The 56,650-nt window shown below is 64.6% G+C and carries 51 protein-coding genes (2 of these 51 only partly in view); 33 read left to right on the top strand and 18 right to left on the bottom strand.

Features of this window, described 5'->3' with window-relative positions; translation table 11 throughout:
* Positions 1–58, bottom strand: the 5' end (the start) of a protein-coding gene (locus tag AC07WS_RS02370; protein ID WP_494727538.1) for an acetyl-CoA C-acetyltransferase. Its footprint begins 1,121 nt before the window's first position; 58 of the gene's 1,179 nt are visible here — the first part of the coding sequence; its start codon is at positions 56–58; the stop codon falls past the left edge of the window.
* 262 nt (positions 59–320) lie between these two features.
* Positions 321–1,229 (bottom strand): LysR family transcriptional regulator, encoded by a 909-nt coding sequence (locus AC07WS_RS02365; RefSeq protein WP_494727537.1) that lies wholly within the window; start codon positions 1,227–1,229, stop codon positions 321–323.
* 106 nt (positions 1,230–1,335) lie between these two features.
* Between AC07WS_RS02365 and metE the strand changes: the two genes are divergently transcribed.
* The 4 genes from metE (at position 1,336) to minE (ending at position 5,721) form a co-directional block, all read left to right on the top strand.
* The gene (gene metE, locus AC07WS_RS02360) at positions 1,336–3,693 is read left to right on the top strand and encodes a 5-methyltetrahydropteroyltriglutamate--homocysteine S-methyltransferase (protein ID WP_494727536.1); all 2,358 of its coding nucleotides are present in this window, start codon (positions 1,336–1,338) and stop codon (positions 3,691–3,693) included.
* A gap of 150 nt (positions 3,694–3,843) precedes the next feature.
* Positions 3,844–4,623, top strand: coding sequence for a septum site-determining protein MinC (minC, locus tag AC07WS_RS02355; RefSeq protein WP_494727535.1), 780 nt, complete (start codon positions 3,844–3,846; stop codon positions 4,621–4,623).
* Positions 4,624–4,651: 28 nt separating this feature from the next.
* Positions 4,652–5,467, top strand: coding sequence for a septum site-determining protein MinD (gene minD / locus AC07WS_RS02350; protein ID WP_117012471.1), 816 nt, complete (start codon positions 4,652–4,654; stop codon positions 5,465–5,467).
* A gap of 2 nt (positions 5,468–5,469) precedes the next feature.
* Positions 5,470–5,721, top strand: coding sequence for a cell division topological specificity factor MinE (gene minE / locus AC07WS_RS02345; protein WP_008443622.1), 252 nt, complete (start codon positions 5,470–5,472; stop codon positions 5,719–5,721).
* Between the two features lie 10 nt (positions 5,722–5,731).
* Here the strand turns inward: minE and AC07WS_RS02340 are convergent, their stop codons facing one another.
* Positions 5,732–6,244: a hypothetical protein gene (locus AC07WS_RS02340; RefSeq protein WP_494727534.1), complete on the bottom strand. Its 513-nt coding sequence runs from the start codon at positions 6,242–6,244 to the stop codon at positions 5,732–5,734.
* Positions 6,245–6,480: 236 nt separating this feature from the next.
* Between AC07WS_RS02340 and AC07WS_RS02335 the strand changes: the two genes are divergently transcribed.
* From AC07WS_RS02335 to AC07WS_RS02305, 7 genes are all read left to right on the top strand, one after another.
* On the top strand, positions 6,481–7,170 hold the full coding sequence (locus tag AC07WS_RS02335) for a response regulator transcription factor (RefSeq protein WP_117012469.1): 690 nt from the start codon (positions 6,481–6,483) through the stop codon (positions 7,168–7,170).
* A 106-nt stretch (positions 7,171–7,276) separates the two neighbouring features.
* Positions 7,277–8,551: a glutamyl-tRNA reductase gene (gene hemA / locus AC07WS_RS02330; protein ID WP_494727533.1), complete on the top strand. Its 1,275-nt coding sequence runs from the start codon at positions 7,277–7,279 to the stop codon at positions 8,549–8,551.
* Between the two features lie 97 nt (positions 8,552–8,648).
* The gene (gene prfA / locus AC07WS_RS02325; protein WP_494727532.1) at positions 8,649–9,725 is read left to right on the top strand and encodes a peptide chain release factor 1; all 1,077 of its coding nucleotides are present in this window, start codon (positions 8,649–8,651) and stop codon (positions 9,723–9,725) included.
* Between the two features lie 87 nt (positions 9,726–9,812).
* Positions 9,813–10,280 (top strand): disulfide bond formation protein B, encoded by a 468-nt coding sequence (locus AC07WS_RS02320; RefSeq protein WP_494727531.1) that lies wholly within the window; start codon positions 9,813–9,815, stop codon positions 10,278–10,280.
* Positions 10,280–11,119: a peptide chain release factor N(5)-glutamine methyltransferase gene (prmC, locus tag AC07WS_RS02315; RefSeq protein WP_494728036.1), complete on the top strand. Its 840-nt coding sequence runs from the start codon at positions 10,280–10,282 to the stop codon at positions 11,117–11,119. The genes AC07WS_RS02320 and prmC overlap by 1 nt, the downstream gene beginning before the upstream one ends.
* Positions 11,120–11,302: 183 nt before the next feature.
* Positions 11,303–12,901, top strand: coding sequence for a glutamate--cysteine ligase (gene gshA / locus AC07WS_RS02310; protein WP_494727530.1), 1,599 nt, complete (start codon positions 11,303–11,305; stop codon positions 12,899–12,901).
* 13 nt (positions 12,902–12,914) lie between these two features.
* A complete protein-coding gene (locus AC07WS_RS02305) occupies positions 12,915–13,958 on the top strand; it encodes a histone deacetylase family protein (protein ID WP_494727529.1) in 1,044 nt (347 codons plus the stop codon).
* A gap of 97 nt (positions 13,959–14,055) precedes the next feature.
* Here AC07WS_RS02305 and AC07WS_RS02300 read toward each other — a convergent pair whose 3' ends face one another.
* The gene (locus tag AC07WS_RS02300; RefSeq protein ID WP_494727528.1) at positions 14,056–16,452 is read right to left on the bottom strand and encodes a PepSY domain-containing protein; all 2,397 of its coding nucleotides are present in this window, start codon (positions 16,450–16,452) and stop codon (positions 14,056–14,058) included.
* A 115-nt stretch (positions 16,453–16,567) separates the two neighbouring features.
* Between AC07WS_RS02300 and AC07WS_RS02295 the strand changes: the two genes are divergently transcribed.
* Positions 16,568–17,308, top strand: coding sequence for a GGDEF domain-containing protein (locus tag AC07WS_RS02295; protein WP_494727527.1), 741 nt, complete (start codon positions 16,568–16,570; stop codon positions 17,306–17,308).
* On the opposite strand, the gene tolB is transcribed toward AC07WS_RS02295, so the two are convergent.
* A complete protein-coding gene (gene tolB / locus AC07WS_RS02290; protein WP_494727526.1) occupies positions 17,305–18,582 on the bottom strand; it encodes a Tol-Pal system beta propeller repeat protein TolB in 1,278 nt (425 codons plus the stop codon). The genes AC07WS_RS02295 and tolB overlap by 4 nt on opposite strands.
* A 115-nt stretch (positions 18,583–18,697) precedes the next feature.
* On the opposite strand from tolB, the gene AC07WS_RS02285 reads away from it, so the two are divergent.
* The 6 genes from AC07WS_RS02285 (at position 18,698) to AC07WS_RS02260 (ending at position 23,883) form a co-directional block, all read left to right on the top strand.
* Positions 18,698–19,390, top strand: a complete 693-nt coding sequence (locus AC07WS_RS02285) for a methyltransferase (protein ID WP_494727525.1) — start codon at positions 18,698–18,700, stop codon at positions 19,388–19,390.
* Positions 19,387–20,634, top strand: coding sequence for a hypothetical protein (locus AC07WS_RS02280; protein WP_494727524.1), 1,248 nt, complete (start codon positions 19,387–19,389; stop codon positions 20,632–20,634). The genes AC07WS_RS02285 and AC07WS_RS02280 overlap by 4 nt, the downstream gene beginning before the upstream one ends.
* Positions 20,631–21,512 (top strand): arginase family protein, encoded by an 882-nt coding sequence (locus tag AC07WS_RS02275; RefSeq protein WP_494727523.1) that lies wholly within the window; start codon positions 20,631–20,633, stop codon positions 21,510–21,512. The genes AC07WS_RS02280 and AC07WS_RS02275 overlap by 4 nt, the downstream gene beginning before the upstream one ends.
* A complete protein-coding gene (locus AC07WS_RS02270) occupies positions 21,509–22,486 on the top strand; it encodes a hypothetical protein (protein WP_494727522.1) in 978 nt (325 codons plus the stop codon). The genes AC07WS_RS02275 and AC07WS_RS02270 overlap by 4 nt, the downstream gene beginning before the upstream one ends.
* Before the next feature lie 422 nt (positions 22,487–22,908).
* Complete coding sequence (locus tag AC07WS_RS02265; RefSeq protein WP_494727521.1) at positions 22,909–23,334, top strand: organic hydroperoxide resistance protein; 426 nt, start codon at positions 22,909–22,911, stop codon at positions 23,332–23,334.
* A 96-nt stretch (positions 23,335–23,430) separates the two neighbouring features.
* Positions 23,431–23,883, top strand: a complete 453-nt coding sequence (locus AC07WS_RS02260; RefSeq protein ID WP_494727520.1) for a GNAT family N-acetyltransferase — start codon at positions 23,431–23,433, stop codon at positions 23,881–23,883.
* On the opposite strand, the gene AC07WS_RS02255 is transcribed toward AC07WS_RS02260, so the two are convergent.
* On the bottom strand, positions 23,880–25,127 hold the full coding sequence (locus tag AC07WS_RS02255; protein WP_494727519.1) for a sensor histidine kinase: 1,248 nt from the start codon (positions 25,125–25,127) through the stop codon (positions 23,880–23,882). The two genes, AC07WS_RS02260 and AC07WS_RS02255, sit on opposite strands and share 4 nt — an antisense overlap.
* Positions 25,117–26,526 (bottom strand): sigma-54-dependent transcriptional regulator, encoded by a 1,410-nt coding sequence (locus AC07WS_RS02250; RefSeq protein WP_494727518.1) that lies wholly within the window; start codon positions 26,524–26,526, stop codon positions 25,117–25,119. The genes AC07WS_RS02255 and AC07WS_RS02250 overlap by 11 nt, the downstream gene beginning before the upstream one ends.
* 191 nt (positions 26,527–26,717) lie before the next feature.
* Between AC07WS_RS02250 and AC07WS_RS02245 the strand changes: the two genes are divergently transcribed.
* The 4 genes from AC07WS_RS02245 to AC07WS_RS02230 are packed head-to-tail and all read left to right on the top strand — an operon-like array spanning position 26,718 to position 33,585.
* Positions 26,718–28,022, top strand: coding sequence for an efflux RND transporter periplasmic adaptor subunit (locus AC07WS_RS02245; protein ID WP_494727517.1), 1,305 nt, complete (start codon positions 26,718–26,720; stop codon positions 28,020–28,022).
* A 31-nt stretch (positions 28,023–28,053) separates the two neighbouring features.
* Entirely contained in the window at positions 28,054–28,734 is a 681-nt protein-coding gene (locus AC07WS_RS02240) for an ABC transporter ATP-binding protein (RefSeq protein WP_492922948.1), read from the top strand.
* 17 nt (positions 28,735–28,751) lie between these two features.
* Entirely contained in the window at positions 28,752–31,142 is a 2,391-nt protein-coding gene (locus AC07WS_RS02235) for an ABC transporter permease (RefSeq protein ID WP_494727516.1), read from the top strand.
* 13 nt (positions 31,143–31,155) lie between these two features.
* On the top strand, positions 31,156–33,585 hold the full coding sequence (locus tag AC07WS_RS02230) for an ABC transporter permease (protein WP_494727515.1): 2,430 nt from the start codon (positions 31,156–31,158) through the stop codon (positions 33,583–33,585).
* 68 nt (positions 33,586–33,653) lie between these two features.
* Here AC07WS_RS02230 and AC07WS_RS02225 read toward each other — a convergent pair whose 3' ends face one another.
* Both AC07WS_RS02225 and AC07WS_RS02220 read right to left on the bottom strand, forming a co-directional pair.
* On the bottom strand, positions 33,654–34,526 hold the full coding sequence (locus tag AC07WS_RS02225; RefSeq protein WP_494727514.1) for an FKBP-type peptidyl-prolyl cis-trans isomerase: 873 nt from the start codon (positions 34,524–34,526) through the stop codon (positions 33,654–33,656).
* 117 nt (positions 34,527–34,643) lie between these two features.
* Complete coding sequence (locus AC07WS_RS02220; protein WP_494727513.1) at positions 34,644–36,524, bottom strand: potassium transporter Kup; 1,881 nt, start codon at positions 36,522–36,524, stop codon at positions 34,644–34,646.
* 202 nt (positions 36,525–36,726) lie between these two features.
* Here AC07WS_RS02220 and rarD point away from each other — a divergent pair, with 202 nt between their 5' ends.
* The 3 genes from rarD (at position 36,727) to AC07WS_RS02205 (ending at position 40,800) form a co-directional block, all read left to right on the top strand.
* Entirely contained in the window at positions 36,727–37,602 is an 876-nt protein-coding gene (gene rarD, locus AC07WS_RS02215; protein WP_494727512.1) for an EamA family transporter RarD, read from the top strand.
* Between the two features lie 82 nt (positions 37,603–37,684).
* Positions 37,685–39,352, top strand: a complete 1,668-nt coding sequence (ettA, locus tag AC07WS_RS02210) for an energy-dependent translational throttle protein EttA (protein ID WP_494727511.1) — start codon at positions 37,685–37,687, stop codon at positions 39,350–39,352.
* Positions 39,353–39,558: 206 nt separating this feature from the next.
* Positions 39,559–40,800: a DUF4062 domain-containing protein gene (locus tag AC07WS_RS02205; protein WP_494727510.1), complete on the top strand. Its 1,242-nt coding sequence runs from the start codon at positions 39,559–39,561 to the stop codon at positions 40,798–40,800.
* 154 nt (positions 40,801–40,954) lie between these two features.
* Here the strand turns inward: AC07WS_RS02205 and AC07WS_RS02200 are convergent, their stop codons facing one another.
* Entirely contained in the window at positions 40,955–41,542 is a 588-nt protein-coding gene (locus tag AC07WS_RS02200) for an outer membrane beta-barrel protein (protein WP_494727509.1), read from the bottom strand.
* A 181-nt stretch (positions 41,543–41,723) separates the two neighbouring features.
* Positions 41,724–42,329 (bottom strand): alpha-ketoglutarate-dependent dioxygenase AlkB family protein, encoded by a 606-nt coding sequence (locus tag AC07WS_RS02195; RefSeq protein WP_494727508.1) that lies wholly within the window; start codon positions 42,327–42,329, stop codon positions 41,724–41,726.
* A 43-nt stretch (positions 42,330–42,372) separates the two neighbouring features.
* Here AC07WS_RS02195 and AC07WS_RS02190 point away from each other — a divergent pair, with 43 nt between their 5' ends.
* Positions 42,373–42,963 (top strand): molybdopterin-dependent oxidoreductase, encoded by a 591-nt coding sequence (locus tag AC07WS_RS02190; RefSeq protein ID WP_494727507.1) that lies wholly within the window; start codon positions 42,373–42,375, stop codon positions 42,961–42,963.
* On the opposite strand, the gene AC07WS_RS02185 is transcribed toward AC07WS_RS02190, so the two are convergent.
* The 7 genes from AC07WS_RS02185 to AC07WS_RS02155 all read right to left on the bottom strand — a co-directional run bounded on the left by AC07WS_RS02185 (position 42,960) and on the right by AC07WS_RS02155 (position 49,363).
* Positions 42,960–43,226 (bottom strand): hypothetical protein, encoded by a 267-nt coding sequence (locus AC07WS_RS02185; RefSeq protein ID WP_229213088.1) that lies wholly within the window; start codon positions 43,224–43,226, stop codon positions 42,960–42,962. The genes AC07WS_RS02190 and AC07WS_RS02185 overlap by 4 nt on opposite strands.
* A gap of 331 nt (positions 43,227–43,557) precedes the next feature.
* The gene (locus AC07WS_RS02180) at positions 43,558–44,382 is read right to left on the bottom strand and encodes a Rossmann-like and DUF2520 domain-containing protein (protein ID WP_494727506.1); all 825 of its coding nucleotides are present in this window, start codon (positions 44,380–44,382) and stop codon (positions 43,558–43,560) included.
* Positions 44,382–44,981 (bottom strand): DUF924 family protein, encoded by a 600-nt coding sequence (locus AC07WS_RS02175; RefSeq protein ID WP_494727505.1) that lies wholly within the window; start codon positions 44,979–44,981, stop codon positions 44,382–44,384. The genes AC07WS_RS02180 and AC07WS_RS02175 overlap by 1 nt, the downstream gene beginning before the upstream one ends.
* Before the next feature lie 7 nt (positions 44,982–44,988).
* Positions 44,989–45,735 carry an MgtC/SapB family protein gene (locus AC07WS_RS02170; RefSeq protein WP_494727504.1) on the bottom strand — a complete coding sequence of 249 codons (747 nt, stop codon included), beginning with the start codon at positions 45,733–45,735 and terminating at the stop codon, positions 44,989–44,991.
* A gap of 25 nt (positions 45,736–45,760) precedes the next feature.
* Positions 45,761–46,018, bottom strand: a complete 258-nt coding sequence (locus AC07WS_RS02165; protein WP_494727503.1) for a hypothetical protein — start codon at positions 46,016–46,018, stop codon at positions 45,761–45,763.
* Positions 46,015–47,829, bottom strand: a complete 1,815-nt coding sequence (locus AC07WS_RS02160; RefSeq protein WP_494727502.1) for an aminopeptidase P family protein — start codon at positions 47,827–47,829, stop codon at positions 46,015–46,017. The genes AC07WS_RS02165 and AC07WS_RS02160 overlap by 4 nt, the downstream gene beginning before the upstream one ends.
* An 844-nt stretch (positions 47,830–48,673) precedes the next feature.
* On the bottom strand, positions 48,674–49,363 hold the full coding sequence (locus AC07WS_RS02155) for a Crp/Fnr family transcriptional regulator (protein WP_494727501.1): 690 nt from the start codon (positions 49,361–49,363) through the stop codon (positions 48,674–48,676).
* A 139-nt stretch (positions 49,364–49,502) separates the two neighbouring features.
* Between AC07WS_RS02155 and AC07WS_RS02150 the strand changes: the two genes are divergently transcribed.
* The 7 genes in view from AC07WS_RS02150 to AC07WS_RS02120 are tightly spaced (at most 32 nt apart) and all read left to right on the top strand, a layout consistent with a single transcriptional unit that may run on beyond the window.
* Complete coding sequence (locus AC07WS_RS02150; RefSeq protein ID WP_494728035.1) at positions 49,503–51,449, top strand: AMP-binding protein; 1,947 nt, start codon at positions 49,503–49,505, stop codon at positions 51,447–51,449.
* Positions 51,450–51,463: 14 nt separating this feature from the next.
* Complete coding sequence (locus AC07WS_RS02145; RefSeq protein WP_494727500.1) at positions 51,464–52,297, top strand: ABC transporter ATP-binding protein; 834 nt, start codon at positions 51,464–51,466, stop codon at positions 52,295–52,297.
* Positions 52,298–52,299: 2 nt separating this feature from the next.
* Entirely contained in the window at positions 52,300–53,196 is an 897-nt protein-coding gene (locus AC07WS_RS02140) for a branched-chain amino acid ABC transporter permease (protein WP_494728034.1), read from the top strand.
* 9 nt (positions 53,197–53,205) lie between these two features.
* Positions 53,206–54,264, top strand: a complete 1,059-nt coding sequence (locus AC07WS_RS02135) for a branched-chain amino acid ABC transporter permease (RefSeq protein WP_494727499.1) — start codon at positions 53,206–53,208, stop codon at positions 54,262–54,264.
* A gap of 32 nt (positions 54,265–54,296) precedes the next feature.
* Complete coding sequence (locus AC07WS_RS02130; RefSeq protein ID WP_494727498.1) at positions 54,297–55,595, top strand: ABC transporter substrate-binding protein; 1,299 nt, start codon at positions 54,297–54,299, stop codon at positions 55,593–55,595.
* Positions 55,592–56,443, top strand: coding sequence for an ABC transporter ATP-binding protein (locus tag AC07WS_RS02125; RefSeq protein WP_494727497.1), 852 nt, complete (start codon positions 55,592–55,594; stop codon positions 56,441–56,443). Before AC07WS_RS02130 ends, AC07WS_RS02125 begins: the two co-directional genes overlap by 4 nt.
* 20 nt (positions 56,444–56,463) lie before the next feature.
* On the top strand, positions 56,464–56,650 hold the 5' portion of the coding sequence (locus AC07WS_RS02120; RefSeq protein ID WP_494727496.1) for an MmcQ/YjbR family DNA-binding protein. It continues 161 nt past the right edge of the window; 187 of the gene's 348 nt are visible here — the first part of the coding sequence; the start codon lies at positions 56,464–56,466; the stop codon falls past the right edge of the window.

Here is a 56,650-nt window from a genome sequence, read left to right as displayed (position 1 = left end):
TGCCGCCGAATTTGCCGACACCAGTACGGCCAGCGGCCACGATAACTACATCATCCATTTGACTCTCCAATGCGCCGGCCGGGGCCGGCTTAGTTTAGCAACAACGCGAACTTCGATAATACGCTTCGACGGCTGGGCCGTGCTGGGTTTCGATGGTGCGTCGCCGCGAGAACTTTCCCGAGGCATGGCAGGATTTCTCTAGCAGCATCCGTGCCAACAACCATCAGTTGTCGGGCACCCATCGTAAGCGTCGCACATCGTGGCATCTTTGACATGCATCAAACCCAACTCAATCATTTTGAAGAAACAGTATCAATCTGTCACGATAATAATTTGATACCGTCCAGGGTGCTGGCGCACTGTTCCCGTATCACGTTGACGAAGTCCAGCACGTAGGCCTTTTGTTTCTGCGCTTCCGGCACGGAGACGAACAGATCGCTCCACAAGCCCTGCTCGCCGATCGGCTTGGCGATCACGTAGTCGTAGTCGACATAGTTCTTGATCGCCCAGTTCGGCAGCGCGGCGATGCCGCGGCGGCTGGCCACCAGCTGCAGCACCGCCACCGTCAGCTCGGCGGTGCGGCGCTCGTAGCGGATGTGGGCCGGCTGCAGCACTTCGCGGATCAGGTCGATGCGGGTTTCCGGCACCGGGTAGGTGATCAGGGTTTCGCCCTCGAAATCGGCCGCCAGCAGGCGGCGCTGGGCCGCCAGGCGGTGTTTCTGCGCCATCACCACCAGGATTTCAAAGCGGAACAGCGGGAAGGTGGCGAACTCCGGGCCGTAGGCCGAGCCGATCACCAGGTCGGCGGCGCCGCTGCGCAGCAGCTCGGCCGGCTCGCTGTGAAAGCCCGAGACCAGATCGATTTCCACCTCCGGCCAGCGCTTGCGGAATTCATCCATCACCGGCATCAGCCAGTCGAAGCAGGTATGGCATTCGAGCACCACGCGCAGCTGGCCGGTGTCGCCCTGAGTCAGGCGCGCCACCTCGCGCTCGGCCGCCTCGATTTCCGGCAGCAGCAAGTCGGCGAGCTTGAGCAGCCGGGCGCCGGTGGCGGTGAACCCGATCGGCACGGATTTTCGCTCAAAAAGCGGCCCGCCGTAGCGATCCTCCAGCAATTTGATCTGATGTGACAGGGCCGACTGCGTCAGGTTCAGCAGTTGCGCGGCGCGCACCAGGCTGCCGGCGGAGCGGAGGGCACTCAGAGTGCGCAGGTGACGTATCTCTAGCATGGTCTATTAAATTTTTTCATGTGAAGCCGCAAAATCTTTCGTTTTGATTATAGACCGGATTGCCGCACACTTTATATCACCAATATTAAATGCGGATGACATCAAAATGACAACATCGAATAAACCCATCCAAAGCCACATCCCGGGCTTTCCGCGCATCGGCGCGGCGCGCGAGCTGAAGTTCGCGCTGGAGGCGAATTGGCGCGGCGAGCTGCCGGAAGCCGGCCTGGAATCGGTCGGCCGCGACCTGCGCGCCCGCCACTGGGCGCTGCAACAGCAGGCCGGGCTGGACTTCGTCACCGTCGGCGATTTCGCCTTCTACGACCAGGTCGCCAACCACATCCAGCTGCTGGGTTGCGAGCCGGCCCGCTACGGCTTCACGGCCGGACAATCGCAGCTGAGCCGCTACTTCGCCATGGCGCGCGGTAACGGCGGCAACAGCGAACCGGCCGCCTGCGGCCACCACCACGCGCAAGACGACGGCCACGCACACGCCTCGGCCGCGCTGGAAATGACCAAATGGTTCGACACCAACTACCACTATCTGGTGCCGGAGTTCACGGTGGAGACCGCCTTCTCGCTGGCCTGCGAGCGCCTGTTCGACGAAGTGGCCGAGGCGCAGGCGCTGGGCCACGCGGTCAAGGCCGTGCTGCTGGGGCCGTTGAGCTTCCTGTGGCTGGGCAAGGCCAAGGATGCCGGTCTGGATCGCCTCAGCCTGCTGGACCGGCTGCTGCCGGTCTACGGCCAGGTGCTGGACCGCCTGAAGGCGCAGGGCGTGCAATGGGTGCAGATCGACGAGCCCATCCTCGGCCTCGACCTGCCGTCGCCGTGGCGCGGCGCGTTCGAGAACAGCTACTGGCAGCTCAACCAGGTCGGCGTGCCGCTGCTGCTGGCGACCTATTTCTCGCCGCTGGAGGAAAACCTGAGCCTGGCGTGCCGCCTGCCGGTGGCCGGCCTGCACGTGGACGGCGTGCGCGCCCCGCATGAACTGACCAGCATCGCCGACTGGCTGCCGGTGCACAAGGTGCTGTCGGTCGGCATCGTCGATGGCCGCAACATCTGGCGCACCGACCTCGACGCGGCGCTGGCCACGCTGGCGCCCATCGCGGACAAGCGCGGCGGCAAGCTGTGGCTGTCGACCTCGTGCTCGCTGCTGCACGTGCCGTTCAGCCTGGCAGCCGAAACCGCGCTCGAGCAGGAAATCCGCTCGTGGCTGGCCTTCGCCACCGAAAAACTGGACGAGCTGTACGTGCTCAAGCAGGCGCTGCAGGGCAACCACGACGCCGCCACCGTCGACGCGCTGGACGTCTCGCGTGCCGCCATCGCCAGCCGCCGCGCCAGCCCGCGCGTGCACCAGGACGCCGTGCGCGAGCGCATCGCCGCCCTGCCGGCCGACGCCGACCGCCGCCATGCACCGTTCGCCCAGCGCCAGGCCGAGCAGCGCGCCCGCTTCCGGCTGCCGGCCTTCCCCACCACGACCATCGGCTCCTTCCCGCAGACGGCCAGCATCCGCGCCGCCCGCGCCGGCTTCAAGCGCGGCGAACTGAACGCCGGCGACTACGCCGCCAGGATGCGCGAGGAAATCGCCGACGCCGTGCGCCGCCAGGAAGACCTGGGCCTGGACGTACTGGTCCACGGCGAGGCCGAGCGCAACGACATGGTCGAATATTTCGGCGAACAGCTGGACGGCTTCGTCTTCACGCAGCTGGGCTGGGTGCAATCGTACGGCTCGCGCTGCGTCAAGCCGCCCGTCATCTACGGCGACGTCAGCCGCCCGAAAGCCATGACGGTGGACTGGACCGTGCACGCGCAAAGCCTGACCGGCAAGCCGATGAAGGGCATGCTGACCGGCCCCATCACCATCCTGCAGTGGTCCTTCGTGCGCGACGACCAGCCGCGCGCGCGCACCGCGCTGCAGATCGCGCTGGCGATCCGCGACGAGGTGGCCGACCTGGAGCGGGCCGGCATCGGCATCATCCAGATCGACGAGCCGGCCGTGCGCGAGGGCTTGCCGCTGCGCCGCGGCCGCTGGGACGAGTACCTGGACTGGGCCACGCGCGCCTTCCGCGTGTCGGCCAGCGCGGCGGCCGACGGCACGCAGATCCACACCCACATGTGCTACGCCGAGTTCAACGACATCCTGCCGCAGATCGCCGCCATGGACGCCGACGTCATCACCATCGAGACCAGCCGCTCGGACATGGAGCTGCTGAACGGCTTCGGCCGCTTCCGCTATCCGAACGAGATCGGCCCCGGCGTGTACGACATCCACTCGCCGCGCGTGCCGGGCCAGGCCGAGATGGTGCGGCTGCTGCGCAAGGCCAGCGCGGTGATCCCGCCGGACCATCTGTGGGTCAATCCGGATTGCGGACTGAAAACCCGCGGCTGGGCGGAGACCGAAACCGCGCTGCGCAACATGGTGGCCGCGGCCCATCAGTTGCGTGAAGAGCACGCGATCTACTAAGCCCCGCACTGGCGGCGGCCTGCCGGGTCGCCGCCATCCCGCATTTTTACTGGCCCAGTACGGCGCCAGCCCTCCCCATCCGCCCTTTTCCACAGTAAAATGCTCGTGCCTGCGCATGCGCGCGAGGTTAACCCTCTAATACTGTCGCCCATGTCCAAGAGCCTGTTTCAAAAGCCCATAGAAATTAAAATTTCCACCGTAGTCGCCGTCTCCGCCATCCTGTCCACGCCAGACCGGCTGGCGCTCGACGCCGCGCTGGCCGAAATGACCGGCGGCACCACCGATTTCTTCGAAGACGACCTGACCGTGATCGACGTCGCCGCCCTGCCGGCCGGCAGCGCGACTATCGACTGGGCCGGCATCATCGCCCTGTTGAAGAAATACCGTCTGAACCCGGTCGCCGTGCGCAACGCGCCGCCGTCCATGGCCGCCGAGATCGCCGCCCACGGCCTGAGCATCGAAACCGCGGCCAGGCCGCGCGACGAGCAGGACGCGGCGCCCGCGCCCGCCAAGCCGGCGCCCGCCCCGGCAGCTGCAGCACCAGCCCCGGCCGCCGCGCCGGCCGAAGGCTTCCCCGGCAACGCCGGCGTGATGATCATCGACACCCCGGTGCGCGCCGGCCAGCGCATCTACGCGCGCGGCTGCGACCTGATCATCACCGCCGTGGTCAACAACGGCGCCGAGATCATCGCCGACGGCAGCATCCACGTGTACAACACGCTCAACGGCCGCGCGCTGGCTGGCGCCTCCGGCAACGCCGAGGCGCGCATCTTCGCCATGACGATGTCGCCGGAGTTGGTGTCGATTGCCGGCGTGTACCGCACTTTTGAAGACGGCTTCCCGGCCGAGTATGCGCGTTCTCCTGCGCAAATTCGCTTGGTCGGCGACCGAATCGATATACTATCTGTCAATTCTGCAAACCGCGCTTGACTAGCAACTCTCTGAAAAGGACTTTTTTGTGGCGAGAATTATTGTTGTAACGTCCGGTAAGGGCGGTGTCGGTAAGACGACTTCCAGCGCCAGCTTCTCCACCGGCCTGGCCATGCGCGGTCATAAAACCGCGGTGATCGACTTCGACGTCGGCCTGCGCAACCTCGACCTGATCATGGGCTGCGAACGCCGCGTGGTGTACGACCTGATCAATGTGATCAACAAGGAGGCATCGCTGACCCAGGCGCTGATCAAGGACAAGCACTGCGACAACCTGTTCATCCTGCCGGCATCGCAGACGCGCGACAAGGATGCGCTGTCCGAGGACGGCGTGGAAATCGTGCTGCACGAGCTGATCAACATGGGCTTCGAATACATCATCTGCGATTCGCCGGCCGGCATCGAGCACGGCGCGCTGATGGCGCTGACCTTCGCCGACGAGGCCATCATCGTCACCAATCCGGAAGTGTCGTCGGTGCGCGATTCGGATCGCATCCTCGGCATCATCCAGGCCAAGTCGCGCCGCGCCCAGACCGGCGGCGAGCCGGTCAAGGAGCACCTGCTGATCACCCGCTACTCGCCCAAGCGCGTGGAAGCGGACGAAATGCTGTCGTACGAAGATGTGCAGGAAATCCTGCGCATTCCACTGATCGGCATCATTCCGGAATCGGAATCGGTGCTGCACGCGTCGAACCAGGGCAATCCGGCGATTCACTTCAAGGGCACCGATGTTGCGGAAGCCTACGAAGATGTGGTGTCGCGCTTCCTCGGCCAGGAATTGCCGTTGCGCTTCACCAACTACGAGAAGCCTGGCCTGCTGCAGCGTATTTTCGGGAGCAAGTAATCATGGCCCTGCTTTCTTTCCTGTTCCCGCAAAAACCTAAAACCGCCACCGCGGCCAAGGAGCGGTTGCAGATCATCATCGCGCGCGAGCGCAATGGCCGCAGCGGTCCCGACTTCCTGCCGGCGCTGCACAAGGAGCTGATCGAGGTGATCTCGAAGTACACCAAGGTCAACGCCGACGACATCAAGATCTCGCTGGACCGCCAGGGCAACCTGGAGGTGCTGGACGTGAACGTGGTGCTGCCGGACGCCTGAGCGGCGGCGCTCACAACGGCCGGCCGACGCCGGCCGTGACCAGTTCCTGCGCCACCTTGGCGCAGGCGTCCACATGCTGGTAGCCGATCCGGCTGAAGGCCACGAAGCCTATCCCGGCCGAGGCCAGCTGCCCGGCAAACGGCACCAGCTTGCCCGCCTGGCGCGCCACCGACTTCATGCCGGAGCGGCGCAGCAGCTGCAGCACCACTTCCCGCGTCACCAGCTTCCCCACCAGCATGCCGCCGACGCCGACTGCGGCCTCGTAGGCGATCAGCCGGAACTCCGGGCGCATGCGCTCGATCTGCTGCGCCGTCAGGCCGAACGCCTGGTTGATGTCGTCGATCAGGCGCGCGAACAGGCGCAGGTCGGACACCACGTCCAGCCCCGGGATCGGCACCGCCGCCACGCCGGCCGACACCATCGCGCGCCGCCGCACCAGCTTGCGGCAACGTTCGCGCACCGCTTCGATGTCGCGGGCGCTGCCCGGCACCAAGGTCCAATTTGTGTCTTTTTTCAGTCCCATGCGTACTCCCGGCTCCGGCTGAACATTCTTTCCTTTTTTCAACTTCTTCATTGAATTCAACGTTTTTCCAGTGTACCGTGTAATGGTTGTGCGAGTGCGCGCAGTGTTTTATCGAGTTGTCTCCAAGTAAATATTAGTGTCTCAAGAAAAATAATTAGCTATTTTGCTAACTTTTTTTGTAAATCTCTGTTATATTTGAAGTGACTTCTCCTTAACATTTTCCTACAGGCAGTTGTATGCGAATCGCCGTACTTGACAATGACCGTGGCCAAGCCGATCTGATCTGCCAGGTGCTGACCTCGGCCGGCCATATCTGCCACAGTTTTCAGAGCGCCAAGGACGTGCTGGCACAACTGCGCAAGGACAGCTACGACATGCTGATCCTCGACTGGCAAGTGGTCGATCTGGGCGGCGCGGAAGTGTTACGCCGGGCCCGCGAAAAGCTGCCCGACAACGCCCCGGTGCTGTTCCTCACCACCAGCTCGGGCGAGGACGATATCGTGGCCGGCCTGGCCGCCGGCGCCGACGATTACATGATCAAACCGCTGCGCCGCAGTGAAATGGTTGCTCGCGTGCAAGCGCTGCTGCGGCGCGCCTATCCGGCCCAGAACGGCGCCGAGCAATTGCAATTCGGTCAATACGTGTTCGAGACCCGGCCCGGCCGCTTGTTGATGGACGGCATCGTTTTGGACGTCACCCACAAGGAGTTCTACCTGGCGCTGTTATTTTTCCGCAACATCGGACGGCCGCTGTCGCGCGCCTACATCCATGAGGCGGTGTGGATACGCGAGACCGCCGTGCCCTCGCGCACCATGGACACCCACGTTTCGCGCGTGCGCAACAAGTTGCAATTGAAGCCGGAAAACGGCTTCCGCCTGGTGCCGGTCTACAGTTACGGCTACCGTCTGGAAAAACTGGGGGCCTGACCGGGCCGCCGCTATGGCCGGTATGCAGCCTGGGCTATGGGCAGGCACCGGCAAGTCAGGGATACAACACGGTATAATGTCCGCTAAATCAACGCACGGACCCGAAATGCAGCTGCTCGCCGTCGGCCTCAACCACAACACCGCCCCTGTCTCGCTGCGCGAGCGGCTGGCGTTCGCCCCTGAGCAACTGGGCCAGGCGGTGATGGCGGCGCGTTCCTGGTTCGAGCGCATCGACCATCGCGGCAGCGACGAGGCGGCCATCCTGTCGACCTGCAACCGCACCGAGCTGTACGCGGCCAGCCGCGTGCCCGATTCGCTCGACGCCGGCGCCCACTTCCTGGCCGATTTCCACCAGCTGAACTACGCCGAGCTGCGCCCGCACCTGTACCTGCTGCCGCAGCACGACGCCGTGCGCCACACCTTCCGCGTCGCCTCCGGGCTCGACTCGATGGTGCTGGGCGAGACGCAAATCCTCGGCCAGATCAAGGACGCGATCCGCACCGCCGACGAGGCGGGCGGCCTGGGCACCTATCTGCACCAGCTGTTCCAGCGCTCGTTCTCGGTGGCCAAGGAAGTGCGCAGCACCACCGAGATCGGCGCGCACAGCGTGTCGATGGCGGCCGCCGCCGTGCGCCTGTCGCAGCGCATCTTCGACAAGATCGCCGAGCAGAACGTGCTGTTCATCGGCGCCGGCGAGATGATCGAGCTGTGCGCCACGCACTTCGCGGCACAGAACCCCAGGAGCATCACCATCGCCAACCGCACGCTGGAGCGCGGCGAGATCCTGGCGCACCGCTTCGGCGGCCGCGCCATCCGCCTGGCCGACCTGCAGGACAAGCTGCACCAGTACGACATCGTCATCTCCTGCACCGCCTCGTCGCTGCCGCTGATCGGCCTGGGCATGGTGGAGCGCGCGATCAAGGCGCGCCGCCACAAGCCGATGTTCATGGTCGACCTGGCCGTGCCGCGCGATATCGAGCCGGAAGTGGCCCGCCTCAACGACGCCTTCCTGTACACCGTGGACGACCTGGGCAAGGTGGTCCAGACCGGCATGGAAAACCGCCAGGCCGCCGTGGCCCAGGCCGAGGCCATCATCGAAACCCGTGTGCAATCGTTCATGCACTGGATCGACGACCGCGCCGTGGTGCCCGTCATCCAGAGCCTGCAGGAAAACGGCGAGGCGCTGCGCCAGCTGGAGCTGGAGCGCGCGCGCAAGATGCTGGCCAAGGGTGAGGACATCGACGCCGTGCTGGAAGCCCTGTCCAAGGGCCTGACCGCGAAGTTCATGCACGGCCCGCAGCAGGCGCTGCACCGTGCGCAGGGCGAGGAACGCGCCCATCTGGCCGAGCTGCTGCCGCAGCTGTTCCGCGGCCGCCGTTAGCGCCACTGCCTTGCCCGCGCGCGCCACGCCGCCGCGCACTCTCCGCCGCCACGACGCGGCGTCTGCCTCAACCCCCGATACGAATACCGAATACGCTATGAAACCATCCATGCTGGCCAAGCTCGATCAACTGGCAAACCGCCTGGTCGAACTCGATGAATTGCTGATGTCCGAAGGCGCCACCAATAACATGGACGCCTACCGCAAGATGACGCGCGAGCACGCCGAACTCGGCCCGCTGGTGGCGCTGTACAAGTCCTACCAGGAAGCCATCGGCGACCTGGCCGCCGCGCAGGAGATGCTGGGCGATCCGGAGATGAAGGACTTCGCGCAGGACGAGATCGAGGCGGCCAAGGCCCGCCTGGCCGAGCTGGAGCTGGAACTGCAGAAGATGCTGCTGCCCAAGGACGCCAACGACGAGCGCAACATCTTCCTGGAGATCCGCGCCGGCACCGGCGGCGACGAGTCGGCGCTGTTCGCGGGCGACCTGCTGCGCATGTACACCCGCTTCGCCGAGCGCAACCGCTGGCAGGTGGAGGTGGTGTCGGAATCGCCGTCGGACCTGGGCGGCTACCGCGAGGTGATCGTGCGCCTGATCGGCAACGGCGTGTATGCCAAGCTGAAGTTCGAATCGGGCGGCCACCGCGTGCAGCGCGTGCCGGCCACCGAGACCCAGGGCCGCATCCACACCTCGGCCTGCACGGTGGCGGTGATGCCGGAGGCGGACGAGGTGGAGGACGTCAACATCAACCCGGCCGACCTGCGCATCGACACCTACCGCGCGTCCGGCGCCGGCGGGCAGCACATCAACAAGACCGATTCGGCCGTGCGCATCACCCACCTGCCGACCGGCATCGTGGTCGAGTGCCAGGACGACCGCTCGCAGCACAAGAACAAGGCGCAGGCCATGAAGGTGCTGGCCGCGCGCATCAAGGACGTGCAGCTGCGGGAGCAGCAGTCGAAGGAGGCGGCCACGCGCAAGAGCCTGATCGGCTCGGGCGACCGCAGCGAGCGCATCCGCACCTACAACTACCCGCAGGGCCGCATGACGGACCACCGCATCAACCTGACCTTGTACAAGCTGGACTTCATCATGGACGGCGACCTGACCGAGCTGACCAACGCGCTGGCCGCCGAGCACCAGGCCGAGCTGCTGGCGGCGCTGGGCGACTAAGCCGAAGTTAACACCTGCCTAAGGCTGAAGCGACAACTTTGTGCGAGAATTGCCCGCTACTCCCAACGCCATCGAATCGGACCACCCATGATACACACGCGCTCCCTGCTGCTGTCCATCGCCCTCGCCTGCTTCGGCCTGATCGGCGTCGCCCTGTATTTGCAGCACGGCCTGGACATGCTGCCCTGCCCGTTGTGCGTGATCCAGCGCTACCTGTTCATCGCCATCGGCATCTGCTGCCTGTTCGGCGCCTACGGCAAGCCCAGGCTGGGCGCCGGCCTCGGCCTGCTGGCCGCGCTGGGCGGCCTGTACACCGCCGGCAAGCACCTGTACGTGCTGGCCCACCCCGGCCTGTCGTGCGGCATCGATCCGATGGAAACCTTCCTCAACAAAATCCCCACCGCGACCTACCTGCCCTTCCTGTTCAAGGCCGACGGCCTGTGCGAGGACGCGCTGGCACCGTGGTTCGGCCTGTCGATCCCGCAGTGGTCCTTCCTGTGGTTCGGCCTGTGCACGCTGGGCCTGGCCTGGCTGCTGATCCGCCGCGCGCGCTGATGATCGCCGACCTGAGCGCCATCGCCGCCGGCGTCACCCTCGGCGCGCTGCAAGTGCAGTCGCTGCTGGACCCGCTGGACAACCGCGTGCTGCTGTGCCACGCGCTGGGCCTGTCGCGCGTGAGCCTGATCACCCAGTCCGAGCGCGCGCTCGACGCCGAACAGGCCGCGCGCTTCGCCGCGCTGGTGCAGCGCCGCCTGGCTGGCGAGCCGGTCGCCTACATCGTCGGCCAGCGCGAGTTCTTCGGCCTGCCGTTCGAGGTCAACGGCGCCGTGCTGATCCCCCGTCCCGACACCGAACTGCTGGTCGAGCTGACCTTGGACCGCCTGCCGCCGCAAGGCCGCGTGCTCGACATGGGCACCGGCAGCGGCGCCATCGCCGTGGCGCTGGCGCACAGCCGGCGCGACGCCGCCGTCACCGCGCTCGACGTCAGCCCGGACGCGCTGGCCGTGGCGCGCCGCAACGCCGCCGCCAACGGCGTCCACGTCAACTTCCTGCAGAGCGACTGGTACGCGGCGCTGCAAGGCCAGCCGCCATTCGACGTGATCGCCTCCAACCCGCCCTACATCGCCAGCGGCGACCGCCACCTGTCCGAGGGCGACCTGCGCTACGAACCACCCGGCGCGCTGACCGACCACGCCGACGGCCTGTCGGCGCTGCGCACCATCGTGGCCGGCGCCGCCGCCCACCTCAAGCCGCAAGGCTGGCTGCTGATGGAGCACGGCTACGACCAGGCCGCCGCAGTGCGGCAGCTGTTATCCGACCAGGGCTACAGCGAGGTGCAAAGCTGGACCGACCTGGCCGGCATCGAGCGCGTCACGGGTGGGCGCGCGCGCTGACGCCTTTTCCTCATCTGCGGTATTCTGGCTTTCGGCCCCCTTCCGGCGGTATTTGATAAACTAGCAAGCGATCTTCGGCTCCGGTCAACTTTGGGCCGGCGCCGACGCGATTGTCCGTTTTCGGTTAATCTCGCACCTCACGCTTTGATGCAACAGTTGCTGCACTACGAAAGGAAGATCCAATTGTCCAATCTATTGACTCGCCGCCTGGCCTTGCTGGCCCAGCCAGAGTACCGTCCGGTGCTGGGTGGCTTGCGTGGCATCGAACGCGAAACGTTGCGGGTGGACGCGCGCGGCCACCTGGCGGCGACGCCGCATCCGGTGGCCATGGGCTCGGCCCTGACGCATCCGCAAATCACCACCGACTACGCCGAGACGCTGCTGGAGTTCATCACCCCTGCCGAGGCCGACATCGGCGCCACGCTCGACAAGCTCGACGGCATCCACCGGTATGCGTACAGCAAGCTGGGCGACGAGCTGCTGTGGAGCCAGTCCATGCCCTGCCAGCTGCCGGGCGAGGACGAGATCGAGATCGCCTGGTACGGCACCTCCAACATGGGCACGCTCAAGCATGTGTACCGTCGCGGCCTAGCGCTGCGCTACGGCAAGGCTATGCAATGCATCGCCGGCATCCACTACAACTACTCGCTGGACGAACGCCTGTGGCGCGTGCTGGCCGAGCATGAGGGCAACGAGAAGCGCCTGTCGCCGAAGTCCTTCCAGTCCGAAGCCTACCTGGCGACGATCCGCAACTTCCGCCGCTACAGCTGGCTGCTGATGTACTTGTTCGGCGCCTCGCCGGTGCTGTCGAGCGGCTTCCTGCGCGGCCGCCCGCACAAGCTGGACACGCTGTCCGGCGACACGCTCTACCTGCCCTACGCCACCAGCCTGCGCATGAGCGACCTGGGTTACCAGAACGACGCGCAATCGGGACTGAGCCCGCACGAGAACTGCCTGGACAGCTACGTCGCCACCCTGACCAAGGCCGTCAACCAGCCGTACGAGCCGTATGCGGCGCTGGGCACCAAGCGCGACGGCGAGTGGATACAGCTGAGCACCAACGTGCTGCAGATCGAGAACGAGTACTACTCCACCATCCGCCCCAAGCGCGTGATCCAGACCGGCGAGCGGCCGATCCAGGCGCTGTGCGCGCGCGGCGTGCAGTACATCGAAGTGCGCTGCATGGACGTCGACCCGTTCGAACCGGTCGGCATCAGCGAGCAGACCGGCCGCTTCCTCGACGCCTTCCTGATGTTCTGCGCGCTGGAGGAAAGCCCGGCCATCCCGCCGGAGGAAAGCCTGCGCCACACTGAGAACTTCGCCCGCACCGTCAAGGAAGGCCGCCGTCCGGGCCTGACGCTCAACAGCGACGACGGCGAAATCGGCCTGCAAGCGTGGGGCCTGCAACTGCTGGAGCGCATCCGCCCGGTGGCGGCGCTGCTGGACGCGCAGCGCGGCGACACCGCGCACGCCGACGCCATCGTGCAGCAGGCGGCCAAGCTGCGCGACGCCGAACTGACGCCGTCGGCCAAGGTGCTGGCGGCGCTGCGCGCCAACGGCAAATCGTTCGCCGCCTTCGGGCTGGCGCAAAGCAAGCGGCACGCGGACTACTTCCGCAGCCATCCGCCAAGCGCCGGGGAAGCCGCGTACTTCGACGGCCTGGCCGCCGTGTCGCTGGCCGAGCAGGCGGAGATGGAAGCGGCGCCGCAATCGAGCTTCGACGACTACGTGGCCGCCTACCGCGCCAGCAACCTGTGCCACTCCAGCATGGATTGCGACTAAACCAGGAGCCTCCTTGCTCACCTTCTACAACGAACTGCACGCCCAGCATCGCGGCCGCTACGAGATCTTCCGCGGCGAGATGGTGCCGTGCTTCGAGAAACCGGAGCGGGTCGACGCGGTGCTGGCGGAACTGGGGCGGCGCGGCCTGGGCAAGATCGTCACGCCGCACGGCGTGCCGTTGATGTCGCTGGAGCGCGTCCACACGCCGCGCTACCTGCACTTCCTGCGCGGCGCCTGGAACGAATGGCTGGCGCTCGATCCGGCCAACGCCGGCAAGGACGCCTTTCCATCCGTCTGGCCGATCCGCTCGCTGCGCGACGACATCGAGCCGGACGACTTCTGCGCCAAGCTGGGACTGTACTCGATGGACAATGGCACGCCGCTGACCGCCGGCACCTGGACCGCCGCCAAGACCGGCGCCGACTGCGCGGTCAACGCCGCGCACGCGCTGCGGCTGGGCGAGCGCGGCGCCTTCGTGTTGAGCCGTCCGCCGGGGCACCACGCGGGCGCGGACTTCTTCGGCGGATACTGCTTCCTCAACAACGCCGCGCTGGCGGCGCAGCACATGCTGGACGACGGCGCGCGCAAGGTCGCCATCCTCGACATCGACTACCACCACGGCAACGGCACGCAGAGCATCTTCTACAACCGCGACGATGTGCTGTTCGTCTCCATCCACGCCGATCCGCGCAATGAGTATCCGTTCTACCTGGGGCACGCCGACGAGCACGGCGAAGGTGCGGGACTGGGCTACAACATGAACCTGCCGCTGGCGGCGGGCAGTTCGGCGAAGGCGTGGTTCGCGGCGCTGGAGACGGCCTGCATCCGGCTGGGCAGCTTCGCGCCGGATGCGCTGGTGGTGTCGCTGGGCGTCGACACGTTCGCCGGCGATCCCTTGTCGCGCTTCACGCTGCAAAGCGCCGACTACCTGAAGATAGGCGAACGCCTGGCCTACCTGAACGTGCCGACCGCCTTCATCTTCGAAGGCGGCTACGCGGTCAAGGAGCTGGGCACCAACGTCGTCAACGTCCTCGAAGGCTACGAAACCGCGCTTTAAATTGGGGTCAAGTCTGACATTCGGACACGAGCTCTGCCGTAGTGCGCGCACTACGGCAGAGCTCGTGTCCGAATGTCAGACTTGACCCCAATTTAATTTAGTAGACGTCGCGGCGGTAGCGGCCGGTTTCTCGCAGCTCGTCGAGAGCGGCGCGGCCGATGATGTCTACCAGCGCCGCATCCACACCGCCCGCCATGCCTTGCAGACTGCCGCAGACGTAGATCACGGCACCGTCGGCAATCCAGCCGCGCAGCTGCGCGGCTTTTGCACGCAAGCGGTCCTGCACGTATTCGCCGCCGGCGTCGCGCGAGTAGACCAGGTCCAGTTCCGGCAGATAGCCGCGCCGCCGCAGCTCCTCGATTTCGCCGGCGCAGATGCCGTCGAACTCACGCTGCCGCTCGCCGAACACCAGCCAGTTGCGATGAAGCCCGCCAGCGGCCCGCGCCCGCAGGTGCGAACGCAAGCCCGCCATGCCCGAGCCGTTGCCGATGTAGATGGCAGGCTTCGCGCCGTCGTGCATGTCGAACGCAGGATTGACCACCAGCCGCACGCGCACCTCGTCGCCCGGCGCTGCCTGCGCGGTCAACCAGCCGGAGGCCAGCCCCACGCCTCGCTCCTTCCTCACCTGCCGCACCAGCAGCTGCAAGCAGCCATCCTGCGGCAGCGACGCGACCGAGTAGCGGCGCGCGGCCTGCCCAGGCGCGTAATGGCCGGGCCACACGTCGAGCAAGGCGCCGGGACGCCAATCGGCGCCGCCATCCGTCGTCAACGTGATCTCGTGCAGCTCGCCGCCGATGCTGCCGGGATTAAGCAGTTCGCGCCGCGCCAGGCGCCAGCTGGTGTACTCGCCGTCCGGCACGCCGGCGGACAGTCCGCCCTGGCACGCATCGCCGCCAACGCCCGCCAGCTCGCGCAATGCGTGCGACCAGCGCGCCAGCGCGCCGGCATCGCCGTTGTCGACTTCAATGATCGGATGCAGCGGCTGCGCACCCAGCACGCGCAGGCGGCTGTCCAGCGTTCGGCCGAAGCCGCAGAACTGCAGGTAATTGCGGTCGCCCAGCGCCAGCACGGCGTACTGCAAATGCGCCAGCTCCTCGGCGGCGGCGTGCAGCAGACGGCTGAAGCGGCGCGCAGGATCGGGCGGCTCACCTTCGCCGAAGCTGCTGGCGACGAACAGCACGCGGCGGTAATTGCCCAGCAGCGGAGGCGTGAGCTTTTCCAGCGATTGCACATGCACCGCCACGCCGGCCTTCTGCAGCAGCGCCGCGCTTTGCAGCGCCAGCCGCTCGGCCGATCCGGTCTGGCTGGCGTAGGCCATCAACACAGGATCTGCGCTTTCGATGCTGTCCGTTCCCGCCAGCCTTGCGCGTTCGGCCTGCGCGCAGCGCTTCTGGCGCCGGCGCTTCAGGTACAGCATCCAACCGGTGACCGCGAAGCCTGGCAGCGACAGGCTGGCGAAGAACATGAACAAACGCCCCGGCAATCCGAAGTAAGTCCCGATGTGCAGCGGATAGAAGGTGGTCAACGCGCGCGCCGCCACGCTCATCTGCGCATACGGCTCGTGCTTGACGATGGCGCCGGTCTGCTGGTTGATCGACATGCGGCTGCGTGCCCGGATATGGGTCGCCTCGCCGTCCAGCCACAGCACCTGCAACGGCTGCGTCGCGCGCTCGGGCGGACGCAGGACCACTGTCTTCCAATCCGGCGCCTGCTGCTGGAAGGTGGACCAGGCCAGCGTCAGGTCGGCAGCTTCGGCGCGCCTGGCGCCTGCCTCTTTGGCCGCCTTGGGCTTGGGCGCCGACGCCTCGCGCGGCGGACGGCGCACGCCAGCCCAGCCGTCGACCGTGTCACGCACGACGTCAAAGCTCCAATACACACCGCTGACGGTGAAGACCAGGTAGGCCACCAACGCCCAGGTACCCGCCACCGAGTGCAGCCCCCACAGGAAGGAGCGGCCGGTGAGGCGCGTGTCGAAGGTGAGCCAGGTGCGCCAGTCGAGCGCGCGGCGCGGCCAACGCAGATACAGGCCGCTCAACGCAAGCCCCATCAGGCACAGGGCCAGCGCGCCGACCACCGGACGGCCATCGTCGCGCGGCAGCAGCAGGAAGCGGTGCAGCGACTCCACCCACTCGAACACGTCGTCATGGCGCAGGGCCGGCAGCATGGCGCCGCTGTACGGATCGACGAAGACGGTCTCGCCGTGCTTCCTGCCCGGCGCCGGCGCCAGCGTGACGCGCGCGGAGGCGCCCGGCTCGGCATACACGGTGATGCTGCTGATGCGCGCCTCGGGATGCGCGCCCCGCACGGCTTCGGCCACCTGCGGCGGCGCCAGCATGGGCGCCTGCCGCGCCGCCACGCTGGTCACGCCCGGATTGAACACGTCCAGCAGCTCGTCGCGGAACGCGAGAATGGCGCCGGTCAAACCGATCACGATCAATACGGTGCCGGCGGTGATGCCGACCAACCAGTGCAACTGGAACCAGAGTTTTTTCACAAATCGACCTTCAAGCGCCAGGCGCGTCCATATCAGCGGTCATTCTACCAGTTAATAAGAATCATTATCAATTGATGCTGTGGCCTGACGCCTAAAAATATCGCATACTTGTCGAATGAATAAACCTCTGCCCTGGGCCGACGACACGCCGCGACTGAGCCTGTGGTGCGCCGTGCTGTTCTGCTGCTTCAGCGCCCTGCTGGCGGCGGTGTACCTGCGGCCGCAGCTCGCCGGCCTGCTGTGCGTGCTGCCGGTGGCGTCCTACCTGATGCTGGGCCTTCAGATGGGCATGGTGTACAGCGTCGGCTGGTCGGTGCTGGGCCTGGCCGTAGCGTGGCTCAGGCCGGGCAATCCGGCCGAAGCGCTGCTCGGCATCGGCGCCGCCGTGCTGGCGGCCGGCGTGCTGGCGCATTTGTTCGCGCAGCGCCGCGCGGCACTGACGGCGGCGCTGCGCCGCACCGCGTCGCCCGATCCGCTGACCGGCCTGCACAACCATCTATACCTGGAATCGATCTTCGGCCAGCTCACACGCAGCCAGCGCGGCAAGCCGCCGACGGTGTCGCTGATGCTGATCGCGCTGGCGCCGGGCGCCGAAGATGCGCAACTGGTGCAGGCCGCGCGGCAGATCGAGGAGGTATGCCGCGCCAGCGACTGGGCCTTCCGCTTCGGCGACGCGCGCTTCTGCGTGCTGGTGCCGTGGGTGTCGCAGGTGCAGGGGCAGCAGATCGCCGATCGTCTGCTGGCCGGCATCAACGCGCAGCAGCCGCACGCCAGATTGGGCCTGGCCCGCTGGCCGGACGACGCGCCGGCGCTGGCGGCGCTCCACAAAATCGCGGAGCGCAACCTGCGTGACTAGCGCAGGAACGGCCCCCACACCGGCTGCCGCACATCGCCATCCTGCGCGGTGAGCCGCTGCTTCACGCGGCCATCCACCGACACCACCATCAGCGATTTGCGGCCCGCCGCCTCGGTGGCGTAGATGATGTACTTGCCGTTCGGCGCGAAGCTCGGCGACAGGTCGTCGGTGCTGTCGGACAGGCGCTGCTCCTGCCCCGTGGCCAGGTCCATCACGTACAGCTGATAGTTGCCGTCGCGGCGCGAGATGTAGGCCAGCGTGGCGCCGTCGGGCGAGATGCGCGGGCTGATGTTGTAGCTGCCGCCGAAGGTGATGCGCTTGGCGTCGCTGCCATCCGCGTTCATGCGGTAGATCTGCGGGCCGCCACTGCGGTCGCTGACGAAGTAGATGCTCTGGCCATCGGCCGAGAACTGCGCCTCGGTGTCGATGGCGGCGCCGGTGCCGTCGGAGACGCGGCGCAAGCCGCCGCCGTCGGCGTTGACGGTGTAAATCTGCGTGTGGCCGTCCATCGACAACGACACGGCCAGCCGGCTGCCGTCCGGCGCCCAGGCCGGCGCCGAGTTGCTGCCTTTTTCATTGGCGATCAAGGTCCGCGCGTGGGTGGCCAGGTTCTGCACATACACCACGGCTTTTTTCTGCTCGAACGACACGTAGGCGACCTTGCTGCCATCCGGCGACCAGGCCGGCGAGATGATCGGGTCGTTCGACACGCGGGCCGTCTGTTCGCCCTCGCCGTCGATGTCGGACACGGCCAGCTTGTAGCGGCTGCCCTCCTGCTTGACGTAGGCCACGCGGGTGGCGAACGCGCCGGGCACGCCGGTGAGCTTGAAGAACACGTCGTCGGCGATCTTGTGCGCCGCCAGCCGGGCCGACTGCGCGGGCACCGACTGGTCCTCACGCGACAGCTGACTGGCCTTGACGGTGTCGAACAATTTGTAGCGCACGTCGTAGCGACCGTCCGCCAGCGCGGACACGGTGCCCACCACCAGCGCATCGGCGCCCTTGGCCTTCCAGCCGGCGTAGTCGATGTTGTTGACGTCGCGCACGGTGCCGGCGTCGATCACGTTGAACAATCCGCTGCGGCCCAGGTCGGCCTTGATGATGGCGGAAATCTGCTGCGGCGCCAGGATCTCGTCGGCGAAGCCGGCCACGGCCACCGGGATCTGGTTGCTGCCGACACCGCTGATTTCAATCCGCATCTGCGCCTGCGCGCCGTGCAGGGCGGCGGCAAGCGACAAGCCGGTACAGATCAGATAGTGACTCAGTTTTTTCATAGCATTCAATTTGATTATCCAACGATAATTTATCGGAGTAGTATCCAGTCTTGCATCCCTGAAGGCGGCCTCATGCCGCCATGATTGTTGTTCCTTCATCCGAAAGGTGACAGAAATGGACAATTCCCTAGGCAAGAATGCGCACATCGACCGCTGGCAAAAAAACCGCCAAAAGGCTTTCAAGATAGTACCCGAGGACGGCAAGACCTTACGCTACCTGGGCAAGGAATTCCATGTTTTCCCCAACACCTTCTGGCCCTACACCGACAGCCAGCCATTGGTGCGCGCGCTGCGCGTGAAGGCGGGCGACAGTGTACTTGATGTCGGCACCGGTTCGGGCGTGATCGCGATCTTCGCCTGCTACGGCGGCGCGGCGCGCGTGCTGGCCGTCGACATCAACCCGGCCGCGCTGAGGAGCGCTCGCCACAACGCCGAGGCGCACGGCTTCGGCGACACGATGGAGGTCCGTTCGTCCACCCTGTTCGATGGCGTCGGCGACGAGCAGTTCGACGTCATCACCGCCAACCTCCCCTTCCGCAACAAGGAGGCGCCCGACGTCGTCGCCCGTTCGCAATGGGACACCGACTTCCATACCAATACCCGCTTTTTCGAACAGGTCGGCAAATACCTGAAGCCCGACGGCCGCATCTACTTTGCGCACTCCAATTTCGGCGCGCTGAAGGAAGTGCGCAAACTGGCCAGGGAGAACGGCTTCAGCATGCGCAAGATGGCCAGCGTGCGCGCCGACGAGACCAAAGAATTCTACGCGTTTCTCATCAAGAGAGCGCCGCAAGCCACGCGCGTATGAACGATGTGTTCCAGACCATCGCCGGCCTGCGCGCGGTCGCGCATGCGCCGTGGCGCCTTGAGGTGAGGCGCGTCGCGGTCATACTCAGCAACTCGCGCTCGGGGTCCAGCCTGATCAAGCATGTGCTGGCCGAACATCCCGGCGTCGCCTCGCTCGATGGGGAAATGGAGCCCTATCTGGCGCTCACGCACAACGGCTTCGGCGCGAACTCCGACAGCGACGCCCTCGGCGCGCTGGGTCAGGCGGACGCGCTGGCCGACAATCTGTTCGCCGAGCTCACCGTGCCCAGCGCGAGCCTGCCGCCGTTGGAGGAACTGAAGATCCGCTGGCGACGGCGCCTGCTGCTGCAGTTCCCGTTGCGCTTCATCGAAGCGGCGCAACAGCGTCGGCTCGCCGAGGCGCTGGACACCGCCATGCGCACGACGCCGCAGACGGACGCCATGCTGCAGCGAGCGATCCTGGCGTCCGTGTTTCGCGACGAGCCATGGCGCATGAATTACTACGACATGCAGTCGTCATCGTCGCTGCGCGATTTCGGGCTGGGCGCCAGCGGCTACTACGACGAGCCGTTGAAGATCGAAGAGCCGCCCTTCGTACTGCCCCGCAGCTTCCGCCGCGCGTTCACCGAAGACGATGCCGCCAGCAAGATCCTGCTGTTCAAATCGCCGAGCGACGCCTACCGCATCGGCATCCACGAGCAGCTGTTCCCGCGCGCCGAGATCCGCTACATTCACCTGAGCCGCGGCTACGCGCAATCGGTGAACGGCTTGATGGACGGCTGGCTGTCGCCCAAAGGCTTCTTCGCGCACGACATGGAGCGGGCCGGCACGGCGTTGCGGATACGCGGCTACTCCGACGCCACGCCGTTCGGCCAGCGCTGGTGGAAGTTCGACCTGCCGCCCAACTGGCGCCAGTTCATCCAGTCGGACCTGGGCGACGTCTGCCTGAACCAGTGGCTGGCGTCGCACGAAGCGATCCTTGCCAGCCGCGTGCCGATGCTGCGCCTGGCGTTCGAGGAATTCATGGAACGGCCGGCGGCGCAGCTGCAGCGCATCGGCGATTTGCTAGGCCTGTCCGATCTGGCCCTGCCCGCGCAGCTGCCAGTCACGATGGCCACCGACGCCCCCACCGCGCAACGCTGGCGCAAGCGCGAACAGGCCTTGCTGGAGATGGGCAGGCGCCCGCCGGTGCGGGCGATGATGGAACGCCTCGGCTACACAATGGACCACGCAACATGGACATGAACAATCACCTATTGGTGCCCTTCCTGATCGGCCAGCGCCGCGACGGCCTGCGGCGCGTCGCAGAACTGGACCGCCACGGCTGGGATGTGGTGGACGTGCCGAATTTTACCGAGACATCGATCGATGATCCGAACGAGAAGCTGCGCAGGATGGGGCGGATCTACGCCGCTCTGGCGGATCGCGTCCGGGAGGTCATCTATGCGGGCAAGACACCGGTCAGCATCGCCGGCGACTGCATGTCCACGCTGGGCATGCTGGGCGGCCTGCAACGCAGCGGACACCCGCCGGAGCGCATCCTGTGGCTCGACGCCCATGGCGATTTCCATACCTGGGCGACCTCGCAGACCAAATACCTCGGCGGCATGCCGCTGGCCATCCTGGTGGGGCGCGGCGACCGCCGCAAGCAAAGCCGCGACGCCATCGGCGCGATGCTGACGGCCATCGGCGTCCAGCCTTACCCCGAACAGAAGGTGGTCCTGTCCGATGCGCGCGACCTCGATCCGGGCGAGCTGGAAGCGGTGACCAATTCCGGCATCGTCGTCTGCCCGATCGACCGCATCGGCGAGCACCTGAGCCCTGACGAGCGTCTCTACCTGCACTTCGACAGCGACGTGATGGACGCCGAATCGGAAATCCCGGCGCTGAAATATCACGTCAAATCGGGGCCCAAGTATGCGGACATCGCGGCGCTGTTCCGCTCACTGCGCGGGCACAACATCGTCGCGGTGTCGGTATCGGCCTGGCACGAAGAGAAGGACCACGACAACGCGGCGGCCCGCGCCTGCCTGGCACTGCTGCACGAACTGGAAAAATATTCCGACTCATTGAAATCCCCAACCAGTTCGGGGGTTGCGCAAACTACCGGAGACAGTGCATGACCGTGACACTACTGACCAAACGAGTCCTCGTAGCGGCCGGCCACGACCTGCAGATCGCGGTGTTCGATGCCGAACACAACCGCGCTCCCATGTTGGCGCGTTTGCCTCTTCCCCCCGTAATGCAGGCCGGACAGATCTCCCATCTCGATGCCTGGCGCTTGGTGCGCGCAGAGCTGCGCGGGATTTCCGGCAGCCCGGCGCTTGTGGCAGCCTATGCACACTTCATGACCATGGTGGAAGATCAGACGGACCAGCACACGTTTCCCTTCGCGCAGCAGGCCGCGCAGGCAGTGCTGCAACGCATGCAGGCACCTGCGGCGATAGCGGCGCCCGTTGGGGGCATTTTGGTTTCACAAGCGCATAAAAACAAGACACTCCTGGTGCATATGATCACGGGCTTACCGGGCGCCAAGCCGAAGGATGCATGGACCTACGACCTGAGATTGATAGCCAGCGACCCCGGCTACGAGGTATGCAGCTTGACACTGGTGCTCGATCAAGACACGCTTTACGGCTGCCCATATGGCCTGTTTGCCGTGGTGCCGGAAGAAGAAACCCTGGCGATCGGCATCAACGACCTCGGCGTGAACCAGTTCAAGAAGGAGCACGCCGGAAAAAATAGCAGCCAGGCAGAGCTGCGGGAACTCTTGCAGGAAAAGCTGCAGCGCACGCATAAGGACGACCTGGTCCAGAGCTATAGCGCATTCGCTGCCGCGCGCAAGGCGGCACAGAAGACACCGAGCAATGAGATTGTTGCCAATCTCAAAAAAGGCCATCTCATCGGAATCTGCGTGAACCTTGTGCATCTTGAGGACAGCAGACTCCTGGCTCGCACCCGGCCAAAACGCGATGCGGACCTCATTCGGATCCGGGCGGAAGTCGAGAACATTAGCAATGCGGTGTTCCGCGAGACCGGGCTCAGGCTTAAGGCCTGGACTTATAACTACCGCAATGGCGCACTAGCGGAGCTGTAATCTTACCTGCCTTGGCAGCCACATGCACCCAAAGCTTTGCCCGTTCGCCCCAGGAGGATCACGGTGTCAAATTGTCCTATGCCGATGGGCGCCCTGATACAGAAGGGCTTGAAAGCGTCAACGCGGTCCCAAGAACTTTGTAATGCGCTACACCGATCCGGGCGCGGAAGGCGCCGACCTGCTTGGGCCACAAGCCGTCTCCTGTGTGAGCCACAAGCTTACAGAACCCTCCTGTACGGCACGGCGAGCGTCCTGCCATGCCCGCGGATCAGTCAAAAATAATTTTAAAAATCGCTTGCTATTCAATAGTACACGATTTATAGTGTGGTCATGGGCGCTGCAAACAGCGCCGGATAGTAGAAGTAAGTAGCTAGCGATTTAATAGTTAATTAACCATCTCCACTCACTAAAAAGGAATCATCATGTCGATCGAACAAGTTCTGTACCGCGCAAACGCAAAAGCAACCGGTGGCCGCGAAGGCCGTGCTGTTTCCTCCGACGGCGTGCTGGACGCGAAGCTGACCACCCCGAAAGAACTGGGCGGCGCCGGCGCTGTCGGCACCAACCCTGAGCAGCTGTTCGCTGCCGGCTACTCGGCCTGCTTCATCGGCGCGATGAAATTCGTCGGCGGCCGCGACAAGATCGCCGTGCCGGCGGACGTTTCGGTGGAAGGCATCGTCGGTATCGGCGCCATCCCTACCGGTTTCGGCATCGAAGTCGAACTGAAAATCTCGCTGCCAGGCCTGGACCGCGCAACCGCTGAAAAGCTGGTCGCCGCCGCCCACATCGTGTGCCCATACTCGAACGCCACCCGCGGCAACATCGACGTGACCCTGACCATCGTCTAATCGATCCAGTCAGCGAACGGCAAGGCCGGCCCCTCCTCCGAGGCGCCGGCCTTTTTTCACATACAATCAATGTTTTGATCCGCATCGGGACACGCAATGATTGAGTGGCAATGGCTGGCCTTTGAAGACATCCCCCGCCTGGACTGGTACGAAGTGCTGCTGCAACGCCAGCAGGTGTTCATCCTGGAGCAGACCTGCTTGTACCCGGACATCGACGGCTGCGATCCGCAGTGCCACCACCTGATGGCGTGGCGCGAGATCGACGGCAAGCGCACGCTGGTCGCGTATCTGCGCTGCGTGCCGCCGGGCCTGAAGTACGAGCAAATGTCGCTGGGCCGCGTGCTCACCACGCAGGCCGCGCGCGGCAGCGGCATCGGCCGCGAGCTGCTGGCCAAGGCGATCCCGCTGGCCGAGGCGCTGCATCCCGGCCACGGCTTCCGCATCGGCGCGCAGGCGCACCTGGAAAAATTCTATGCAAGCTACGGCTTCAAGACGGTCACCGAGCCTTACGACGAAGACGGCATCATGCACATCGACATGGTGCGTTAGAAGGTCAGCATGAAGCGCGCGCCGGCGCTGACCGAGCGCGCATAACGCACCGTGCCGCCGTTGGCGTGCACCAGGTGCCGCACCATCGCCAGGCCGATGCCCCGGCCCTGCTTCTTGGTCGAGAAGAACGGCGTGAAGATGTGCGCGGCCAGCGCCTCCGGCACGCCGGGGCCGTTGTCCGCCACCTCGATGCGCAGGCGCCCGCCCCGGCTCAGGCGCGCGCGCACCTGCGCTTCCGGCGCCTTGCCGGTGATGGCTTCGGCCGCGTTCTTCAACAGGTTGATGAGCGCCTGCTCCAGCTGCCCCGGATCGATCATCACCGCCAGCGACGCCGGCTCCACCGAGAACGACACGCGCCCGCCCAGCGCCTGCCACTGCGGCGCGATCAGCATCGACAGGCGTTCGAACAGCTCCTCCAGCAGCACGCGCTGCGGCTGCGCCTGCGGCACCGTCGACAGGCTGCGATAGCTGCCGACGAAGTCCACCAGGCTGGCGGCGCGGCGCGAGATGGCGTCCAGCGCCGTACCCAGGTCGGCGTGGATATCGGCCGGCAGGCCGGCGGCCGCTTCGTCCAGCAGGCTGCAGGCGGTGCGCGACAGCGAGGCGACCGGCGTCAGTGAATTCATGATCTCGTGGGTCAGCACCTGCACCAGTTCGCGCCAGGCGTTCAGGGCTTCGGCTTCCAGTTCGCTCTCCACCGGCATCAGCGCGGCCAGGCGCTGGGCCGTGCCCTGCATCGTCAGTGCGGCGACGGCGACCAGCGCGCGCTCCACGCCACGCTCGGTGTCAAAGCTGATCAACTGGCGCTGGCCGGCCGCTTGCGCGGCCAGCAGCTGGTGCAGATCCTGCGGCGCGCTGGCGCGGCCAGGCGCCAGCAGGCGCCGCGCGCTGGCGTTGAGCGGCTCCACCGTGCCGGCACCGGCCGCGTTCTGGATGCTGAACAGCGCGATGGGCGCGTGTTCAAGGCGCGCTTCCAGCGCGTGGATGGTGTCGGACAGTTCTCGGCCCGCAGGTGCGGCCCCATAACGCATCGTACTGTCCTGCGCTTCCATGCGCGGCGCGCGCGGCGCCAGGCGGCGCAGGCATTGCCACAGCGCGGCGGCCGGCACCAGCACGGCCAGGCCGCACAGCACGATGCGGCGCGGTTCGGGCGTGGCGGACATGATGTCGGCAAACGCGGTCAGCGCCATCAAGGCGGCCACGCTGGCGGCGGCGCCCAGCTTGAGGGCGCGTTCAGATGCCATGCTTGCCCAGCTTGCGGTATAGCGCGGCGCGGCTCACGCCCAGCGACTTGGCGGCGTGGCTGATGTTGCCGTTGAACTGGGCCAGCGCCGAGGCGATCGCTTCGCGCTCCAGCGCGTCGAGCGTCATGTCGCCGCTGCCGGAACCGTTGATGCCGGAGCTAACGGCCCCTCTGGCGGCGCCGCGCGCGGAAGCAGCGACGCCCGGCGCGATAGTGAAATCCGCGCTGCCGTCCGCCGCCATCGTTGCGGCACCGAGACCGAAATCGCTCAAGGAAAATTCGGCGCCCTGGCTCAGGATCACGGCACGCTCGCAGGCATGGCGCAGCGCGCGCACGTTGCCCGGCCAGTCGTGGCGCAGCAGGCCGTCCAGCGCCGCCGCGCTCACGCTACGTGCGGGCCGTTCGTACTGAAGAGCGTACAGATTCAGATAGTGCGTCAGCAGCAGCGGAATATCCTCGCGCCGTTCGCGCAGCGGCGGCACGCGGATCACGATGGTGTTCAGCCGGAACAGCAAGTCCGGCCGGAACACTGCGGGATCGAACAGCCGCGCCTCATCCAGGTTGGTCGCGCTGACGATGCGCACGTCGATGGTCTCCGGCTTGTCGGCGCCGATCGGCGTCACTTCGCGCCGCTCCAGCGCGGTCAACAGCTTGGCCTGCGCCGCCAGCGGCATGTTGCCGATTTCGTCCAAGAACAGCGAGCCACCGCGCGCGGCCTGGAAGCGCCCCGCCCTGTCGGCCTTCGCGTCCGTGAACGAACCTTTGCGATGGCCAAACAACTCGCTCTCGAACGTCGATTCCGGCAGCGCGCCCATGTCCACCGCCAGCAGCGTGCCGGCCGCGCGGCGCGACAGCGCATGGATGGCGCGCGCCACCAGCTCCTTGCCGACGCCGTTCTCGCCCAGCACCATCACGTTGGCTTCGGTCGGCGCCACGCTGGCGATCAAGGCCTTCAGCTCGCGCATCGCGGCGGATTCGCCCATCAGATCCGGCGCCGCCGCGGCCGGGCCACGCATCGCGGCGCGGCGGGCCAGCGCCTGGTCGATGGCGGCCACCAGCCGCGCGTTGTCCCACGGCTTGGTGATGAAATCGCCGGCGCCGCGCTTGAGCGCTTCCACTGCCAGCGGCACATCGGCGTAGGCGGTCATCGCGATCACCGCCGGCGGCTGCGCCTGGGAGCGCAACAAATCCAGCAGCGCCAGCCCCTCGGCGCCGTCGATGGAGCCGGGTGTGAAGTTCAGGTCCAGCAGCACCACGTCCGGCACGCCCTGCGCCAGCAAGGCGGGCAGGCCCGCCGGATCGCACAGCGTGGCGACCTTGCCATAGCGTCGCCGCAGCAGCAACTGCGCGGCAGTGGCGACATCGGCGTCATCATCGAGTATCAGTACGTAAGCGGACATGCAGGCATTCTAGCAGCCGCCAACGGGCTGCGGACATGGCCTGCGGCCACGCGCCGCGCACAGACGCCGCAAGTGTTCAGTTCCGAACACCGTCCGCTGTTCATAAGCGGACAGCGAACGGCCGGCGGCGGACAAACAGGCCGTCAATACAGCGTTTTCGGACTTGGCACAGCGCTTGCTGTATGGCCGGTATGCACATCAAAAAAAATATTGCTCCCTCTCCTTCCAACCTGCCCTCCAGCGGCGCGGCGATGGACGTGGTCGTGCCGCGCAAACGCGGCAAGGCCGTCGCCATCGGACTGGCGGCCACGCTGGCCGTGGCGGCGGCAGGCTACGGCATGTGGTCCTGGATGCCGCGCGGCCTGCAGGTGGACGGCGCCGACCTGCGCATCGGCCAGGCCGAACGCGGCATCTTCGTCGACGAAATCGTGGTGCGCGCCAACGCGGAGCCGCTCAATTCCGTGATACTCGACTCGGTCGAATCGGGCCGCGTCGAGGAAGTCTTCGCCATCGACGGCACGCTGGTGAAGAAGGGCCAGCTGCTGTTCCGCATCTCCAACCCGCAGCGCAACCTGGAGCTGCTGGCGCGCCAGTCGGAACACGCGGTCAGCATCTTCAACCTGTCCAACCTGCGCGTGGCGCAAGAGGCCAGCGCCAGCGACCATCAGCGCCGGCGAGAAGACCTCCAGTACGCGCTGGAGCAGGTCCGCAAGCAGCACGAGCGCAATGTGCGGCTGGCGGCGCAGGGCTACATCTCCGCCGTCGCGCTGGAGGAATCGGAGGACAAGCTGCAGCAGCAGCGCCGCCTGCTGGCGCAGGAGGAACGCGCCTCCGGCACCGAGGAAAACGTGCGCCGCAACGCCGCGACCCAGCTGGAGACCGCGATCGAAGGCCTGAACTCCGGCCTGAAGCTGGTCTCCGCCACCGTCGAGGCGCTGGCCGTGCGGGCGCCGGTCGAAGGCCGGCTGACCAACTTCCGCCTGCAGGTGGGCGAATCGATCAGCACCGGCAAGAACATCGGCCGCATCGACGATCCGGCGCGCTTCAAACTCTCCGCCAGCGTGGACGAGTACTACCTGAACCGCATGGCGGTGGGCCGCCACGGCAGCGTCAAGCAGGATGAGCGCAGCTTCGCGGTGGACATCCGCAGCATCTACCCGCAGATCAAGGAAGGTCGCTTCATGGTGGAACTGGTGTTCACCGGCGGGCAGCCGCCCGTACTCAATCCCGGCCAGAGCCTGGACGCGCGCATCACGCTGGGCGAGCCGGCCAAGGCGCTGCTGCTGCCCAACGGCGCCTTCATCAACGACAGCGGCGGCGCCTGGGTCTATGTGCTGGACGCGGGCGGACGCACGGCGCAGCGCCGCGTGGTGCGGGTCGGACGCCGCAACAACAGCCAGCTCGAAGTGCTCGAAGGCCTGGCAGCCGGCGACAAGGTGATCCTTTCCAGCTACGCGGCTTACGGAAATTCACCACGGCTGCAAATAACGCAGTAAATTCCCATAACTTCCAATAAAGGCACACCCCATGCTCAAACTCGTCGGCATCAGCAAAATCCATCAGGCAGGAGAAATCCAGACCACCGCGCTGGACCGCATCGACCTGGAAATCGAAGCGGGCGAATACGTCGCCATCACCGGGCCTTCCGGCTGCGGCAAGTCGACCATGTTGGGCATACTGGGCCTGCTGGATGTGCCGAACCACGGCGAATACTGGTTCGAAGGCCAGAACGTGGCCGGCTGGAGCGAATCGAAACTGAACCAGCTGCGGCGCGGCCGCATCGGCTTCATCTTCCAGAGCTTCAACCTGATCGAGGAATTGACGGTGTTCGAAAACGTCGAACTGGCGCTGGAATACAACGGCACGCCGGCGCGCGAAAGGCGCGAGCGCGTGACGGCGATGCTCAACAAGCTCGGTGTCGGCCATCGCGCCGCGCACCGGCCATCGCAGCTGTCGGGCGGCCAGCAGCAGCGCGTGGCGATCGCGCGCGCGCTGGTGGCCGGCCCCGCCGTGCTGCTGGCCGATGAACCGACCGGTAACCTGGATACTGCGCACGGCGATGAGGTCATGCGCCTGCTGCGCGAGATTAACGCCGAAGGCACGACGGTGGTCATGGTCACGCACTCGCCGGACCATGCCGCGCAGGCATCGCGCACGCTAAATCTGTTGGATGGCCGCATCATGGTCGACGTACTGCAAGCCGCTTAAGCGTCAGGATCACATCAATGAACCTGCGCGATTTTCGCATAGGCTGGCGACTGCTGTTGCAGCAGCCGGCCTACTCCGCCGTGGTGATCGGCGGCCTCGCCATCGGCTTCGCCGCGTGCTTTCTGCTGTTCGGCTTTGTCGAATTCTGCCTGAACTTCAACAGCACGATACCCGACAGCGACCGCGTGGTCGTGGTCAAGCAGCGCGTCAACGTCTTCCCACGTCCGGAATGGCAGACCCGCGCCTTCCTGTCCTTGCGCGACGTCGCCATCGCTAGCGGCATGGTGTCCGAGGCCGGCATCGCCAGCGACCTGGAATCGCCGCTACGCGCCGGCAACGAGCTGCGTACGCTGGACCTGCAAGTGGTCGATCCCGCTTTTCGCACCATGTTCGGCATCGCCGCCTTGCAGGGCGACTTGAACGCGGCGCTGACGCAACCGGATGGCCTGGCGTTGACACGAACCGGCGCACATAAGCTGTTCGGTGCCAACCCGGCGATCGGGCAGACCGTCACGATCGGCGGCACGGCACTGCTGGTGCGGGCTCTGATGCCCGATCCGCCGGCCAACAGCAGCCAGCAATACGAGGCATTGGTCGGCACCGCCAGCAGCGCGTGGCCGGAACGTGAGACCGCGATCAGCAAATGGGGACGCGGCACGGTTTACATGAAGCTCAAGCCCGGGGCATCGATGCAGGCATTGACGGCGCTGCTGCAAGAGGCCAGCGAGAAATCGCCGATCAACCAGCGGGTGAAAAGCGGCCCATTGGGCAAAGGCCTGAACGGCCGCAATGTGGCCGATATCAGCCTGCTGCCGCTGCGCGACGCCTACTTCGACGAGGGCCTCGCCAATAGCCGCGCGGGCGAGCAGTATGGCCGGCGCAGCAGCGTATTCGGCATGGCGACCGGGGGCTTCCTGATCCTGCTGCTCGCGGCGATCAACTACGTCAACTTGGCGACCGTGCGTACCTTGCGCCGCCAGCGCGAGATCGGCATCCGCAAGCTGCTGGGCGCCAGCGCCGTGCGGCTGGTACGCCAGTTCCTCAGCGAGGCGGCGTTGACCTCCGTGCTGGCCGCCGCCGCCGGCCTGGTGCTGGCGTGGCTGCTGCTACCAACGTTCTCCGATCTGATGAACCGTCCACTAGCCGGCATGTTCACGCCCTTGCGCTGCCTGATCGCGTTGGCGTTTGGGCTGTTCATCGGCGTGTGCGCCGGCGCTTATCCCGCCTGGCTGGCGCAGCACGCATTGCCGGGGCCTGCGCTCGCGGGACGCGGCAACAGCGAAACCGCCGCCGGCTTGTGGGTGCGGCGCGTGCTGACGGTGCTTCAGTTTTCCAGTGCGATGGCGCTTTCCGCGACGGCGCTGGCGGTCGGCTGGCAGACGTATTTTGCCAGCCACGCCACACCCGGCTTCGATCCGGCCCACCTGCTGGTGCTGAACCTGCCGTCCTATGGGGAGGACAAGCAAGCCGCAGTCGCCTTCAGGGAGCAAGTAGCCCGGCTGCCGCGCGTTGAAGGCGTGGCCTCCATTTCAGAAGCGGTCGGCCGTGACGGCATGAAGCTGACCAACACGGTGACGACGCGGGATGGCCGCGAGATCCCGTTGGAGGGCAAAAACGTCAGCGCGAACTGGTTTGAGCTGGTCCGCCTGAAGGCCTTGCACGGACGCCTGTACAACGCGACTCAGGATGTCGATTACAGCAAGGTACCGCGCGTGGTGGTCAACACCGCCGCCGCGCTGGCGCTGGGCTTTGCGTCGCCGCAGGACGCGGTCGGCCAGGTGGTACCGGACGGCATGGAGATTGTCGGCGTGGCGCCGGACGTGCGCTTCCAGGGACTGCACCAGCCATCGAAAGCCATCGTCTACTTCGTGCGCCCCGGCGGCGTCCTGATGATACGCACCAGCGACAGCCTGGAGACCGCATACAGCGAGATCGAGCCGGTATGGCGTCGCCACTTCCCCAACGCCATCATGGAGATGGCGACGCAGCAGGCCGTACTCGAAGGACGCTACGCCACGGAGGCGCGCCTGATACGAATACTGGCCGCCACCAGCCTGATAGCGATCGCGCTGGCGGCATTCGGCATCTACGTGCTGTCGGCCTACAGCGTGCAGCGCAGCCGGCGCGAGATCGTGATGCGCAAGCTGCACGGCGCGGGCCGCGCCGACATCGCGCTGATGATGGGCCGCGAGTTCTCGGCGCTGGTGGGCGCCGGCGCCTTGGTCGGCCTGCCGCTGGCGGCGGTGGCGATCCAGCGCTACCTGGCCAACTACACGGAGCACGCACCCATCGGCATCTGGACGCTGGCTGCCGCGCTGGCGATGGCGCTGCTGGTGGCGCTGCTGGCCACCACCCGCCACACGATGACCGCCCTGCGCATGTCGCCCGCGCTGGCACTACGCGACTGAACCGGAGAACACCATGAAACCAAGCGACTTCCGCATCGGCTGGCGCCTGCTGCTGCGCCACCCGCTGCAATCGGCCGTGGAGATACTCGGACTGGCGACCGGCTTCGCCGTCTGCTTCCTGCTGCTGGGGTTTGTAGCGTACTCCTTCAGCTACGACAACGACGTGCCACAGCGCGAACGCGTGTTCGTCATCAAGCACCGGCTGAACTTCATCCCGCAGCCTCAGTGGATGGAGTACACGCCGTTCGCGCTGCGCGAGGTGGCGCTGCGCAGCGGACTTCCGCTGGAAGCCAGCGCCTGGTGGCCGCGTCGAACCACGCTGCAACTGCAAGGACGCGCGCAGGAACTTGAAGTGACGGCGGTCGATCCTGCCTTCCAGTCCATCAGCGGCCTGCCCGCGCTGGAAGGCGACCTGCGCGCCGCACTGGCTCGGCCCGACGGCCTGGCCGTGACGCAGCAGACCGCGCTGCGCCTGTTCGGCACCACGCAGGCATTGGGACGCACCATCGAGATCAATCGCCAGATGCTGCAAGTGCGCGCCGTACTGACGGATCGGCCGTCCAACAGCACGCTGCAATTCAACGCGCTGGTCGGCGTGGGGAGCGCGCTGTGGCCGGAGAAGGAGCGACAGGATGCGCTGTCCAACTGGATGGGCATCGGCGGCCGAATCTACGTCAAGACAGGTCCCGGCGTCAGCCCGCAAGCCTTGCAGCGGGTGCTGCAGGATGCGATCGACCACGCGCCGTGGGCCAACCTGGCGACGCCGGAAATGAAGGCGGCGCTGGGCCAGCGCAAGATGGTCGACATCGCCCTCGGCCCGCTGGCCGACGCCTACTTCGACCGCAGCGTCGCCAACACCATGGGCACCGGCCCGCGCGGCGACCTGCGCGTGGTGCTGGCGCTCGGCGCCACCGGCCTGCTGATACTGCTGCTCGCGGTGGTCAACTACGTCAACCTGGCGACGGTGCGCACCTTGCGCCGCCAGCGCGAGATCGCCATGCGCCGCGTGTTGGGCGCCAGCACGCATCAGCTGCTGACCCAGTTCATGGCCGAATCGATGCTGCTGTCCACGGCCGCCGCCGCGCTGGGCGTGCTGCTGGCGTGGCTGCTGCTGCCGCTGGCTTCCGACCTGCTGGAGCGCCCGCTGGACGGCGTGTTCACGCCGGCGGCGGTCGGGGTGTGCCTGCTGTTCGGCGCCCTGGTCGGCGCGGCGGCCGGCGTCTATCCGGGCTGGCTGGCGCGCGGCATCGACATGAATGCCACGCTGGCGCATCGCAGCGGCGAAACCGCCGGCGGCGTGTGGCTGCGGCGCGTACTGACAACGGTGCAATTCAGCGCCGCCATGTGCATGGGCAGCGTGGCGCTGGCGATACTGTGGCAAACGCAGTTCGCCGCCGCCGCGCCGCCGGGCTTCGATCCCGCGCCGCTGCTGGTGGTGGAGATGAAGGACAACCTGCGCGACAGCGCCGCCGCCCGCTCGCTGCGCGACGCCATCGCGCAACTGCCCGGCGTTGCTGGCGTGGCCGACAGCCGCGACGTGCCGGGCCGCGACGACATGACCGGCACCCACGGCAGCGGCACGTTCCTGCGCGTGGACGGCAGTAGCACATCGCTGTCGATTCATTTCGTCGGGCCAGACTTCTTCAACGTCTACGGCCTGAAGGCACTGGCCGGACGCTTGTTCGATCCACGCATCGAAGGCCCCACCGGCGACGGCGAGCAAAACGTCGTGATCAACCAGACGGCGGTACTTGCGCTGGGCTGGCCGTCCACGCAGCAGGCGCTGGGGCAACGCATCGACGGCACGCAGTTCCGCATCGTCGGTGTGGCGCCCGATCCGCGCTGGGAGACGCTGCGCGACCCGGTGCGCCCTACCCTGTACCAGATCGCCCACGACAACCAGCTGCTGACGGTGCGCATGCGCGCCGCGCCGGATGCGCGCAGCCGGGCGGCGCTGGAACGGGACATCGCCGCAACCTGGAGCCGTTACTTCCCCGCCAGCGAACCGGTGATACGCGCGGCCGCCAGCTACTACGCGCAAGCCTATGTAGACGACGTGCGGATGGCCAGGCTGCTGGCCTGCGCCACGGCAGTGGTGTTCGCGCTGGCGGCTTTCGGCATTTATGTTCTGGCGGCGCACAGCGTGCAGCGGCGCGCGCGCGAGATCGTGCTGCGCAAGCTGCACGGCGCCGGCCGCGACGCGATCGCGGTGCTGGTCAGCCGCGAATTCCTGCTGCTGACGGCGGCCGCCGCCACGGTCGGATTGCCGTTGGCCTGGCTGGCCATCGAACGTTATCTGGCGGGCTACACCGAGCGCACGCCGCTGGGCGGTTGGGCGCCTGCGGCGACGCTGGCATTCACGCTGCTGATCGTGGCGATGGCCACCATCCGCCACACCGTCGCCGCGATGCGCATCGCGCCGGCGCAGGCGCTGCGCGATTAGGCTGGCCCACAATGAAAAAGGCCGGGTCCCTCAACAAGGGCCCGGCCTTTATTTTTTTCCCAATCGGCTTAGTTGACCGAGATGAGTTGTATCTGGAAGATCAGCGTCGAATTGCCTTTAATGGTGCCGGTGCTGTTGCCATTCGCGCCGTATGCCTGGTCAGGCGGGATGGTCACGGTTCGCGTTCCACCAACGGCCATACCGAGAATGCCGTCGTTGAAACCCTGAATGACACCGCCACCGCCCAGAACCACCGACAGTGGAGCGGCGGCAGACACGTTGGAATCGAATTGCGGGCCTTTCAAGTCTGCGCGGGTGCCGTCATACACCCAACCGGTGTAGCGCACGGTGACGGTCTTGCCGGTGGCGGCGACAGTGCCGGTGCCGACAACGTTGTCGATCTTTTGCAACGACTTCGGCGGGTCAATAGGGACGATCGGGGTGCTCTTGACGACGTCGACCAGTTCAAAATCGTAGATCAGCGGCGCATTGGCGGTCAGCGCCGCGTAGCCGTACGGGTTAGGAGTCGGCGCGTCGCGCGTGGCGGCGCCATACGCCAGGTTGGCTGGCAGGATCGCGGTGCGCTTGCCGCCGACTTTCATGGCAGCGATAGGCGATACGCCGAGGATGGACTGGTCCCAGCCCGTCGGCACGGCGCCGACGCCCACGGTGAACGGCGTTGCAGGCTTGCCGGTATCGACCGAGCTTTCCAGTTTTTGGCCCTTGAAATCAGGCTTGGTCGAGTCGTACAGGTAGCCGGTGAAGTTGATCACCACCAGATTGCCCGATTCCGCCACGGCGCCGGTACCGACCACGGTATCGGTCAATTTGAACGCCGGCTGCGGCACCACCACTGCCGTCGGGGTTTTCGCGCCGCCGCCGCAGGCGGTCAAGGCCGCCGCGCAGGCAACGGCCGCAATATATTGAAACATCGATTTCATGATTACCTTTGATGAGTGTTCGTATTGATCCCACTTTCGGAGCAGAAGTTTAGCAGACCATGCCGCTTCCGCTCCGGGCGCTACATTCGGTTACATCATTTAGCGCCGGGGACGTGTTTAAATTTCCACTTGCGTGCCAAGTTCGATCACGCGGTTGGTGGGAATCTGGTAGTAGTCGGCGGCGCCGCGGGCGTTGCGCGACATGGTCACGAACAGGTGCTCGCGCCAGGTCGACATGCCGGCGCCGGGGGTCGAGATGACCGTCTGGCGGGCGATGAAGAACGAGGTCTCCATCATCTCGAACGGCAGGCCAAGGCAGTCGCACTGCGCCAGCGCTTTCGGGATGTCCGGTTCGTCCTTGAAGCCGTAGTGCACGTTCACCTGGTAGCACTGGTGGCCCAGGTCCGTCACCTTCACCTGCTCGGCCGGCGGCACGAACGGCTCCTCCACCACGTGCACCGTGAAGAACACCACGCGCTCATGCAGCACCTTGTTGTGCGACAGGTTGTGCAGCAGCGCGTGCGGCACGCCGTCGCTCTCGCCGCGCAGGAAGATGGCGGTGCCGTACACGCGCGTCGGCGGCGCCACGAACAGCGAGGCCAGGAAGTCTTCCAGCGGAATCGCATGCTTCTGCAGATTCTGGAACACCAGCTCGCGGCCGCGCTTCCAGGTCAGCATCACCGTGAACAGGATGATCGCCAGCAGCAGCGGGAACCAGCCGCCGTGGAACAGCTTGAGCGAGCTGGCCGAGAACAGCAGCAGGTCGATCACGATGAAGAAGCCGGTGGCGGCAAAGCACAGCCACAGCGGCAGGTGCCAGCGGTAGCGGATCACGAAGAAAGTCAGGAAGGTGGTCGCCAGCATGGTGGCCGTAACCGCGATGCCGTAGGCGCCGGCCAGCTTTTCCGACGAGCCGAATCCGACCACCGCCATCAGCACCACCGACAGCTGCAGCCAGTTGACGATGGGGATGTAGATCTGGCCGATCTCGGTGGCCGAGGTGTGCAGCACGCGCATTCGCGGCAGCAGGCCCAGGGCGATGGCCTGCTTGGTCATCGAGAAGGTGCCGGAGATGGTGGCCTGCGAGGCGATCACCGTCGCCACCGTGGACAGCGCCACCAGCGGGTAGACGCTCCAGGCGCCGAGCTGCTGGAAGAAGGGATTGGCGATCGCCTCGGGATGGGCCAACAGCAGCGCGCCCTGGCCCAGGTAGTTCACCGCCAGCGACGGGAACACGATCATGAACCACGCGACCCGGATCGGCCGCGCGCCGAAGTGGCCCATGTCGGCGTACAGCGCCTCGGCGCCGGTGAAGGCCAGCACCACGGCACCCAGCGCGACGAAGGCGATCATGCGGTTTTCAAACATGAAGCGCAGCGCGTGCAGCGGATTGAGCGCCCACAGGATCTGCGGCGCCTGCACGATGTTGATCACGCCCATGACCGCCAGCGCGGCAAACCACACCAGCATCACCGGGCCGAACCAGCGCCCGATGCCGGCCGTGCCATGGCGCTGCACCGCGTACAGCGAGACCAGCACGATGATGGTCAGCGGCACGATGTACTGCTCCAGCCCCGGCGTGGCCACTTCCAGACCCTCGATCGCGCTGAGCACCGAGATGGCCGGCGTGATCACGCTGTCGCCGTAGAACATGGTGGCGCCGATCACGCCCAGCAGCATCAACGGATAGTGCCAGCGCGGCGCGGTCTTGGTCACGGAATTGAGCGCCAGCGCCATCAGCGCCATGATGCCGCCCTCGCCGCGGTTGTCGGCGCGCAGCACCAGGCTGACGTATTTGAGCGAGACGATCATCGTCAAGCCCCAGAAGATGAGCGAAATAATGCCCAGCAGGTTGTTCCCGTTCAGGGCCAGGCCGTGTTCGGGATCGAAGATGGTTTTGAGGGTGTAGAGGGGACTGGTACCGATGTCGCCGTAGACGATGCCTACCGCCGCCAGCGTCAGGGCGACGAGGCTGCTTTTCTTATGTTGCTCGGTCAAGATTGCACCTGTTGTTGTTTTGGTGCATTGCACAATAGGATAAGTATTTGCAAAAGGCAAGGAGATTTTCGCATGGAAGGGCGTTCCAAAAATTCAATATCGCCAGTGTACGCTGGTGCGGGCCGAAGCGCGAGGCCGGAAGCGGCCGTGCGCCAGATCGGCGATAATGGCAGACCCTGCCTCCGACCCGCCGTCCCGCCCCATGAACATTGGTATTATTTACGCCACATTCGCGTTCTTTTGCTGGGGCTTGTTCCCGCTGTACTTCCACGCCATCGGCGAGGTGCCGGCGATGGAGATCCTGGCGCACCGCATGCTGTGGTCGCTGTTGTTCCTGGGCCTGGTGCTGACCGCCCGCCAGCAATGGAAGTGGCTGCCGCAGGTGTGGCGCCAGCCGCGCGTGCTGGCCAGCTTCGTGGCCTCGGCGGTGCTGCTGACGGCCAACTGGTTCGTCTACATCTGGTCGGTCAACAACGGCCATGTCATCGACGCCAGCCTGGGCTACTTCATCAATCCGCTGATCAATGTGCTGCTGGGCTTGCTGGTGCTGAAGGAAAAGCTGCGCCGCGGCCAGTGGATCGCCATCGGCGTGGCGGCCAGCGGGGTGCTGTGGCTGACCTGGTCGGCCGGCCAGCTGCCGTGGATCGCGCTGATCCTGGGCCTGACCTTCGGCGGCTACGGCCTGCTGCGCAAGACCGCAGCACTGGCCGCGCTGGAGGGCCTGTCGCTGGAGACCCTGCTGCTGTTCCCGCTGGCGCTGGCCTATGTGCTGTGGCTGACCGCGCACGGCCAGAACACCTTCCTCAACACGCCGTACAACAGCACCCGCTGGCTGCTGGCGGCGGCCGGGCCGATCACCGCGATTCCGCTGGTGATGTTCGCGGCCGGCGCGCGCAAGATCCCGATGTCGGTGCTGGGCCTGCTGCAATACCTGTCGCCGAGCATGCAGGCGCTGCTGGGTGTGTGGGTGTTCCACGAGACCTTCCCGGCGGCGCGGCTGATCGGCTTTGTCATCATCTGGGCCGCGCTGGCGCTGTACGTGGCCGAGGGGCTGTGGGCCGGCCGGCGCGCTAAATAGTGGGCGGGCGGCGGGATTTATCGTATCCTGTCGTCCTTCCTTGCATTTGTACGCAATTAAAAAATTCTGACTGAGATTCTCAATGGCAAATTACGTCTATACCATGAACCGCGTGGGCAAAATCGTCCCGCCCAAGCGCCAGATTCTGAAGGATATTTCGCTGTCCTTCTTCCCAGGCGCAAAGATCGGCGTGCTGGGCCTGAACGGCTCCGGTAAGTCGACCTTGCTGAAAATTATGGCAGGCATCGACACCGACATCCAGGGCGAAGCCGTGCCGATGCCGGGCCTGAACATCGGCTACCTGCCGCAGGAACCGCAGCTCGATCCTGAAAAAACCGTGCGCCAGGAAGTCGAGTCCGGCCTGGGCGAAGTGTTCGAGGCGCAAGCCAAGCTGGAGGCCGTGTACGCCGCCTACGCCGAGGAAGACGCCGACTTCGACGCGCTGGCCACCGAGCAGGCCCGTCTGGAAGCGATCATCTCGACCTCCGACGGCGGCAACCTGAACCTGCAACTGGAGATGGCCGCCGACGCGCTGCGCCTGCCGCCCTGGGACGCCAAGATCGGCGTGCTGTCCGGCGGCGAGAAGCGCCGCGTGGCGCTGTGCAAGCTGCTGCTGTCCAAGCCGGACATGCTGCTGCTCGACGAACCGACCAACCACCTGGACGCCGAGTCGGTCGAATGGCTGGAGCAGTTCCTGTTGCGCTTCCCGGGCACCGTGGTCGGCATCACCCACGATCGCTACTTCCTCGACAACGCCGCCGAGTGGATTCTGGAACTGGACCGCGGCCATGGCATTCCATGGAAGGGCAACTACTCGTCGTGGCTGGACCAGAAGGCCAACCGCCTGAAACAGGAAGAAGCCACCGAATCGGCGCGCCAGAAGGCGCTGGCCAAGGAACTGGAGTGGTCGCGCCAGAACCCGAAGGCACGCCAGGCCAAGTCCAAGGCCCGCCTGGCCCGCTTCAACGAGCTGAGCGAGTACGAATACCAGAAGCGCAACGAGACCCAGGAGATCTTCATCCCTGTGGCCGAGCGTCTGGGCAACGAAGTGATCGAGTTCAAGAACGTGTCGAAGGCCTTCGGCGACCGCCTGCTGATCGACAACGTGTCGTTCACCATTCCGCCGGGCGCCATCGTCGGCATCATCGGCCCGAACGGCGCCGGTAAGTCGACCCTGTTCAAGATGATCGCCGGCCTTGACAAGCCGGACAGCGGCGAAGTGGTGATCGGCCAGACCGCCCGCATCTCGCTGGTGGACCAGAGCCGCGATACGCTGAGCGACAGCAAGACCGTGTTCGAGGACGTGTCCGGCGGCGCCGACATGCTCAGCGTTGGTCGCTTCGACATGCCGTCGCGCGCCTACCTGGGCCGCTTCAACTTCAAGGGTTCGGACCAGCAGAAGGTGGTCGGCAACCTGTCCGGCGGTGAGCGCGGCCGCCTGCACCTGGCCAAGACGCTGCTCAAGGGCGGCAACGTGCTGCTGCTGGATGAACCGTCGAACGATCTGGACGTGGAAACCCTGCGCGCGCTGGAAGATGCACTGCTGGAGTTCGCCGGTTCCGTGCTGGTGATCTCGCACGATCGCTGGTTCCTGGACCGTATCGCCACCCACATCCTGGCGTTCGAAGGCAACTCGCAGGTCACCTTCTTCGACGGTAACTATCAGGAATACGAAGCCGACAAGAAGAAACGCCTGGGCGAGGAAGGCGCGAAGCCTAAGCGCATCCGCTACAAGCCACTGACAACGTAACCCCGTCATACCAAAATAAAACCTCAAAACCAACAACAGTTTTTGAGGTTTTATTTTGCGTCACCAGTCGCCGACCTTCTCCTGAATGAGCACTTATTTAATCACCTCTCTGCGGTGAAAATATCCTCTATTCGTGACGTCACCTAAATAAACGAATCAATACTTAACTATTTTAGTTGTTAACTACCTGAGATAGAAATACGACAATGGCAAAACAAATAACTAGCTACAGGGTTTTTATTGCGAGCCCTGGCGGACTGGAGACAGAGCGAGCGGCTTTTCGCGACGCAGTAATCTCGCATAATAATACTGATGCACTTGCACGTCATTGTCATTTTGAAGCCGTCGGTTGGGAGTTCACTCTTGCAGGAATGGGACGACCACAAGAAAAAATTAACAAAGAATTAGAAGAATGTGATCTTTTTGTCTTGATGCTGCGGGATAGATGGGGATCGCCTACAGGATCCTCAGAAGGGTATACCTCAGGTACTGAAGAGGAATATAGACTGGCACGGAGGCTTTTAAAGGACCCCAAATATCCGATGCGGGACATTGCAGTTTTATTTAAAGCGGTAGATCAAAGGCAACTTAGCGATCCTGGCCCTCAATTGACAAAGGTTTTGGATTTTAAAAAGGAGCTCGAAGGAGAACGAGCCCTTCTTTATGAGACCTTTGATACAACTGATTCTTTTACTGCAAAAATCAGAAAGCATCTTGCAAAGTGGACTCGCGACCACGAAACGACGAACGAGGCATCACCCGCAACTGCGGCGGAACCCACGAAAAGCCCGACCAGTAATGGCAACCTAACGAGTACAAAAGATGATCCTGCCTTAGCAAAAATAGAAGCTATTTATGAGAAAGGAAATTTTACAGAGGCGGAAGGACAACTGGTTAAGGATGTAGCTGAGCGAAAAAGTCTTCAGTCTTTTCACGTATATGCGCTATTTTTGATTAAAGCCGAACGTTGGTCTGATGCACTCGCGGTTTATGAAGAGATGTACCGTTTGGCTATCGCAGGGAATGAATGGTCTTGGGCATCAACTGCAATTGCCAGGATTGCTGGGATACATCGCCATGACGGCAAACCACACGATGCGAAGAAGTTTCTTGAATTGGCGGTAGAACTGGGGGAAAAGTCAGGAAATGGCCTCACCGAAATGCTTGCGCATATTTGGTTAGGTGATGTCTTAAATCAATTAGACAATACTGAAGAGGCAAAAAAAGAATATGAGCTAGCCCTGGAGTTGTCAAAAATTCATGGAAATTCTCAGAATATAGCTGATTTAAATTTCAAACTGGCAAAAATTTTAGCTAATCTTGGATCGCCGGATAAAGCAATAGTTCACGCTAAAACAGCACTGGACATCTTTACCAAACTTAAAGATAAGGGATCGCTCAACGCAATTAAACACTGGCGTAGGCATAAGAAAATTATTATTCAATAATTTCCTTTATTTCTCACCAAAAGAAAAGGGCCGGAACCAGCAGAACCGGCCCTCAATAGATTCAAAGAACTCTGAAATACCCGTCGTTCCCTCCAGTAGAGAAACAGCGGGTTTTCGAGATGCCTTAAACTACTAAATTTCCATTAGTCTGCACTTAGAAGTTGTAGCGCACGCCGGCGGTGATGGCGCTGTTTTTGCGGCCCAGATCGATGTTGTTCTTGCCGTAGTTTTCATACTCCAGCGAGACTTTCACGTTCTTGTTGATCGCGTACTCGGCGCCTACCGAGCCGTACAGCGCGGTCTTGTTGCTGTCGCCCGTGACGGAGGCGATGCCGGTGGTGGTGACGTCGTTGTGGTTGCGTGCCACGCCCAGCTTGCCGAACAGGGCGACCTGGTCATTCACGGTGTACGTCCCCTTGCCGGCGATATACAGCGAGTCTGCCTTGGTCTGCACGTGGCCTGGCGCGCCGCCCACGGTGTAGTCGTAACCTTTCTTGCCGAAGTCGGTGTAACCGCCTTCAATCGCCCAGGTCTTGTCGAAGTTGTAGCCGCCGAAGATTTTACCGGTGGCCTTGTCGCCGCTGCGGTCGGAGGTGCTGGTCGCGCCGGGCACGTCGAACTTGTAGTGGCTGCCCACGACGCCGGCGCCGATGTAGGCGGTGCCCGCGTCATCGGCGGCGTAAGCGGAGGTGCCGGCCAGGGCGGCAGCGGAAGCAACTAATGCGAACAGAATTTTTTTCATGGTCTTGGATCTTTCAGCAGTGAGTGTTGGACTTGCTTGGGATCGCAGTTCTCTGAATTGCGATGGAACCAAGATAGCACTCATGCCAACCCACGTCCGCACCGATTTAGTAAGAAGTGTGACAGGATGTAAGCCAAATTATGGATGGCTTAAATCGACTTCCGCCAAACTTAAGAGCGGCTTAAGGTACGCGCAGAATGTTGCGGAAAGTGAGATTGATGCGCGGCCCGCGCGCGCTGCGTTCCTTGTTGATGCCGTGCAGCCAGTGCTGCTGCAGGCTGCCCGCCATCAGCAGCAGGCAACCGTCGCCCAGCGCCAGCTTGACGGTTTTCGGCAACGTCCGGTGCTTGAGGATGAAGGTGCGCGGCGCGCCGAAACTGACCGAGGCGATGGCCGGCTGCGGCCCCAGCTCGCGCTCGTCGTCGGCGTGGAAGCCCATGCTGTCGCGTTCGTCGCGGTAGTAGTTCAGCAGCACGCTGTTGAAGTGGCGGCCGGTGGCCTGTTCCACTGCCTGTTTGATGTGCAGCTGCAAGGGCGTGAACGGCAGCGGATGGAAAGTCTTGCCGGAATAGCGGTAGCTGGCCTCGCCATGCCAGGCGCTCAGGCGCGGCTGCATGTGCAGCTTGCCCCAGACCTGGATCTGTTCCGCGCGCCAATCGGTTTCGTCGAGCAGGCGCTGCATGGCCTCGTGCGGCGCCAGGTCCAGCGCCAGCCGCTGCTGGAACCACAGTTCGCCATCCTCGATCGGGATGGGCGCCAGGGCGCTGTCGTCGGCAAATAAGTCCATGCGCGGTATCATACCGGCACTACGTCAGCCAGGAGTATTCCGCATGAAAAAACGCCAGTTCCTTGGCCGCGCCGCGCTCGCCGGCATGGCCGCCGCCGCCCTGCCCGCGTCGCAAGCGGCAGCCGCCGCGAACAGCGCCGGCCCTGCGCTGCTGACCGTCACCGGCGCGGTCGGCAAGGTCAACCGAGGCCGCTTCGATCCGGTGCGGGACCAGATGATGCACAAGCAAAAAATCAGCTTCGACAAGGCGCATGCCTTCGACTTCGCGGCGCTGGCCGCGCTGCCGGCCATCACCATCCGGCCGACCTTGGAATACGACGGCAAGGTCCACACGCTGCGCGGCCCGTTGCTGCTGGATGTGATGCATGCGGCCGGCGCGTCGCTGGGCGACGCCGGCAAGCTGGTGTTGCGTGCGGTGGATGGCTATGCCGCCGTGGTCACGGTCGCGCAGGCGCGCGCGCAGCGCTACATCGTCGCCACCCATCTGGATGGCGCGCCGATGGCGCTGGGCGGGCTGGGACCGCTATGGGCGGTCTACGATGCCGACAAAGTCCCCGAGATGGCGGCCAAACCGCTCGCGGAGCGGTTCGGTTCCTGCCCGTGGGCTTTGTATCACATCGACGTGCAGGTTTAAGCGTAGGCCTCGGCCAGAGTCATCACGCGCGGCGCGATGGTGATGCCGATGCCGCTGAACAGCGCCGTGATGGCGGCCATGTTGGCTTCCATCTCTTCGGCTTTCCAGCCCTGGAACAAGTCGGTGCCGTCTTTCTGGAAGTGCAGGTCCAGCACCTTGCCGCGGTCCTTGTGGGTGTAGCCGCCGCTGTAGGTGTTCTTGAAACCCATCGCCGCCAGCGCCGCCAGCACTTCGGCCGGTGGATTGTCTGGATCGGTGGCCATAAACACGCCAAAGGTTTTGCCGGGTGGTTTAGCGGCGATATCTACGTCGTAAATCCCTGGCGCTTTCGTGACGGTCGTACTCTTCAGAAATAACATGTTCTTACCCCTATCCTATTGGTGCGCCGGCTCAGTGCTAGATTCTTCAAGAAAACATTCCAAGAAACAAGCTTATTGCTAATTCCGAGGTTTGTCGACTAATCCCACCACTTATTTGTGAATTCGTACCAATAAAACTGCAACGCCCAGCGCCGTTTCAAGCATACACCTAGTTAAAATATAGTTGTTAAGTAGTAATTTGCAAGGAGATAAGAGCCGTTGCGGCCACGGCCGGCTATTTCTGCCGCTTGCGGCGCGCCAGATCGGCGGTGGGCGCCACCAGCGCCCGGTAAAGATCGCCGGTGGGCGCATCCCACTGGCTGACCGCCCGTTGTTGACGTTCCACAGTATCCATGTCGCCGCGCGCGATCGGGCCGCTGAGCGCGGCGGCGGCGCCGAGGCGGAACACATTGGCCATCGATTCGGCGGCCAGCGGCTGCGCCATCTGGCGCGCCACCGGTTCCGGGATGCCGGCCGCCATGTAGGCGCGCAGCGCGGCGTCCAGCACCGTCACCAGGTAGTTGCTGGCGAAGACGGCGGCCGCGTGGTACACGGTCTTGGCCGAGGCGTCGATGGGCACGGGTTGCGCGCCTATCGCCCGCAGGGCCGGCGCGAGCACGGCCAGCGCGTCGGCGTCGCCCTCGATGCCGCAGAAGGTGCCCGCAAATTGGGCAGCCACCGCCGCCGGATCGGCAAAGCTGCGGATCGGATGGACGCTGGCGACCAGCGCGCCCGCGTCGCGCGCCGCCTGCAACTGGCCGGACGCCAGCGCGCCGCTGCAATGGAACACGATGCTGCCCCGCAGCGGCACGGCCTGCGCCAGCGCGGCGCAGGCGCTCGCGATCTGGTCGTCGCCGACCGCCAGCACATGCAGGTCGGCCGGCTGCAATTGATCGTAGCGCTCCACTGCCGCGCCGCTGCCGATAAAGTCCACGGCGGCTCGCGCCGAAGCGGCGGATCGCGTCAGCACCTGTTGCACACGGAAGCCGCCGTGCGCCGCCAGCAAGCGCCCGAGCACGCGGCCGACGTGGCCGGCGCCGATCAGATTCAGGGCGGCCATCAGAAACCGGACCCCGGCTGCTGCAGGAACGCCTGTTCTTCCAGCGTCGACGGGCGGCCGAGGATGGCGTTACGGTGCGGGAAGCGGCCGAAGCGCTTGACGACCTCGCGGTGGCGCCGCGCGAAATCGAGCATGCCGGCGACGCCCTGCGCGGCAGGCGCCGCATCGTGCATGCGCTCGAACAGGGCCACGGCCCGCTCCTGCATCGCCATATCCTCCGCATGCTCGAACGGCAAATAGACAAAGCCCCGCTGCAAAGGCGGCAGCGCCAGGTCCTGCTGCGCGTCGACCATTGCCAGCGCCGCCTGCAAAGCCTGCGGGTCGCCGGCAAAGGCCAGCGGCGTGCCACGATGGACGTTGCGGCAGAACTGGTCCAGCACCAGGATGCGCGCCAGCGCCGACTGCGGACCTTCCGCATCCCAGTGCCGCAGGCCGCAGGCCAGCGCCTGCTCGATCAGCGCGCCGAAACGGCGGGCGATCTCGCGGTCGAAATCGTCGTTCTTCTGGAACCACTCGCGACGCGGCGCATCGGCGGCCTGGCCTTCCGAGGGCTGGAACCAGAAATCGAATACTGCCCTGGCTTGTTCGTTCATGTTCATATCGCGTTCAGTTACGGGCATGCGACAACTGGAAGCTGTGGATGCCCTCGAATTGCGCCAGTTCGGCCGACAGCACCGACATCGGCGCGCCGCTACGCTTGCTCAGGGCGATGGCGACGAAGCGCCATTCCTGCATGCCGCCGTCGCTGCCTATCATCAGCGTACCGCTGGCGATTTCGTAGCCGCGCTGCAGCGCCAGCGCGCGCAGCGCCGGCTCCTGCGGCATATAGCCCGCCTTGAAGCGCATGGTGATCGCTATCGCATGCCGCGACGGCAGCCAGGCTTCGAGCCTGCTCAGGAAGACCATCGCGCCGGCGCTCAGGATCGCCAGGCCCATCGCGCCCATGTAAAAGCCGATGCCGACCATCACGCCGATCACCGACGAGGCCCAGATCGAGGCCGCAGTCGTCAGGCCGCTGATGTTGAAGCCCTCGCGCATGATGACGCCGGCGCCGAGGAAGCCGATGCCGGTGACGATGCCTTGTATGACACGGGTCGGGTCCGAAGTCAGGATGGTGTGGCCGCCATGGCCGCCGAACCAGTCGGCGGGATAGCCGCCGATCACCGTCAGCGCGGCGGAGGCCATGCATACCAGCCCGTAGGTGCGCATGCCGGCGGCGCGGCCGTGGTAGGAGCGCTCGTAGCCGACCATCAGGCCAAGCAGCAGCGCGCCGATCAGGTTCAGCAGGATCACGCCATTGGTGGCGATTTCGTGGGCAGACCAGTAGGCAAACAGGAACTCTATCGATGGCATGCTCGGTCTCTTTCAGTGGTGGCGCTCAGGGCGCTTTTTTAACGAGCTGCTTTTCAAACGCGACATCGAGCTTGCTGACGCGCTTGGGCGCCGCCGGCGAGATGCCGTTGACGAAGGCGACAAAGTCGTCCAGCTCCAGCGGTGCGCACAGCGGCGGCTGGCCCGGGCCTTCGGTCAGGAAGAAATGGCCGCTGCCGGTGCGCGACATCGAATACCTGGCGTTGCCGCTGCGGACCTTGAGGCGGTCGACGGCCGTCGTGGCCCTGGTCGCGCGGCCGCTCATAGCGCCTCCGTGCGGATTTCGAGCCAGGCCAGCGCGTCGCCGGACAACAGCGGCCGCAGGCGCTTGCGCACCGTCGCGTGGTAGTCGTTGAGCCAGCGCTTCTCGTCGTCGCGCAGCAGCGAGGGCTCGATGCAGCGGGTATCGATCGGGCACAGGGTCAGCGTTTCGAAATCGAGGAACTCGCCGAATTCGGTCTGGCCCGCGGGGCGGTTGAGCACCAGGTTTTCAATCCGGATGCCCCACTGGCCGGGACGGTACAGCCCCGGTTCTATCGATGTGATCATGCCTGGTTCCATGGCGGTGTGCGGCTCCGGCATCGCCGATTGCGAAATCGACTGCGGGCCTTCGTGCACGTTGAGGAAGTAGCCGACGCCGTGGCCGGTGCCGTGGCCGAAGTCCAGCCCTTCGGCCCACAGCGGCGCGCGGGCGATGGCGTCGAGCATCGGCGATTTGGTCCCGCGCGGGAAGCGCGCCGAGGACAGGGCGATCACGCCCTTGAGCACCAGCGTGAAATCGCGTTTGTGCTCGCCCGTGATGGCGCCGACGCCGACCACGCGGGTGATGTCGGTGGTGCCGCCCAAATACTGGCCGCCGGAGTCGATCAGCAGCAGGCCGTCGCCTTCGATGACGGAGTGCTGGGCTTCGGTGGCGCGGTAATGCATGATCGCGCCGTTGGAGCGGAAGCCGGCGATGGTGGAAAAACTCGGGCTGACGAAGCCGGGACGGCGCGCGCGGGCCGCCGTGATCTCGCGGTCGATGGCCAGTTCGGTCAGCGGAGGGCGCTGCGGATCGGCCAACGTCTGTTCCAGCCAGTTGAAGAATTCGCACAGGGCCGCGCCGTCCTGCTCCATGGCGGCGCGCACATGGGCGGCATCGGCCTCGCTCTTCCTGGATTTGGCGAAGGTGGTCGGGTTGATCGCCTCGATCACCCTGACCGTGGCCGGTACCCACTGGCGCGTGCCGTAGGTGACGCGGCGCGGATCGATCAGCAGTGTGCTGTCGGCGGGCAGCGCGGCCAGCGCGGCGGCGGCCGATTCGTACGGTGCGACGTTGACGCCGTCCGCCGCCAGCGTGGCGCGCAGCGCGGACGAGACCTTGCCGTCGGCGACAAACAAGGTCGCGCGGGCCGGGCCGACCAGCGCGTGGGACAGGAAGATCGGGTTGTAATTGACGTCGGCGCCGCGCAGGTTGAACAGGTAGGCGATGTCGTCCAGCGTCGAAATCAGGTGGTGCTGCGCGCCCAGTTGCCGCATCGTCGTGCGCAAATTGACAAGTTTCTCGGCGCGGGTCTGCGATGCGAACGGCGGCAGGTGCTCGTACACGGGCGCCTCGGGCAGCGATGGGCGGCCGGTCCAGACCTCGTCCAGCAGATCCAGGTCGGTGCGCAGCGTGACGTTTTTGGCAAGCAGCGCCTGTTCCAGCAGGCGGGCGATGGACAGGCCGAGCACCGCGCCGTCGACCGCCGCCGTCTGGCCGGCTTGCAGGGTGGTTGCCAGCCAGTCAACGTATTGGACGCTGGCGCCGGAGGTCAGTTTCATCAGCGCGATGCCGGTGCCGGCCAGTTGCTGCTCCGCCTGGGTCCAGTAGCGGGCGTCGGTCCAGACGCCGGCAAATTCCGACGTGACGATGAAGGTGCCGACCGAACCCGTGAAACCGGACAGCCACTCGCGGCCCTGCCAGCGAACCGGCAGGTATTCGGACAGGTGGGGGTCGGCGGACGGTACGATCAGCGCGTCGAGCTGCTGGCGGCGCATTGCCGCGCGCAACAGCGCCAGGCGCTCGACGACGGGGGAAGTTTCTGGAGTATGCATGGGATGAGTCGATTTCCGGGTGCGCCGCCGATGCGGCATAGCTTGTCGCTATGATACCGCGATTGCTTGGGTGCTTGGTTTCGAACTTGATCTGCCATCACATGGGCAAGCGCACAAAATGCCTTAATTGTTTAGCTTTTTCCGCAACGCGCCGAAAACCATTTTGGGCACCTCAAAAAACATCCAAATCGTCATTCCCGCGCAGGCGGGAATCCATGCTGAGCCTCTGAGTGTGCGGTCTATGGGTTCCCGCCTGCGCGGGAACGACGGTATTTCAAGGTTCCTAGTGATTAGGATCATCTCATTCCAGCAAAAAGGATTGCGCCGTTTTTTCGAAACAAGCGAAAATGGCTAAAAGTGCTATCAGTGGCAACTGGCGTATTACATTTGAATTCCCCAATGACTGCGCCTACGCACTTGACTATCATTGATGGGAATGCATAATCCTCTTCATCCTGGAAATATATTTACGACTGCATAAAATCAACGGTCGTCATTATGCCGCAAATCCAAGCGTCGCGCCTTCTACGTTAAGTCATATATTAACGGGTCGTGGAAGAGTGTCCGCATCAATGGCACGACGTTTGCCGTCCTCGCTGGGAAATGCATGATCGCTGGCTGGAAAAGCAGCGCAATGCTGCATAACTGTTCGCGGAATAGCCCGTCAAAATCCATTGCGTTAGCCGATATCTCGACTTTCCCCATCAACGCAGCCGGCAGCTGGCGGTAGGCCTTACGCTGACGCCGCTCAAATGCTGAAATCTAGCGCAAACACACTAAGAATTAGCATGATTTAGGGGCAAAAATCCCCTGATCGGGAATTCAAAGTGACGGGAAGGGGAACTCAGGCCTCGTAGCGGCGCAGGCCTTCGAGATCGAGAATGCGGATGCCGCCATAATCAAGACTTAATAAGCCTTGCTTCTCAAGCAGCTGTAACGCCTGATTGGCGCGCTGGCGCGAGGCGCCGGACAGCAGGCCCAATTCCTCCTGCGATATCTGCACCAGTTTCTCCAATCCCGGATAAAGATGGGAATTAAACATGGAAACCAGGCAGCGCGCCACGCGGGTATCGGGATTTAATAAACGGTCATTCTCCACCATGCCGATAAACTGCCCCAGACGCTCATTCAGCTGCATTAATAAAAACCGCGTGAATGGCAAACTGGTTTCCAACAGCCAGTGAAAAGTCGACATCGGCATGCGGGCAATTCGGCTATCGCGCAAAGCCATCGCATCGTATTTAAGTATTTCCTTCTTTAAAACCGAACCCTCGCCGAACCAGCCGCCGGGAGGCACGCCGGTAAATGACACGCTTTTACCCGCCGCCGAGAAATTGGTCATCTTGACCATGCCGTCCATAATCCCCAGCCAATGCTCGACCATTTCCCCCTTGCGGCAAACATAACCGCCCTTCGGAACAAAAGTTTCAAAGGTCTCGGCCTCCACGCGCGCCATTTGTTCCGGCGTCAAACCCTGGGCCCAGATCGCCGTGCGCAACGCTTCTTTGAGGGTAATTTGATGTCGACTAGGCATTATTGCAACGCACCATGGAAAGTTCAGCCAAATGTCGCCGAAAAGACAACCTGACCGTCGGCGGCAGGCTAATATCATCACATAAAAAGGCTGCCGTATCGGAAGTTTAACAAGTACGAGCAAATAGCAACAGGAGACACTGGTGCATACACAGAACGAGACGTTCCCGCGCTGGCTGCTGGCACATGGCCAGCTCCGCCCAGGGAAACCCGCTTTCAGGGAAAAATACCTGGGCATCTGGCAGAGCTGGACCTGGGCCCAGGTCAACGACGAGGTACGGGCGCTGGCCTGCGGCCTGGCCGCCATCGGCTTCCAGCGCGGCATGAACCTGGCCATCATCGGCGACAACCGCCCCCGCCTGTACTGGTCCATGCTGGCCGCGCAATGCCTGGGCGGCGTGCCCGTGCCGCTGTACCAGGACGCTCCGGCCGCCGACATGGCCTATGTGCTGGAAAACGCCGAGATCCGCTACGCCATCGTCGAAGACCAGGAACAGGTCGACAAGTTGATGGAATTGCAAAGCCTGTACCCGCACATCGAACACGTGGCCTACGACGACGAACGCGGCATGCGCCATTACCGCCAGAAAGGGCTGCTGTCCTTCGCCCGCCTGCAGGAGATCGGCCGCGCCTGGGATAAAGCCAATCCCGGCTTGTTCGACACCGCCGTCAAAACCGGCAAGGGCAGCGACAACGCCATCATCCTGTACACCTCCGGCACCACCGGCAAGCCCAAAGGCGTGTGCCAGACCCATTCCGCGCTGATCGCGGCCGGCACCGGCGGCGTCGGTTTCGAGCACCTCACCGACGCCGAGGACATCCTGTCCTACCTGCCGATGGCCTGGGTGGGCGACTGCCTGTTCTCCTTCGCGCAGGCGATGACGGCCGGCTTCACCGTCAACTGCCCCGAATCCGGCGACACCGTGATGACCGACATGCGCGAAATCGGCCCTACTTATTACTTCGCCCCGCCGCGCGTGTTCGAAAACATGCTCACCACCGTGATGATACGGATGGAGGACGCAGGCGCCATCAAACGCCGCATGTTCCATCACTTCATGGCGGTGGCCCGCCGCTGCGGCGCGGCCATCCTGGACGGCAAGCCGGTGCCGCTGTCCGACCGCATCGCTTATGCGATAGGTCAGGTTCTGGTCTACGGCCCGCTGAAGAATGTGCTCGGAATGTCACGCGTGCGGGTCGCCTACACGGCCGGCGCGGCGATCGGGCCGGACCTGTTCCGCTTTTACCGCTCCATCGGCGTCAACCTGAAGCAGTTCTACGGCTCCACCGAAACCTGCGCCTACATCTGCCTGCAGCCGGACGGCCAGATCAAGTTCGACAGCGTCGGCCTGCCGGCGCCCGGCGTCGAGGTCAAGCTGGCCGACAACGGCGAGGTGCTGGTCAGGTCGCCAACATTGATGGACTGTTATTACAAACGTCCCGACGCCACCAGCGAAGCGATCGACGCCGAAGGCTACTTCCACACCGGCGACGCCGGCCTGTTCGACCACGAAGGCCACCTGAAGATCATCGACCGCGCGGCGGATGTGGGCAAGATGAACAGCGGCGCCATCTTCGCGCCCAACTACGTGGAGAACAAACTCAAGTTCTTCCCCTTCATCAAAGAGGCCGTGGTGTTTGGCGACAAGCGCGATGAGGTCTGCGCCTTCATCAATATCGACATGGAAGCCGTGGGCAACTGGGCGGAGCGCCGCAGCATCGCCTATTCCGGCTACACCGACCTGGCCGCGCACCCGCAGGTGTATGGCCTGGTGCGCGACTGCATCGAGCAGGTCAACGCCGACCTGGCGGCCGAGCCGATGATGAGCGACACGCAGATTCACCGCTATCTGGTGCTGCACAAGGAGCTCGATCCCGACGACGATGAGCTGACCCGCACCCGCAAGGTACGCCGCAAGTTCATCGCCGAGAAGTACGCGGTGCTGATCGATGCGCTCTACAGCGGCAAGCCGTCGCAGTACATCGAAACGCAGGTCAAGTTCGAAGACGGTCGCACAGGGCTAGTGGCGGCGGACCTGAAGATCGAGTCCTGCAAGACCTTCCCTGCCATCCAGGCAGCGGCATGACAGAGGAAGCCACCATGCAAATGAACGAACCTGACACCCACTTCGGGGCCGACGCCGATCCCGATCGCCGCAAGATCGGCCCGGTGATCCTCGATCTGAAGAACATCTCGCTGTCGTTCGGCGGCGTGAAAGCGCTGACCGACATCTCCTTCGACGTGAAGCAGCACGAGATCCGCGCCATCATCGGCCCGAACGGCGCCGGCAAAAGCTCGATGCTCAACGTGATCAACGGCGTGTACCGCCCGCAGCAGGGGGAGATCATCTACCGCGGCGAGCACCGCAAGAACATGGACTGCCACGCCGCCGCCAAATCCGGCATCGCCCGCACCTTCCAGAATATCGCGCTGTTCAAGGGCATGACGGTCCTCGACAACATCATGACCGGCCGTAACCTGAAGATGAAGTCCAACTTCCTGATGCAGGCGCTGTACTGGGGCCCGGCCCGGCGCGAGGAAATCGCCCACCGAGTCAAGGCCGAGGAGATCATCGACTTCCTGGAGATCCAGGCGATCCGCAAGACGCCGGTGGGCCGCCTGCCGTACGGCCTGCAAAAGCGCGTGGAGCTGGGCCGGGCGCTGGCCGCCGAACCGGAGATCCTGCTGCTGGACGAACCGATGGCCGGCATGAACGTGGAAGAGAAGCAGGACATGTGCCGCTTCATCCTCGACGTGAACGACCAATTCGGCACCACCATCGTGCTGATCGAGCATGACATGGGCGTGGTGATGGACATCTCGGATCGGGTGGTGGTGCTCGACTACGGCAAAAAAATCGGCGACGGCACGCCCGACGACATCCGCTGCAACCAGGACGTGATCAACGCCTACCTCGGAAAGGCCTGCGAATGAACGTGAACTTCTTCTTTGAGGTGCTGATCGGCGGCCTGCTGTCCGGCGTGATGTACGCGCTGGTGGCGATCGGCTTTGTGCTGATCTACAAGGCCTCCGGTGTCTTCAACTTCGCCCAGGGCGCGATGGTGTTCTTCGCCGCGCTCACCTGCGTCGGCATCGTCGACAAGTTCGGCGTGTCGCTGTGGGTGGCGATACCGCTGACCATCGTGGTCATGATCCTGCTCGGCATGGCGATCGAGCGCGTGGTGCTGCGGCCGCTGGTGAACCAGCCGGAGATCACGCTGTTCATGGCCACCATCGGCCTGGCCTTCTTCATCGAAGGCCTGGCGCAGCTGATGTGGGGCTCGCAGGTGCACAAGCTGGAACTGCCGATCGAGGACGTGCCGTCCGAGTACCTAATGAACAAATTTAACATCCTGGTCTCGCAGTTCGACATCATGGCGGCAGCGGTCTGCGGCCTGCTGGTGACGTCGCTGGCCCTGCTGTTCTCCAGGACCAAGGTAGGCCGCGCCTTGCGCGCGGTGGCGGACGACCACCAGGCCGCGCTGGCGGTCGGCATTCCGCTGCAGCGCATCTGGGCGGTGCTGTGGGCGGTGGCCGGCCTGGTCGCGCTGGTGGCCGGCCTGCTGTGGGGCGCCCGCAACGGCGTGCAGTTCGCGCTGACCTTCGTGGCGCTGAAGGCGCTGCCGGTGCTGATCCTCGGCGGCTTCACGTCGATGCCGGGCGCGATCGTCGGCGGCCTGATTATCGGCGCCTCCGAAAAAATGGCCGAGGTGTATATCGGCCCGCTGGTCGGCGGCGGCATCGAAGGCTGGTTCCCGTATGTGCTGGCGCTGTTGTTCCTGCTGGTGCGGCCGGAAGGCCTGTTCGGCGAAAAAATCATCCGCAGAATCTGAGAGGCCACAATGCTCTATCGCGAAGCAGGACAATTCAAAACCAGCTATCAGGCCGACAGCCAGATCTTCCCCATTCTGCAGGACCGCATCGCGCTGTTCGCGTTGCTGGTGGTGGCGATCGTGGTGGTGCCGCTGTTCGCATCGCCGTACACCTTGTCGGCGATCCTGATCCCCTTCCTGATCTTCTCGCTGGCCGCGCTGGGACTGAACATCCTCACCGGCTATGCGGGCCAGCTGTCGCTGGGCACCGCCGCCTTCATGGCGGTCGGCGCCTTCGCCTCGTACAACTTCCTGGCGCGCCTGCCCGGACTGCCGGTGCTGCTGGCCTTCGTGCTGGGCGGCTTGAGCGCGGCGATGGTCGGCATCGCCTTCGGCCTGCCGTCGCTGCGGATACGCGGCTTCTACCTGGCCGCATCCACGCTGGCCACGCAGTTCTTCGTGGTGTGGTGCCTCACCAAGATCCCCTATCTGACCAATTACAGCAGCTCCGGCGTGATCACCGCGCAGAAGATGGCCATCCTCGGCTACCAGTTCGACACGCCGGGCCGCAAATACCTGCTGGTGCTGGGCGTGGTGGCCGTGATGGCGCTGCTGGCCAAGAACATGATCCGCTCCAACGTGGGCCGCTCGTGGATGGCGGTGCGCGACATGGACGTGGCGGCCGAAGTGATCGGCTTCCGCCTGATGCGCACCAAGCTGCTGGCCTTCGCCGTCAGCTCCTTCTACTGCGGCGTGGCCGGCGCGCTGTACGCGTACGCCTACCTCGGCACGGTGGAGCCGGAAGCCTACAACCTCGACCTGTCGTTCCGCATCCTGTTCATGGTGATCATCGGCGGCGTCGGTTCGGTGCTCGGCTCCTTCCTCGGCGCGGCCTTCATTGTGCTGCTGCCGGTGTTCCTGAACATCTTCGCGCACGGCCTGGCGCTGCCGACCAGCGTGGCCTCCAATCTGGAGCTGATGGTGTTCGGCGCCCTGATCATCTTTTTCCTGATCGTGGAACCCCACGGTCTGGCGCGTTTATGGCAAATCGGTAAAGAGAAACTGCGTCTGTGGCCATTCCCGCACTGAACGCAAACAACAATAACCTGGAGGAGAAGACAATGAAGCGCATCGCATCCCTGGTACTCGGACTGACCCTGGCGGCATCCATTCCCGCATGGGCGCAGGACCAATACGTCGCCCTGCCCTCGTACCGCGTAGGCCCTTATGCGGCGGGCGGTTCCGGCTTCTACGGCGGCATCATCGACTACTTCAACCTGGTCAACCTTGCGGGCGGCGTCAATGGCGTAAAGATATCGTGGGAAGAGTGCGAGACCGAATACAACCCTTCGCGCGGCGTCGAATGCTACGAGCGCCTGAAGACCAAGAACGGCGGCGCCACGCTGGTCGAACCGCTGTCCACCGGCGTGGCCTACGGCGTGCTCGATCGCCTGGCCGTCGACAAAATTCCGATGACGATGATCGGCTACGGCCGCTCGGACGCCGCCAACGGCAAGGTCTTCCCCTACGTGTTCCCGCTGATTACCAGCTACTGGAACCAGGCCGCTGCGATGGTCAAATACCTCGGCGACAAGGATGGCGGCATGGCCAAACTGAAAGGCAAGAAGATCGCCTACCTGTACCACGACTCGGCGTTCGGCAAGGAACCCTTGCCGGTGCTGGAGGCCTTGTCCAAGCAGCACGGCTTCGACTTGATCAAGATTCCCGTCACGCCGCCGGGCACGGAGCAGCAATCGCAGTGGCTGCAGATCCGCCAGGCCAATCCCGACCACGTGATCCTGTGGGGCTGGGGCTCGATGAACGCGGTCGCCATCAAGACCGCGCAGCGCAACGGCATCCCGCGCGAGAAGATCCTGGGCGTGTGGTGGGCCGGCTCCGAAGAAGACACCGTGCCGGCCGGCGACGCCGCCAAGGGATACAGCGCGATGACCTTCAACACGCCGGGCAACTACCCGGTGATGGACGAGATCCACAAAAAACTCTACGACGCCGGCAAGGGCAACCTGGCCGACCGTAGCCGCATCGGCTCCGTGTACCACATGCGCGGTGTCAGCGCGGCCATCCTGTGGGTGGAGGCGATGCGCACCGCGCAGGACAAGTTCGGCAAGGGCAAGCCGGTCACCGGCGAGCAAATGCGCTGGGGCCTGGAGCACCTGAACGTGGACGAGGCGCGCCAGAAAGCCATCGGCGCCTACGGCATGCTGCCGCCGGTGAAGACCAGCTGCGACGACCATGAAGGCTCGGGCGCGGTCAAGGTCCAGCAATGGGACGGCAAGAAGTGGAACGCCATCACGCCGAACTGGATCGTCGGCGACAAGGCATTGACCCGCAAACTGCTGGAGGAAAGCTCCGCAGCCTACGCGGCCGAGAAAAAAATCACGCCGGCCTGCGCAAAATGATCGCCGCAGCCAGCACCGCCACCAGCGCGACCGCCGCTCCGGCGGCAGCGCCCTACCTGTCCGTGAACAACGTGGAGGTGATCTACGACCACGTGATCCTGGTGCTCAAGGGCGTGTCCCTGCAAGTCCCGCAGGGGAAGATCGTGGCCCTGCTGGGCGCCAACGGCGCCGGCAAGTCCACCACGCTCAAGACCATCTCCACGCTGCTGCGCGGCGAACGGGGCGACGTCACCAAAGGCGAAGTCCAGTTCAAGGGCGAACGCATCGACCAGCTCACGCCCAATGAGCTGGTGCGGCGCGGCCTGTCGCAGGTGATGGAGGGGCGCCACTGCTTCGGCCACCTGACCATCGAAGAGAACCTGCTCACCGGCGCCTACACCCGCAGCGCCTCGCGGGCGGAGCTGAAGGAATCGCTGGAGAAGGTCTACCACTACTTCCCGCGCCTGCGCGAGCGGCGCGCCAGCCAGGCCGGCTATACCTCCGGCGGCGAACAGCAGATGTGCGCCATCGGCCGCGCCCTGATGGCCAAGCCGTCGATGATCCTGCTGGACGAGCCGTCGATGGGCATCGCGCCGCAGATTGTCGACGAGATTTTCGGCATCGTGAAGGACTTGAACAGCAAGGAGAACGTCTCCTTCCTGCTGGCCGAGCAGAACACCAGCATCGCTCTGCGCTACGCGGACTTCGGCTACATCCTGGAGAACGGCCGCGTGGTGATGGAGGGCGCGGCCTCCGAGCTGGCCAGCAATGAAGACGTCAAGGAGTTCTACCTCGGCGTTTCCGGCGCCGGCCGCAAGAGCTTCCGCGACATGAAGTTTTACCGCCGCCGCAAACGCTGGCTGGCCTGAGGAACAGAGGACCACAACGCATGAACATTAAGCAGGCCAAGGCCCTGTGCCGCACCTTCCCCGGCGCGGCCGAGGACACCAAGTGGGGCGCGGACCTCGTGTTCTCCGTCGGGACGAAAATGTTCGCCGTCACCGAACTGGATGACAAGGCCAAGGCCATCAGCTTCAAGGTGGACGACGAGCGCTTCCTGGAACTGACCGACCGCC

The organism is Duganella sp. GW821-FHT01E12 (assembly GCF_059422325.1).
Note: the sequence above shows the minus strand (reverse complement) of the source record. Positions and strands in the feature narration are given on the sequence as shown.

Excerpts from the sequence above, each read along its gene's own strand:
- AC07WS_RS02365 (WP_494727537.1), bottom strand. The coding sequence starts at position 1,229 with ATGCTAGAGATACGTCACCTGCGCACTCTGAGTGCCCTCCGCTCCGCC.
- metE (WP_494727536.1), top strand. The coding sequence starts at position 1,336 with ATGACAACATCGAATAAACCCATCCAAAGCCACATCCCGGGCTTTCCG.
- minC (WP_494727535.1), top strand. The coding sequence starts at position 3,844 with ATGTCCAAGAGCCTGTTTCAAAAGCCCATAGAAATTAAAATTTCCACC.
- minE (WP_008443622.1), top strand. The coding sequence starts at position 5,470 with ATGGCCCTGCTTTCTTTCCTGTTCCCGCAAAAACCTAAAACCGCCACC.
- AC07WS_RS02340 (WP_494727534.1), bottom strand. The coding sequence starts at position 6,244 with ATGGGACTGAAAAAAGACACAAATTGGACCTTGGTGCCGGGCAGCGCC.
- AC07WS_RS02335 (WP_117012469.1), top strand. The coding sequence starts at position 6,481 with ATGCGAATCGCCGTACTTGACAATGACCGTGGCCAAGCCGATCTGATC.
- hemA (WP_494727533.1), top strand. The coding sequence starts at position 7,277 with ATGCAGCTGCTCGCCGTCGGCCTCAACCACAACACCGCCCCTGTCTCG.
- prfA (WP_494727532.1), top strand. The coding sequence starts at position 8,649 with ATGAAACCATCCATGCTGGCCAAGCTCGATCAACTGGCAAACCGCCTG.
- AC07WS_RS02320 (WP_494727531.1), top strand. The coding sequence starts at position 9,813 with ATGATACACACGCGCTCCCTGCTGCTGTCCATCGCCCTCGCCTGCTTC.
- prmC (WP_494728036.1), top strand. The coding sequence starts at position 10,280 with ATGATCGCCGACCTGAGCGCCATCGCCGCCGGCGTCACCCTCGGCGCG.
- AC07WS_RS02295 (WP_494727527.1), top strand. The coding sequence starts at position 16,568 with ATGAATAAACCTCTGCCCTGGGCCGACGACACGCCGCGACTGAGCCTG.
- tolB (WP_494727526.1), bottom strand. The coding sequence starts at position 18,582 with ATGAAAAAACTGAGTCACTATCTGATCTGTACCGGCTTGTCGCTTGCC.
- AC07WS_RS02285 (WP_494727525.1), top strand. The coding sequence starts at position 18,698 with ATGGACAATTCCCTAGGCAAGAATGCGCACATCGACCGCTGGCAAAAA.
- AC07WS_RS02280 (WP_494727524.1), top strand. The coding sequence starts at position 19,387 with ATGAACGATGTGTTCCAGACCATCGCCGGCCTGCGCGCGGTCGCGCAT.
- AC07WS_RS02275 (WP_494727523.1), top strand. The coding sequence starts at position 20,631 with ATGAACAATCACCTATTGGTGCCCTTCCTGATCGGCCAGCGCCGCGAC.
- AC07WS_RS02270 (WP_494727522.1), top strand. The coding sequence starts at position 21,509 with ATGACCGTGACACTACTGACCAAACGAGTCCTCGTAGCGGCCGGCCAC.
- AC07WS_RS02265 (WP_494727521.1), top strand. The coding sequence starts at position 22,909 with ATGTCGATCGAACAAGTTCTGTACCGCGCAAACGCAAAAGCAACCGGT.
- AC07WS_RS02260 (WP_494727520.1), top strand. The coding sequence starts at position 23,431 with ATGATTGAGTGGCAATGGCTGGCCTTTGAAGACATCCCCCGCCTGGAC.
- AC07WS_RS02255 (WP_494727519.1), bottom strand. The coding sequence starts at position 25,127 with ATGGCATCTGAACGCGCCCTCAAGCTGGGCGCCGCCGCCAGCGTGGCC.
- AC07WS_RS02250 (WP_494727518.1), bottom strand. The coding sequence starts at position 26,526 with ATGTCCGCTTACGTACTGATACTCGATGATGACGCCGATGTCGCCACT.
- AC07WS_RS02245 (WP_494727517.1), top strand. The coding sequence starts at position 26,718 with ATGCACATCAAAAAAAATATTGCTCCCTCTCCTTCCAACCTGCCCTCC.
- AC07WS_RS02240 (WP_492922948.1), top strand. The coding sequence starts at position 28,054 with ATGCTCAAACTCGTCGGCATCAGCAAAATCCATCAGGCAGGAGAAATC.
- AC07WS_RS02235 (WP_494727516.1), top strand. The coding sequence starts at position 28,752 with ATGAACCTGCGCGATTTTCGCATAGGCTGGCGACTGCTGTTGCAGCAG.
- AC07WS_RS02230 (WP_494727515.1), top strand. The coding sequence starts at position 31,156 with ATGAAACCAAGCGACTTCCGCATCGGCTGGCGCCTGCTGCTGCGCCAC.
- AC07WS_RS02225 (WP_494727514.1), bottom strand. The coding sequence starts at position 34,526 with ATGAAATCGATGTTTCAATATATTGCGGCCGTTGCCTGCGCGGCGGCC.
- rarD (WP_494727512.1), top strand. The coding sequence starts at position 36,727 with ATGAACATTGGTATTATTTACGCCACATTCGCGTTCTTTTGCTGGGGC.
- ettA (WP_494727511.1), top strand. The coding sequence starts at position 37,685 with ATGGCAAATTACGTCTATACCATGAACCGCGTGGGCAAAATCGTCCCG.
- AC07WS_RS02205 (WP_494727510.1), top strand. The coding sequence starts at position 39,559 with ATGGCAAAACAAATAACTAGCTACAGGGTTTTTATTGCGAGCCCTGGC.
- AC07WS_RS02200 (WP_494727509.1), bottom strand. The coding sequence starts at position 41,542 with ATGAAAAAAATTCTGTTCGCATTAGTTGCTTCCGCTGCCGCCCTGGCC.
- AC07WS_RS02195 (WP_494727508.1), bottom strand. The coding sequence starts at position 42,329 with ATGGACTTATTTGCCGACGACAGCGCCCTGGCGCCCATCCCGATCGAG.
- AC07WS_RS02190 (WP_494727507.1), top strand. The coding sequence starts at position 42,373 with ATGAAAAAACGCCAGTTCCTTGGCCGCGCCGCGCTCGCCGGCATGGCC.
- AC07WS_RS02185 (WP_229213088.1), bottom strand. The coding sequence starts at position 43,226 with ATGGCCACCGATCCAGACAATCCACCGGCCGAAGTGCTGGCGGCGCTG.
- AC07WS_RS02180 (WP_494727506.1), bottom strand. The coding sequence starts at position 44,382 with ATGGCCGCCCTGAATCTGATCGGCGCCGGCCACGTCGGCCGCGTGCTC.
- AC07WS_RS02175 (WP_494727505.1), bottom strand. The coding sequence starts at position 44,981 with ATGAACATGAACGAACAAGCCAGGGCAGTATTCGATTTCTGGTTCCAG.
- AC07WS_RS02170 (WP_494727504.1), bottom strand. The coding sequence starts at position 45,735 with ATGCCATCGATAGAGTTCCTGTTTGCCTACTGGTCTGCCCACGAAATC.
- AC07WS_RS02165 (WP_494727503.1), bottom strand. The coding sequence starts at position 46,018 with ATGAGCGGCCGCGCGACCAGGGCCACGACGGCCGTCGACCGCCTCAAG.
- AC07WS_RS02160 (WP_494727502.1), bottom strand. The coding sequence starts at position 47,829 with ATGCATACTCCAGAAACTTCCCCCGTCGTCGAGCGCCTGGCGCTGTTG.
- AC07WS_RS02155 (WP_494727501.1), bottom strand. The coding sequence starts at position 49,363 with ATGCCTAGTCGACATCAAATTACCCTCAAAGAAGCGTTGCGCACGGCG.
- AC07WS_RS02145 (WP_494727500.1), top strand. The coding sequence starts at position 51,464 with ATGCAAATGAACGAACCTGACACCCACTTCGGGGCCGACGCCGATCCC.
- AC07WS_RS02135 (WP_494727499.1), top strand. The coding sequence starts at position 53,206 with ATGCTCTATCGCGAAGCAGGACAATTCAAAACCAGCTATCAGGCCGAC.
- AC07WS_RS02130 (WP_494727498.1), top strand. The coding sequence starts at position 54,297 with ATGAAGCGCATCGCATCCCTGGTACTCGGACTGACCCTGGCGGCATCC.
- AC07WS_RS02125 (WP_494727497.1), top strand. The coding sequence starts at position 55,592 with ATGATCGCCGCAGCCAGCACCGCCACCAGCGCGACCGCCGCTCCGGCG.